Source organism: Microbacterium sp. NIBRBAC000506063 (assembly GCF_017968845.1).
In the GTDB taxonomy this organism is placed as follows: domain Bacteria; phylum Actinomycetota; class Actinomycetes; order Actinomycetales; family Microbacteriaceae; genus Microbacterium.
On record NZ_CP072876.1, the window covers coordinates 729006 to 784767 of the forward strand.

Below are 55762 nucleotides of genomic sequence, written 5' to 3' on the forward strand. Positions count from 1 at the left end.
GCGTCGCTGGTTGATCGATCAGCGACGCCAGGGCCGATACGCCTCGCGCACACTGGTGGTGGGAGGGAAGGATGACGTGGAGTACGTCATCCGCTCCCTGCAAGAACCCGGCACCGGCTACCAAGTGGTGTGCGCGACCCTCACCGACTGCAACGCGCAGTCGCTCTCGGTCGACGGCCTGAGCTACCGGGTCGAGGGCAGCTACACCACGGTCCCGCAGGCCGCGGCCAGCTCAGGGGCCGACACGATCATCGTGGCGAGCCGCCCCGACGGCGATCCCGACTTCGTGAAGCAGCTGGCCTGGGATCTGGAGGGAACCGCGGCAGAGCTGGTCCTGTCGAGTCGGCTGACGGATGTCGCCGGCCCCCGCATCTCGCTGAGGCAGGTCGACGGGCTTCCCCTCATCCAGGTGAAGATCCCGACGTACGAGGGCACCGCCCATGTCCTCAAGCGTGCGCTCGATGTCGTGGTCGCCACGCTCGCACTCATCCCCATCGCTCTGATCACGCCGCTTCTGGCGCTGCTCATCAAGCTCGACTCCCCTGGACCGGTGTTCTTCCGGCAGGAGCGCGTGGGTCGCGACGGGGAGCTGTTCCCGATCCTGAAGTTCCGCACGATGCAGACGGATGCCGAGCAGCGACTCGGTGAGCTGCAGGCGCTGAACGAGGGCTCGGGTCCGCTGTTCAAGCTGCGCCAGGATCCGCGCGTGACGCGCGTGGGCGCTGTCCTGCGCAAGTTCTCGCTCGACGAACTCCCGCAGTTCTGGAACGTGCTGCGCGGCGAGATGTCGGTGGTCGGTCCTCGTCCGCCGCTGCCGAGCGAGGTCGTCGACTACGACGGCACGGTGTCGCGTCGTCTCTACATCAACCCCGGAATCACCGGCCCGTGGCGGGTGAGCGGGCGCAGCGACCTCTCGTGGGACGAGAGCGTGCGCCTGGACCTGGGGTACGTGGAGAACTGGTCGGTCATGAGCGATCTGATGATCATGTGGCGCACCGCGCGGGTGATGCTCCAGCCGAGTGGGGCCTACTGATGACAACGGTGAACGAAGAACCTGCAGGCCGTCGACGGTGGCTCCTCCCCACCGCGGTCGGGCCGTGACGATCGTCGCGATCGGTGTGGCGATCGGCATCATCGCGTCCGGTGGCGCTGAGGAGCCGTCGCAGGCGGCAACAGTGACCGAAGACACGCAGAACACCGGGGAACGCGACAAGACCGTTTCGAAAGAGCCGCTCGTCGCCACGGAGACGACGACGGCCCCACTCAGCGACGACGAGCGCAGCGAGGTTGCTCGCGCCGAAGCGGCCGTGGAAGCCGTCGTCGCGGTCACGAACGAGATCGGCGCGCGCGGCGACGGCTCCACAGTCGGCCTTCCCGCCATAGCCACAGGATGGGCACTCGGAGAGTTGGAAGCCCGTGCCCGAGAGCAGCTGGATCTCGGCTATCGCCAGGTCGGCGAGGCCGTCATCACACGCATCGAGGCGAGTGCCGTCGAGCTTGACGCAAGCCCAGCGACGATGACGCTCACGGTCTGCATCGACGTCTCCGGCATCGATGTCCTCGATGCCGGAGGAAACTCGCTGAAGAGCTCCCTCTACAACCCAGGCCATCCGATCACCCACGTCTATGGCGCGGTGTTCGAGGAGAACACCTGGAAGATCTCCACACACGACATCCCCGACTCAGAGGAGTGTGCGGACTCATGATCACCCGAATCATCCCGAGATTTCGCAACGTCCAAGACATGAAGGCACAGCACATGAACACCACGGAATCCCGACGGCATGAGCATCGCCGCCGGCTCGGCATCACAGGCATAGTGGCGGCCGCCGCAATGATCGGGACTCTGCTCGTTCCGCAGGCGGCTCATGCAGCCGACCCGTTGCCTGACGGACTCACTCAGGAGACGGCAGCCGGCTCTTGCTGGGAGATCAAGCAAAACTACCCGTCATCGGCGAACGGCACTTACTGGCTCGTGACCCCCGCGCTCGTCTACCCGCAGCAGTTCTACTGCGACCAGGAGCGCGAAGGGGCGGATGGGTACTGATCGGCCGTGGCCGCGAGGGCTGGCGTAATTACTATCAAGGTCTCCGTCCGGCAAATGTTCCACAGTCCCCGGAGGGTACGAGCGCCTTCATGACTGCACAGCTTGAATCGGTCACGATCGATGGGCTGCTCAACAATGGCAATGTTTCGGCGGTTCCCGACGGCGTGCGCCTGCGTCGCGCAACCAATGTGAACGGCACGAGCTGGCAGGAAGCCCGTTTCACCTTCCTGAACCGTGACCGATGGGTATGGACGATCGATGCGGAGCATCGGGTCGGCACCTACCGATTCGGCACCACCAACGGCAGCGGTGGCCAGACGCGGGACTTCGGCAACAACCAGAGCCTCAACCGCGTGTACACGCTGCCTCTCAGCACTCACAACTGGCAGGCCGGCTGGGCGTTCGGAACGAGCGTGACCGGCCAGAACAGTTCCACGTCCTACCTGTGGACACCAAGCGCAGGGCAGGGCAGGGCGATGCCCTTCACACAGGTGTATCTGCGCCCCCAGTTGCGTGTGGCCACGATGGACTTCGGCACGGTTTCCGACTCCGGAACCCCCGCGTCGACGGTCTCGGCGATCCCGCAGAGCGATGCGATGGCCACGGTCTGGGGCGTGACTGGCTCCGGGAACGGCGCCGGCGGCGAGCTGAACACCGAGGTTGCAGCCTTCGCCGAGTTGGATGGCAAGGTCTTCGTCGGCGGCAACTTCAGGTACGTACAGCGCACTCAGGCCGGGGCAGCCAGGTCGAGCAGCGATTCCTCGCGGCATTCGATGTGAACAGCGGCGAATGGGTCAGTTCCTTCCTACCGACGCTCAACGGGCAGGTGAAGGCGCTCACAGCCCTACCCGACGGCCGCCTCGCGATCGGTGGACAGTTCTCCACCGTCAACGGCACCGCGCAGCCCGGTCTCGCCTTCATCGACCCGGCAACAGGTGCTCTCACGGGAACCCAGGTGCTCGCGGAGAACCGCTCCACCGGCGGCGTGCCCTTCATTCGCGGGCTCGATGTGCAGGATGACTACCTGTACGTCGCCGGCGCCTACACACATCTGACGAGAGAAGGGGCGTCGTCGAGTGCAGTCACCTGGAACGGTGGTCGCATCAACCTGTCGACGGTGACCCCGGATACGAACTGGAACGCCTTCCTCAACGGGACCACTGTCTCAGTGGACGCTTCCGAGCAGGGCGACCAAGCGTACTTCGCCGGGTACTTCCGCATGAAGGGCGAGACCTACTCCCCCAGCGCGACGGCGTTGCGGACGACGAGTGGTGCGCCCCTGACCTCACCGCAGTGGATTCCGAGCTTCAGCAAGGCTGGAGTCGACGGGAACGGCCAGGCCACGGGCAACATCTGGCAGCTGGCGGTGAAGGAAGCCGGGACCAGGTGTGGCTGGGCGGCTCGGAGCACTCCTTCTTCTCCTACAACCGCGACACCTTCGCGCGCACAAGCGGCAGCATCACGAAGGCAGGCGGCGACTACCAAGCCGCAGCGGCCGGAAACGGCCTCGTCTACGGCGGATGCCACTGCGGAGACTTCGTCTACCAGGACGCATACTTCTGGGACAACGTCGGCACCAACTGGACTCAGGCCGACAAGATCAGTCTGTTCGGCGCCTGGGATCAGGAGACGCACCGCTATGTGCAGGACTTCAGTCCCATTCTCGAGGCGCGAGCAGGTTACGGCGTGTGGGCGATCTTCGTCGACTCTCGAGGAATCGTCTGGGCCGGCGGCGATCTGTCCCGCTCGCTCCGCGCAAACTTCGTGAGCCAGTGGTCGGGCGGCTACGTGAGATACGCCCCCGCGACACGACTGCCCCGACGACTCCGGGCAGTCCTGCGCTCGCGATCGCCGACACGACGGCAACGATCAGTTGGAACGCATCGTCCGACAGCGGCGCGGTCACCTATGAGATCCTCAAGGACAACCGTGTGATCGCTTCGACGTCGTCGACGTCGTATACGGTTCCGCTCACTGATTCGCCGTCGAAGTACTTCGTGCGCGCACGGGACGCCGCCGGAAACCGATCGGCCTCGACATCCGCGATCTCCGTGGAACCGGGCTCCGAGACGGTCGTCGTGCTCATCGAGAATGGTGAGTCGTGGTCGTGGCGTTACACCGATGCGGCATTGCCTGCGCAGTGGGCCCAGCCCGACTTCGACGCCTCGTCCTGGCAGGTCGGCGACGGCCTGCTCGCACGGGGAGTGGCAGCGGCAGCGACCAATATCGACCCGACCGGACTGTCACCGCGACCGCTGAGTGCGCAGTTCCGCAAGGAGTTCACCGTCGTCAACGCATCGACCGTCCAGGACGGCACGGTGACGGTGATCGCCAACGACGGTGTCGTGGTCTATCTCAACGGCACCGAGCTGGGACGACAGAACCTGCCCACCGGCACGATCGGTCAGAACACCTACGCCACCGCGGCTCCCTCGCACGCCGCTGCCAGCAACAACCGGGCCGTGTTCACCGTCCCGGCCGGGTTGCTGGTCGAAGGCACCAACGTCATCGCCGCCAGCGTCCACGCCAACTACCGCAACACCCCCGACCTGAGCTTCGACCTCGCTTACACTGCTGAGCGCGGCGATGCTCCGGAGGCACCGAACGCGGTGACAGGGCTGACGGCGTCGGCATCCGGCCACGACACAGTGGAGCTGTCGTGGTCGGCGCCGACAGGCGGCGGAGCAGTCACCTCTTATGTCGTTGCCCGCAACGGCACCGAAGTGGCGACGCTGCCGGCAGTGGAGACGACCTTCACCGATGTCGACCTGACCGCGGAGACCACTTACGAGTACTCCATCACCGCGATCAACGCCAGCGGATCCTCGGCGGCAGCGACCACCACGGTCACCACCGGGGCCCTGCCCGATCCCTCCGACGAGCCCGTCGCCATCGAGAATGGTGAGTCGTGGTCGTGGCGTTACACCGATGCGGCATTGCCTGCGCAGTGGGCCCAGCCCGACTTCGACGCCTCGTCCTGGCAGGTCGGCGACGGCCTGCTCGCACGGGAGTGGCAGCGGCAGCGACCAATATCGACCCGACCGGACTGTCACCGCGACCGCTGAGTGCGCAGTTCCGCAAGGAGTTCACCGTCGTCAACGCATCGACCGTCCAGGACGGCACGGTGACGGTGATCGCCAACGACGGTGTCGTGGTCTATCTCAACGGCACCGAGCTGGGACGACAGAACCTGCCCACCGGCACGATCGGTCAGAACACCTACGCCACCGCGGCTCCCTCGCACGCCGCTGCCAGCAACAACCGGGCCGTGTTCACCGTCCCGGCCGGGTTGCTGGTCGAAGGCACCAACGTCATCGCCGCCAGCGTCCACGCCAACTACCGCAACACCCCCGACCTGAGCTTCGACCTCGCTTACACTGCTGAGCGCGGCGATGCTCCGGAGGCACCGAACGCGGTGACAGGGCTGACGGCGTCGGCATCCGGCCACGACACAGTGGAGCTGTCGTGGTCGGCGCCGACAGGCGGCGGAGCAGTCACCTCTTATGTCGTTGCCCGCAACGGCACCGAAGTGGCGACGCTGCCGGCAGTGGAGACGACCTTCACCGATGTCGACCTGACCGCGGAGACCACTTACGAGTACTCCATCACCGCGATCAACGCCAGCGGATCCTCGGCGGCAGCGACCACCACGGTCACCACCGGGGCCCTGCCCGATCCCTCCGACGAGCCCGTCGCCATCGAGAATGGTGAGTCGTGGTCGTGGCGTTACACCGATGCGGCATTGCCTGCGCAGTGGGCCCAGCCCGACTTCGACGCCTCGTCCTGGCAGGTCGGCGACGGCCTGCTCGCACGGGGAGTGGCAGCGGCAGCGACCAATATCGACCCGACCGGACTGTCACCGCGACCGCTGAGTGCGCAGTTCCGCAAGGAGTTCACCGTCGTCAACGCATCGACCGTCCAGGACGGCACGGTGACGGTGATCGCCAACGACGGTGTCGTGGTCTATCTCAACGGCACCGAGCTGGGACGACAGAACCTGCCCACCGGCACGATCGGTCAGAACACCTACGCCACCGCGGCTCCCTCGCACGCCGCTGCCAGCAACAACCGGGCCGTGTTCACCGTCCCGGCCGGGTTGCTGGTCGAAGGCACCAACGTCATCGCCGCCAGCGTCCACGCCAACTACCGCAACACCCCCGACCTGAGCTTCGACCTCGCTTACACTGCTGAGCGCGGCGATGCTCCGGAGGCACCGAACGCGGTGACAGGGCTGACGGCGTCGGCATCCGGCCACGACACAGTGGAGCTGTCGTGGTCGGCGCCGACAGGCGGCGGAGCAGTCACCTCTTATGTCGTTGCCCGCAACGGCACCGAAGTGGCGACGCTGCCGGCAGTGGAGACGACCTTCACCGATGTCGACCTGACCGCGGAGACCACTTACGAGTACTCCATCACCGCGATCAACGCCAGCGGATCCTCGGCGGCAGCGACCACCACGGTCACCACCGGGGCCCTGCCCGATCCCTCCGACGAGCCCGTCGCCATCGAGAATGGTGAGTCGTGGTCGTGGCGTTACACCGATGCGGCATTGCCTGCGCAGTGGGCCCAGCCCGACTTCGACGCCTCGTCCTGGCAGGTCGGCGACGGCCTGCTCGCACGGGGAGTGGCAGCGGCAGCGACCAATATCGACCCGACCGGACTGTCACCGCGACCGCTGAGTGCGCAGTTCCGCAAGGAGTTCACCGTCGTCAACGCATCGACCGTCCAGGACGGCACGGTGACGGTGATCGCCAACGACGGTGTCGTGGTCTATCTCAACGGCACCGAGCTGGGACGACAGAACCTGCCCACCGGCACGATCGGTCAGAACACCTACGCCACCGCGGCTCCCTCGCACGCCGCTGCCAGCAACAACCGGGCCGTGTTCACCGTCCCGGCCGGGTTGCTGGTCGAAGGCACCAACGTCATCGCCGCCAGCGTCCACGCCAACTACCGCAACACCCCCGACCTGAGCTTCGACCTCGCGCTCAGTATGCTGAGGTGATGGCGCGGCGTATAGCACGGCCCGAGGCCGCCCGGCTTCTCCGCACGGCCCAGAAGCCGGGCATCGGCGTGCCGGCATACTTGCGCTGGATCAACAGGCCACTCGGCGGAAGAGTGGCTGTGACTGCCGCGACCGTCGGCGCGACGCCGAACCAGGTCACCGCAGTGAGCGCGCTCCTCGGCATCGCGGGCATCCTCACACTGGCCCTTGTGCCACTGTGGTGGGCGGGTATCGTCGCCGCTGCGCTGTTGCTGCTGGGCTATGTCTTCGACTCTGCCGACGGACAACTGGCTCGACTTCAAGGCGGCGGTGGCCCCGCCGGGGAGTGGCTCGACCACGTCGTCGACGCCGCCCGTGCTCCTCTGGTGCACATCGGTGTCGCGGTCTTCCTCGTCCGGTCGGATCAACCCCTCTGGCTCGCTGTCACCGCTCTCCTGTTCAGCGCACTCGTGTCGTCGTGGTTCCTCTCGCAGCAGCTTGCCGAGAAGCTCCTCCCAAAGAGCTCTGAGGCGCCCACGCATGCTCCGGGAATCGGAGTTCTCGACTCTTTGGTCAAGCAGCCGCAGGACGTCTCGACGACATACTTCGTGATTGCGCTCATCGGAATCCCCTTCTCTTCACCATCGCCTACGCTGCGCTCTTCGCGTTCCATGTGCTCGCGTTCTCCGTCTCACTCAGGCGCAAGTACCGGCTGTTGAGGTCGCTGTGAGCGACATCGGCAGCGCCAGCCAATCGCTGATTCGCTCCACCGGCCAGAAGTCCTCGGCGGATGTCGAGACGTACAGACTGCCGGCCTGGCCCGTTCTGGTGCTGCTCTGGGGCTATCCGGTGTTCTGGATGCTCGGCATTCTCCCTTCGCGCAGATCATCATGGCCGTGCCGATGCTGGCCTTCCTCACTCTGCGGCGCCGCATCGTGTTCGTCCCCGGCATCCTCCCTGGGTCGGCTTCACGCTCTGGATGATCCCGCGTCTCTGATGGTGGATCAGCTGGGAAGGCTGATCGGGATCGGTGTTCGATTCAGTCAGTTCCTCGCGCTTGCGATCATGATCGTCTATGTCGTCAACGCCCGCGCGAGCCTTCCCCGAAGCGTGTACTGAACGGTCTCACGTTCATCTGGGTCTTCGTGATCTTCGGCGGATACCTCGGAATGATGTTCCCGGATGTACGGCTGACATTCACGATCGGCAGGTTCCTGCCCGACGCGCTCACGTCGAACGACTACATCAACGACCTCGTGTTTCCACCGCTGGCCGATATCCAGACGCCGTGGGGCGCCGAAGAGCCCTTCAAACGACCATCCGCACCTTTCGCGTACACCAACGGCTGGGGAGCGGCTATGGCCGTGCTCACTCCGATCGCGGTCGGCACGGCGATCGGACATCGCACCGCCCGAGCGATGTGGTTCCTGCTCGCTGGACTCCTCGCCGCGATCCCCCCGCGGTCGCCACGAGCAATCGAGGACTCTTCGTCGGTCTTGCCGGAGGCGTCCTCTATGTCCTGTTCCGGCTCGTCCTCAGCGGGCGATGGCTGGCGTTCTGGTGGGTGACGGCTCTGTCCGCCGCAGGTACGGTCATCCTCCTCCTATCCGGGTTTCTCGACGAGATCATCGCTCGTCAAGAGACGGTGAACACCACGGAGGGGCGCGGAAACCTCTACGTGGAGACGTTCGAAAGAACCCTGGGGTCGCCGATCGTCGGTTACGGAGCGCCAAGACCCAGCTACTGGAGCGAGATCTACATCGGCACACAAGGGGCGATATGGAACGCGATGTTCTGTTTCGGCTTCGTCGGTCTCGCGCTGTTCGCGTTCATGCTCCTCGCGGGCGCGGTCAGGACCTTCGACGCACCGAACCTCTCCATCCTGTGGGTGCACACGAGCGCCGTGGTGGCATGCGTGCTGTCGATCTTCTACGGCCTGGACCGGCAGCTGGTGTTCGTCGGCCTGGCTCTCGCGATTCTCCTCCGGGAGAAGTACCTCGGAGACTCGGACTATTGGACTCCACGACCAGTGCCGTTCGGGCAGGCGAAGCATGCGGGGTGAGCGACTCGCGCGCAATGGTGTGGTGAGCCTCGCAGGGTCGGCGTTCTCGGCTCTGGCGGCGCTCGCTCTGACCGCCGTTGTCGGCAACCTCCTGGGAGCGTCAGGCACGGGGTCTTCTTTCAGGCCATCGGCATCTTCACGATCCTGACGCAGGTGCTGCGGCTGGGGACGAACAGCGGCATCGTGCGCTTCGTCTCAGAACAACGGGCCTTCGATCGCGCGGGCTCGGAGTGGCGCATTCTGATGTACGCCGCGCTGCCTGTGGTCATCCTCTCCGCCATCGCGTCGGTCATCGTGGTCGCCCTCGCCGAGCCTCTCGCGATCTGGCTCGCCTCTCCCGGCGAGGAAGAGGGCCTGCAGGCTCTCCTCCTCACGATGGCACCGTTCATCGTGGCGGGCAGCGTCATCGGCGTTCTCCAGATCATGACCCGGATGGTTCGAGGGGTGCCGGCGTTCACCCTGTTGCAGAGCGTGCTGCTCCCGGCTTCGCGGCTGCTTCTTGTGGTCGCGGCGGCGGTGATGGCCGGAAACGCTTGGGCGGCGTTCAGCGCCTGGCTCTGGCCCTTGCCCTGTGGCTGCTGATCACTGCGATCGTGATAGCGCCGCCGCTGGTGCGCGACTACCGTCGTCGCGCTTCGAGCGAGAAGAGCGATCGGCCGACATTCCGGCGTTTCTGGCGGTTCAACTCGCCCCGCGCGGTCAACGGGGCGCTGGAGATCGGTCTGGAGTGGGCCGACGTGCTGATCGTCGCGGCGCTCGCGTCGCCCGCGGCCGCCGGCGTCTACGCGGTGGCCACGCGCGCCGTGCGCGTCGGCGGACTCGTGGACAAGGCGATGCGCGTCTCGGTCTCTCCCACCACGTCCGCACAGTTGGCGCGCGGTGAGCGGCAGGAGGCCAGCGCCCTGCACACGAAGGTCGTTCGTGTGATGATCCTGCTGAACTGGCCTTTCTACCTGCTTCTCATGTCCATGGGAGGCTCGGTTCTTCTCATTTTCGGTTCGGAGTTCGCCCAGGGATGGGGACCCATGGCGCTCATCGCGTCGGCGATGATGTTCCAGACTGCGGCGGGGATGCTCCAGAGCATCCTGCTGCAAGGCGGGCGAAGCACCTGGCAGATGTACAACAAGTCGCTGGCGCTGGCGCTGAGCATCGGAGGGAACCTGCTCCTCGTGCCCCTGCTCGGCGTCTGGGGCGCCGCGGTCACATGGGTCGTCGTCATGGTGGTCGACAATCTCCTCGCCGCCTACCAGGTTCACTGGCGCATGGGAGTGCACTTGCAACCTCGTCGGCTGCTGATCCCCGCGCTCGTCCCGGTGGTGGTGTACGGCGTGGGCGGCGGATTCTTCACCTGGGTCGGCGGAACCAGCATCCTCAACCTCCTCCTGGCCGCAGTCGTGCTCAGCGCGATCTATGCCCTCGCACTGTGGGTCCTGCGCCGGCCCCTGCAGATCGTCGGCCTGTGGCGAAAGGTTCCTATCGTGGGCCCCCGCGCCTGAGCCGAGTCCGGAGGATCCGCACGCCGGTCTTCGCCATCCTCCGGAGTGTGAGCCAGACGGTGATACGGCGGACGGGTCGTGACAGCAACGCCTCGACCCGATCTGCTCCTGGCGTCGCGATTTCGGCCGGCGCCTTGCGTCCTTCGAGGAGGGCCTCGTCGAGAAGACGGGCGAACTCTTCATAGGTGAGGGCGCGACGGATGACGCCGAGCGCATCCATCTCCTGCGCGAAAACGAGCTGGTGTTCATCCACCACTTCACCGCCGCCGGGAACACGAGGCACGACGATGGGCACGACTCCGATCGAACGCATGTCCATCACCGCTCCGGCTCCGCCTTGAAGCACGACGGCATCGGCCTCCCGGCACAGATCGAGGAACTGCCCATACGGAAGCAGATCGTGGTTCTCCGCCCCTCGACCCGGGATGACGGGCCGTGTTGCAGGACGAGACGAACATCCGGCTGACGATCATCGAACCATCGACGGACCCACTCGGAGAAGCGCTCGAACGGAAGGTGGTAGGTGCCTGCGGAAGCGACGACGAGAGCTGTCACCGGCACACCTTCCCCTCTTCGAATACGGCAGATCGGGCGTCCCCTTGGCTGCACCGACCCAACCGATAGACTAGACCGCACGATACGACACTGCGACCGCACACTCGAGCGATCGCAGGTGTCTTGGGGGAGCAAAGGAGAGCGATGTGGGGAAGCGCGCGCTTGTCACAGGTATCACCGGCCAGGACGGCTCATATCTCGCCGAGCTGCTTCTCGCGAAGGGGTACGAGGTCCACGGCCTGATCCGACGGGCGTCGACCTTCAACACGAGCCGTATCGATCACCTCTACGTCGATCCGCACGACCCCGATGCCCGACTGTTCCTCCACTACGGTGATCTGAGCGACGGCGCCCGGCTGGTCACGCTGATGGAGCGGATCAACCCGGACGAGGTGTACAACCTCGCCGCCCAATCGCATGTGCGGGTTTCGTTCGATGAACCCGAGCACACAGCCGACACGACCGGCACGGGGTCCGTGCGTCTGCTCGAGGCCGTTCGACTCTCCGGCGTCCAGCCGCGCTTCTACCAGGCGTCGTCGTCCGAGCTCTACGGCGCGACGCCGCCGCCGCAGAACGAGGACTCACCGTTCTACCCGCGCTCTCCGTACGCAGCCTCGAAGCTCTACAGCTTCTGGATCACGAAGAACTATCGCGAAGCCTATGGTCTCTTCGCAGTGAACGGGATCCTCTTCAACCATGAGTCCCCCGCCGAGGCGAGACCTTTGTGACCCGGAAGATCACCCGGGCTGTCGCCGCCATCAAGGCCGGCCGCCAGGAACATCTCTACATGGGCAACCTCGATGCGGTCCGCGACTGGGGCTACGCCCCTGAGTACGTCGAGGGAATGTGGCGGATGCTGCAGGCCGACGAGCCCGAAGACTTCGTGCTCGCCACCGGAGTCGCCCGGTCAGTACGCGACTTCGTCGAGACCGCCTTCTCGCACGCGGGACTCGACTGGGAGAAGCATGTTCGATTCGACGAGCGATACCTCCGTCCGACCGAGGTGGACGCGCTCATCGGCGATGCTTCTCGCGCCCATGATCGACTGGGCTGGAAGGCGACCGTGGACGCCGATGAACTCGCACGTCTGATGGTGGACGCCGATATCGAAGCCCTCGAGCATGCCGGCACCCCTGGGTCGACGCGGTCGAGCTCGACAGCTGGTCGACCATCCCCGCACAGGGCTGACGAGAGACCTGTGCCGATGACTGCGCTCGATCGCACCAGCCGTGTCTTCGTCGCCGGACACCGCGGACTCGTCGGAAGTGCGATCCTCCGGCGACTGACGGCAGCGGGATTCACCGATTTGCCGACTGCCACCTCGCAGGAGCTGGATCTGCGCGACAGAGCAGCCACCTTCGACTGGTTCCATACGCAGAGACCCCGGCATGTCGTGCTGGCGGCCGCGAAAGTCGGTGGCATCCAGGCGAACGCGAGCCATCCCGTCGAGTTTCTCTCGGAGAACCTGCAGATCCAGGTGAACGTCATGGACGCGGCATTGGCCACGGGCGTGGAACGATTTCTGTTCCTGGGCTCATCGTGCATCTACCCGAAGTTCGCCCCTCAGCCGATTCGTGAAGACTCGCTCATGACCGGCACCTGGAGCCCACGAACGACGCGTATGCGATCGCGAAGATCGCGGGAATCATGCAGGTTCAGGCGGTTCGGCGTCAACACGGACTCCCCTGGATCTCTGCCATGCCGACCAATCTCTACGGTCCCGGCGACAACTTCTCGCCTACGGGCTCGCATGTTCTTCCGGCACTCATCCGTCGCTACGACGAAGCGAAGAACTCGGGTGCCGACAGCGTGACGAACTGGGGTACGGGTTCCCCCGCCGTGAGTTCCTGCACGTCGATGATCTCGCCGATGCGTCACTGCACCTTCTGGACTACTACGACGGGCCGACCCAGGTCAACGTCGGCACGGGCGAAGATCTCACGATTCGAGAGATCGCAGACCTCGTCGCTCAGGCAGTCGGCTACGAGGGTGAAACACACTGGGACGGGTCCAAGCCCGACGGGACACCGCGCAAGCTGCTCGACGTCACGACGCTGACCGAGTCCGGATGGCGCGCGTCGATCGGGCTCCGAGAAGGCCTCGACTCCACCGTCGCCTGGTATCGCGAGAACGTCGGCGCACTTCGCGAGCGCTCCTGAGCGCCGCCCTTAGACTCGCTCCCATTCCACGGGATGAGGTCGGAGGCGTCACTGTGCCCGCCCGCGAACCACACCACCGGAGCGATGACCGGCCGCTCAGTCGTGCTCGGCGCACCGAGCCAGCCTCCCCACCAGCTGAAGCTGCTGTTGGCGATGACTCTGGCGGAGCACGACGACATGAGGGCGATCTCTCCGCCGTCGCCGCGCGTCACATCCGGTGGACAGATCGTGTCCCCTCGCGCGCGAGATGAGCCCTCACCCACTCCGGATCATCACTGAACCAGACCCTCCTGGTGGCGCCGAGAGCATCCATACGTGCCAGCGCCTGGTCGTAGTAGCTGCCATCGAGCACCCCGTGCCGTTTGGCGGCATTCGGATCGCTGATGTAGTCGCCTCGGCGCACGTGCACGGCGACGCTGCTCGGGTCTGCCCGCAACTCCTCTGCGAGCTCCAGGCCCCGCGCGGTCAGCATCGTCGAAAGATGAGCCGCGACACTCTCCCGCACCTCGGCGGCGATCGACGTGAAGTACTGCGGGGACTGGAAGTACCCGCGAAGATACGATCGCCCCGCACTGCGTTCGATCACGCTGCGATCGAACCCGGATACGGCCTGCTTCACCTGGCGCAACGCCGAAGTGTCGTTGATCCAGCCCGCCCTCTCCGCCAGAGCGAGCACCGCACCGACCGGCCGCGGCATCATCGCTGACCGTTCGACCAGGTCGCCCAGCGCATACGGGCGATCGCCGCGCAGTCGTACTCGATCGAAGATGACCCTACGCCCTTGCGCAGACAGCGCCCGGCCGAACGCCCACTCGAACAGCTGATTGCCCAGGCCGCCCTGAAGGCTCAGGACGATGTCGTCATTCTTGGGGAACCATGTCATCCAGGACCCCACCGCCTCTCCCATCAGCCCGCAAGGCGCATCGCGCCATCACAGCACAACTCCGACGTTCCGCGCGCCCGGATAGAACTCTCGCATCCGCTCCCATTGCACGAGGAACTCATCGGCGAAGGGATACACGAGCTGACCGCTCAGACCCGGTGACGAAATGCGATCCACAGGCTCAAGATAGACGGTGCGGGCGCCGAAGAAACGCGCCTGGGTGAAGAACGGCAGTGCGATCGCCGCTCCCGTGGAGAAGACGATGTCGGGACGCTCAGCGGCGAGCACCCGCCGGGCCAGGCCGAAATTGCGCATCAGATTCGGGAGGTTCCGAACCGTCGGGTAGTGGATCTCGTAGACCTTCTCGTCTGCGAGCCGGGAGCGTGCATCCTCGACGGGAAGGTCGCCCAGCACCGATCGTGGGCACCCCACCACTCACGCAGCGCCAGCGCCTGGGTGAGGTGGCCTCCGGAGGAACAGGCGATGAGAACCTTCATGTCAGATCCCCCGACCGAACTTCTGCACGACCTTCGTGATCGTCTGAGGCGTCACCATGCGCCACGAGATCGCCACCGCGAGGACGGCCTTGATCTGCTTCGGGTTGTGAGCCAGCGCCCTCTTCGCCCATGTCCGTGCGTCACGGCCCTGACCGCTCGCCGCCAGTGCGAACGCGATCTGCGCCTCGATCCTCCCGAGTGCAGCGGGAATGGTCGCGAAGTCCGGATGTTTGGTGAGCAGATACTGCAGCGCTTCGGCGTATGCGGCCCACTGACCGAAATAGTAGGACTGTCCGTTCCAGAGAACTCGGACGAGAGGCTCGTTGACGACGGTGACGAGTCCGAGTTCCGATGCGCGCAGAAGGATGTCGTAGTCCTCACCGTAGCTGCGCGGCAGCTCCTCGTCGATAAGCCCGAGTTCTCCCTGGAGCACCTCGCGCCGGAACATCAGGCTCGAGGAGTGCAGGCCGGGGTTTCGGTTGCGGAGGAAGGCCTCATGATCGAGCTCCTCGCTCGGCACGAGACGCACGTGGCGGTTCTCGCCGTCATCGACGACCATCGCCGTGCCGACGACGATCGCCTCAGGGCTCTCTTCGAAACGACGCAACTGCGCGGAGAGTTTCCCGGGCAGCCACTCATCGTCGTCGTCCAGGAACGCCACGAGCCGGCCGACCGCCGCATCAATTCCCGAGTTGCGGGCGCCCGCGAGCCCGCGACTGCGCCCGTTCTCGATTCCTCGGACCGTCCATCCGTCGGGCGGGCGACGTCGGGCACGTCCACGGGCAGGCGTCGAAGACGATGATGACCTCGCCGGTCGCATCCGACTCCTGCGCGAGCACGCTCTCGACAGCGAGCTTCATCAGCTCCGGACGCGCATGGGTCGGAACGACGACGGACACGTCGACCCCGGCTCTGTCAGGCATCATGCATTCCCCCTTGCATGGCTGAGTGGGCCGACCAAACCGGACCACCACCGCTACTATATCGACTACAGGTCTCTGGATGCTGCCGGGGAAGGTGGTCGATGAGCCTGATGGGGAGGGGTCTCCGGTGCATCAGGAGAGTACAAGGCCACCTGTGAGGGTCGGCGTCATCGGCGTGGGAAAGATGGGCCTGTCCCATCTGTCCATCGCGCGAGCGCTCCAGAACGTCGATCTGGTCGGAATCGTCGATGCGACCGACTATCTGCTCGACGTGCTTCACAAGTACACCGGCGTGACGACGTTCTCGTCCTTGGAGAAGCTGCTCGACCAGGCCCGCCCTGACGCGGTGATCATCGCCACGCCGACGGGGTCCCACGCGGAGCTCGTGCGATCGGCGCTCGAGCGCGGTGTCCATGTGTTCTGCGAGAAGCCCCTCACCCTCAGCGCCGACGAGTCCGTCGAGCTCGCGCGTCTTGCGGATGCCCGAGGACTGGTCGCACAGGTCGGCTACCACAACCGCTTCATCGCCACGTTCCAGGAGGTCAAGCGTCTTCTCGAAGCCGGTGCCATCGGGCGCGTGCGGCACGTGCTCGCGGAGGCCTACGGACCGGTGGTGCTGAAGCCGAAGGGCTCCACCTGGCGCAGCAGACGCAACACCGGAGGCGGTTGCCTCTACGACTACGCTGCGCACCCCTCGACCTCGTCCATTGGTACTTGGGCGACCCCCTCACCGTGCGCGGTTCCTCGCTCAACAGCATCTTCTCTGCCGATATCGACGATGAGGTCTATTCGACGCTCGGCTATGCGGACGACGTGACCGTGCAGCTGTCGGTCAACTGGTCAGACGAGTCCTATCGCAAGATGTCCACCTCGGTCACGGTCGCCGGATCCATGGGACGCATCGTCGCCGACCGCCAGGAGATCCGCGTGTATCTGCGCGACGAGGCGCCCATCCCGGACGGCTACCGTGAAGGATGGAACATCGCCTACACGACCGACCTCACCGAACCCGTGTCGTTCTATCTTCGAGGCGAGGAGTATAGCGCCCAACTGGAGAGCTTCGTCGATGCGGTGCACGCTGGCGAGACGAGGGCGCGGCAGAACGACTTCACCAGTGCTGCGGCGACGGACCGGGTGATCGAAAGGATCATGCAGGACGCCGCTGAACCGCAGACGCACGAGGTCGAGACACCCGCACCCGCCGCTGCTCCACGACGACGGAGGCTCGGATGGGGAAGAGCGCATGAACCAGGACACCGCTCCGATGGATCTTCTGCTCCTCGGCGACAACCAGTTCTTCGGCATCAACCACATGTCGGAGGAGAAGGCGCGCGCACAGGCGATCCGGTTCCAGGACACGCAGGCGATCATCGATGTGGTCGACATCGCCCTGGACCACGGCATCCGCACCCTCATGTGCACCACGCACGATCGCATCGCCGAGGTGTGCGACCACATGCGAGCGAACCCCGAGCGCTACGCGGGCTACCGGTTCCATCCGTGCATGCCCTACGCGCACAAGTACGCCAATGCCGTCACCGATCACGGCATGCTCGGCGCGGTGAGGCAGTTCCTCCCCGACGAGGGCCTGTTCGATGCGGCGATGCGCGGAGGCAAGTCGTTCATGCGCAAGGACATCGAGGGCATCATCACGCTGCTCGTCGATGCCGAGATGAAGATGTTCCGAGACCTCAACACCCCGGTGATCTTCCTGCAGAACGTCGTGGTCGATCTTCTTCTCGGCCTGGGCTTCGACGAGGCGTTCGCCATCTTCGCGCGCCATGTACGGGAGCGGTACCAGGCGGAGCCGGGCTTCATCACGATGAACCTGCCGATGCTGCTCGATTCCCTCGATCGCGTCGGAATCGTGAACCCGATCGTCTGCGCCAACATCAACGAGCTCGGCTTCCGCATGTCCGGCGGGATCGAGGCGTATCAGACGGCTCTCCGTGAGCGCCCGTTCCGCCCCGTGGCGATGTCCGTCTTCGCCTCGGGCGCGATCGCGCCACGACCCGCGCTGACCTGGATCCATGATCACGCGAACGTCGAGTCCATCGTGTTCGGCGCCTCGTCTCGGGCGTCGATCAGCAGCACCGTAGAGCTCGCGACCGAGCTCTGGGGCGAGAGCCGGCTGCAGCTCCCGTAGCAGTTCCTAACGTTTTCATACCGGTTTCACTCAGGTTCACCTGGCATACTCCCCTGCAACCCCGAAGCAGGTCTCGACCGGCATGCACCCGGCAACCGGGAGCACCTGCATAAAAACCCTGGTATGAAGCGCAAAAACTCCCCCTGAAACTGTTCACCGCCGCCGCCGGAATCGTCACCATCGCGATCACCGGCTTCGCACTTCCCGCTCACGCCGGCGATGCCGCCGCACCTCGCACCCAGGTCTCTTGGGTCAAGCAGGAGTTGTTGCCGGCCGCATCCGAGTGGTCGTACTGGAGCTCGACGACGGCCCCGACATCCCGCTGGCGAACGGGAAATGTGGATTGGCCCACCGGAACCGCGCCGTTCGCGCGCGGGATCGGGATCGGTCACGTCAACACCGTACTCACGCCCTTCAGCGGTTCTGCCCCACTGGCGACCTACTTCCGGACCGACGTCACGCTGACCCGCGACCTGCCCGAGACAGCCAAGATCACCACATGGGCCGACGACGGCATCGTGGCCTATGTCAACGGACGTGAGGTCGGACGCAGCAACGTCGCCCGGGGCGGTCACTCCGACGACCTACGCGACGCGGGCGCCCCAGACGGCCAACGCGAAGCAGAACCAGGTGACCTTCACCGTGCCGAAGCGATTCTGGAAGCCGGGGACGAACGTGGTCTCTTTCCAGGTCGCCTCCAACTGGCGCGCCACCCACAACATCTCCTTCGACGCATCGATCACCCGTCTCGACCGCGTCGACGTGGCGCCCGAGACCCCCGCGCCCACGCCGGATCCCACCCCGAGCGCACCGGCACCCGCCCCCGAGCCGAGCCTCGAGCCCACACCGGACCCCAGCCGAGCGTGCCCGCACCGAAGCCGAGCGCTCCGGCTCCGGCACCCGCTCCGGAGCCGGCTCCGCCGGCCACGACCCTGCCCGACGCGAATGTCCCGGATGGGGCGAGCCGACGTGGCGTGACGAGTTCAGCTACGTCGACCCGGCGACCAACCGCCCGGCCGTCGACCCCGAGAAGTGGAACGTTCGCGGGCGCGACGACCTCGGGCTGCTCCCCGATGCGGCGGTCGTCGACCGCGGTCAGGTCACCGTCGAGGACGGCATCCTGCATATTCGCGCTGACTGGCTCGACAATCCCGTGGCGAGGCCGGCCAACCAGGCCGGGCCCCGGGAGATCTGGCATAAGACGGGCTACCTCGACCAGCGTTCGCTGCGCACCGGCGATGTGTCGGTCGCCCAGCAATACGGACGCTGGGAGATCCGCGCGAAGACCCCGACGGGGCCGCAGACGTACGGGTCCCTGGCCGCATTCTGGCTGCGCAACAGCCAGTCAGGCGAGATCGACATCATGGAGGCCTGGGATACGACCAGCGAGGCATGCGCGACCAGCGTATCGACACCGCGACGACCACCGTTCACACCCACACATCGACCCCCGGCTCCAACGCCAAGTACGCATGGACCCACTCCGAGATCGGCGGCCCGTCGAAGGTGTGGCAGGACTTCCACACCTACGCCTTCGAGTACACCCCTCGTACGCGGCGATCATCGTCGATGGCGTCGAGTTGACGCGAGTCACTCCCGCGACGCATCCGAACCTGTGGGATCAGCGCTATTTCGGCACACCGCTGCACATGCGCCTGAATCTTCACGTCGGCCCATCAGCCCTGTACTGGGGCATCCCGGACCCTTCGAACAAGCAGGCCACGCAGAACCTGGACTTCCAGATCGACTACGTGCGCATGTGGACCTACGAGGGGAACTGACCGCCGAACGCCTATGAGGCGGACTGGCCCTTGACCGCCTTGATGACGACGGATTCGCCCGCCAGCATCGGACGAGAGCCGCTCCCCGACGGGAGCGGCTCCTCGTCGATGTCGTCACCGGACTTCTCCGTGGCGTCTTGGGTGCTGTCTTCGGTCTCCGACTCGGCGTCGTTGAGCTCGGCTTCTTCGATGGAATCCAGGTCGAGGATGTCATCGTCCTCGACGACGTCGGCTTCAGCCGCTTCGCTCTGGGTGTCGTCGCCCTCGTCCCGCTGGGCATCGGCCACGATCACCCCGTCATCCGCATCCGCAACCGCATCCGACGCAGCGGAGGCCAGGACGCTCGCCTGCGTCTTCTTTCCCCGACTGTAGATCCGCTCCGGGGCGCTGCGATAGCGGGAGACGAGGAGTGCCGCAATGCCGCCCAGCAGTAGTCCGAGGAACAGACCGGCCGCGACGAAGACGAGCACCGAGGGTCGATTCGAATCGGTCGTCGCTGTGGCCGGTGTGATGAGGATCCCCGAGAAGAAGGGCATCGCCGCGAGACGCGCCTGCTGATCGAGAAGCGCCTGCAACTGCTGCTGAGTCGCAGCACGTTCGCTGCTGTCGGCCGGCTGCGAGTCGGCGAGCGCCCGAAGCTGCTGGATGGAACCGGTGAGATCCTCAACCGCCTGTTCCACGACGGTTCGCGCGTTGACGGTTCGCTGCTCTCCGTACGCAGTCGCCATCGCATTCGCCCAGTCGGCGGAACGCTGAGGGTCCCGCGTGGTCACCTCGAAGATGAGGACCTGCGAGCCTCGCGGCACCTGGATCACGGTCGCATTGCGCAACGAGGCGACAGATGTGCCTCCGAGTGCTTCCGAAGCGCGCTCGAGGACCGCGGTCGACGTGGCGACGACGCGCTCGGTCTCCATGTTCACCGAAGACGATGCCGTCCCCGACGAGAGGACGCTGATCGGCTCGACGGTGTGCTGAGCCGAGGACGTGTAGGTCTGCGGGTACAGGGCGAAGGACAGGAGCCCGCCACCGGCGCACACGATCACTGTGAGCACCAGCACCCACCACGACTTCATCAGGCCTCGATAGAGGTCCTCCAGCGTCCAATGTGCCGCCACCGGCGCCTCCCGCTCCCTCGGTTACGACTGTGTCTCAGCTGCGAGACGAACTTCAGCAAGACACCAGCGTTACCCTGCAGTCTACAAGCTCCACCTATCGGCGCTTCGCGGCGGGTGGTGGCTCGACGTCGGAGATCACAAGACGCGCTTTGCCGCCGACCGCCTCGATCGACTCGACGGCGACGGGCGTCACCGGTACTTCGTTGCCCAGGAAGCCCTCGAGCATCCGCGCCACGGTCGATGCGGCTTCCGCGCCGTCTTCCCCCGGACGCGAGACGTAGAGCAGGTCCACGTGATAGTCGTTCCCCTGACGGATCTGGAAGCTCGTCACCGTTCTCGACCACTGGTTGAAGATTCCGCCGAGTCCCCCGCTCACAACGAGGCCGCTCGGCGAACGGAGGACGTCGGCGATCCTTCCGTCGAGCGCAGTGATGCGGTCGAGCGACCTCCCGCACGCGCACGCGCCTTCGATGACCGAGCTCCGGTCGCCGATAGCGTACCGGACGAGCGGGAAGGCACGGTTGTCGAGATCGGTCACGAGCACATCGCCGACCTGTCCGGGGGCGAGCATCCGATCGCCGGCGCCGACGATGTCCACCCTGCGCCGGTCCGAGAGCACATGCAGGCCGTCCTGTGCGGCGCATTCGGCCGCGATCCACGGCACCTCCGCGCTGCGGTAGGTGTCGAACACGGGCGCGCCCAGCCGGGACTCGATGAACTCGCGCTGCCCCGCCTGCAGCATCGACGCCGTCACGGAGACCGCTGTGAGCCCGCGCAGCGGCTCGGACGGTGCGATGCTCGCCGCGAAGTCGTAAGCGGCTTCCACGTAGCCGACGAGAAGTGCAGGGCGCGTGCGCCGGACCTGCCGGACGAACCTCTCCCTGGCCTCCGGTGTCGTCCCTCTCGCGTCCAGCAGCAGGTGCCGCGTCGGCCACCACTCCAGGTCGTACAGCAGTCTCTTCGCGCCTGTGCGCGACTGCCGGTAGATGAAGGCGGCGTCATCACCCGGGTGCACGCCCCACCAGGAGTAGATCCGCCACCAGAGGGCCGCCACCGGCGCCTGGCGATCGTTGTAGACGAGCAGCGGCCTGCCCGTGCTGCCTCCGGTGCGCGACGGCAGTCGATCACGGGCAGTGCCGTCGACGGATGCCGCATAGTCGGCGATCTCGTCCTTGGTCAGCCGTGGCAGCGCATCGAAGTTGCGCGGATCCTCGAGATCTGCCGCGGTGAAGCCGGCCGCACCGTACTTGTCGCGGTAGAAATCGAAGTTGTCGAAGGCGTGCCGAGCGATCCTCGCGCTGCGGCGGTCGCGAAGTTCGCGCGCCCTCCCCGGCTCCAGTCGCTCGGCCGCCAGCATGTCGCGAAGAGCTGCTCGATCGGCGCGCATGAGCAGGCGCGACTTCATCGCGAAGATCCGCTGCTTGACTGTCGGCCTCGAGGTGATCATGGTGCACCGATGGTATCGCTTGCGCCGGTGCTCGTGATTCGACGGATTCCCGTGCACAATCCCGCACACCGGGTATCATGACGAGATGCGGCTGTGGGAGCCGCTGGCGGATGGGGATCCGCTTTTTGGGGAGTTTGTGATCTGGGGAGATCATGGGGACACGTATCGGCTATGCCGCCGGTGCCTTCGACATGTTCCATGTCGGGCATCTGAATCTGCTTCGGCACGCCAAAGAGAACTGCGATCTTCTGATCGCCGGGGTCGTCAGCGACGAGATGCTGCGCGTCTCGAAGGGCATCGAAACGGTGATCCCGACCGCCGAGCGCGTCGAGATCGTCCGCGCGATCGGTTTCGTCGACGACGTGCACGTCGAGACGGTGCCGAGCAAGCTCGACACCTGGCGCGAGGTCGGCTTCACGCACTTCTTCAAGGGCGACGACTGGCGCGGCACAGAGAAGGGCAGGATGCTCGAGCGCGAATTCGCCACCGTCGGTGTCGAGGTCGTCTACTTCCCCTACACCGCGCACACGTCGAGCACGCGCCTGCGTACGGCGCTGGATGTGATCAACGGCGTCGCGTCGCCGGCCGAGATGGCCGTCCTCACCTGAGCGGGGCTACAGCTCGCCCGGTCGCATGGCCTGCTCGTCGATCGCGCGGATGACGCGCTGCGTCGCCGTGTCCGCCCTCGGCTCACCACGGCGCGGCCGGTAGACGACGAGCGCGTGGAAGAGGAACCGCGCCAGGAACGCCGCCACGAGTGAGAGCGCCGCGGCAAGCACGACCGGCAGATGCCAGGTCTCGACCATGAGCGCCAGCAGCGGGATCCGCAGTGCGGCCTCGACGTTGTTGAAGGTGAACGACGACAGGAACCGCACTCGCAGGCCCGCCGCGCGGTCGCGCATGTCGTGGAAGACGAACCGCTCCTGCAGCAGGAAGTTGCCGATGATGGTCACCTCGGCACCGACGATCGCCGCCCAGATGTACCCCACGCCCATGCTCGTCAGCGCCCAGATGATCCCGAGGTTCACGAGCGCCCCGAACAGCCCGATGAGCGCGAACCCCGACATCTTGCCGAAGCGCAGACGCGTGAGGTGCGCGAGGAAGGTCGCGCCCTGACGGAAGGTCGCCTTCGAGGTGCCGTGCCGCCGTTCCCCGAACGCCATGGGCACCTCGGCCTTGCGCAGGTCGGTGCGCGCGAGGATCTCCAAGAGGATCTTGAACCCCTGAGGGCGCAGCCTGTCGAGATCCAGTCGGCTGCGGTCGACGAGGAAGAAACCGGTCATCGGGTCGCTCGTGCCCGCCAGCCGCAGCGGAAACATCGCCTTGGTGAGCACGGTCGACACCCTCGAGACGCCGAAGCGGATCGTCGTGCCGAGTCCGGTCGAGTCGCCGCCACCGATGTAGCGGGAGGCCATGACGACATCGGCGTCGCCCCGCGCGTGCCGCTCGAGGAGGCGGGGAGGATCTCCGGCGGATGCTGCAGATCGCCGTCCATGACGATGCAGACATCGGCGGATGCCGCCCCGAGACCGGCCACCACCGCACCGCCGAGGCCACCGACGTTCTCGTCTCGCCGGAGCAGCCTGACCGGCAGCGCGGCATCCGATGCGACCCGCTCGATCTCGGCCGGGGTATCGTCGGTGCTGTCGTCGACGAAGAGGATCTCGGCGTCGTACCCGGCCAGCGCGGCGGTCGTGCGCGCGACGAGCTCGGACACGCTTTCGCGCTCGTTGAACGTCGGCACGATGACCGTGACGGCCTTCGCTGCGTCCACGCTTCTCCTCCTCGTCCGCGCGCTCCGCAGAGCACGACATCCATCGTTTCATGCCCGGCGCCCGCCCGCGCACGCGACGGTATCCTGGAGGCATGAGCACTCCTGCCGCTGACGCGATCACCATGTTCGGTGCCGAGTGGTGCGGCGACTGCCGCCGCACCAAGAAGCAGCTCGACGCGCTGGGGATCGAGTACACCTACGTCGATCTCGTCGCCGAGCCCGCCGCCGCCGACATCGCCAAGGAGATCTCCGGTCGCACGAACATCCCGGTGGTCGTGTACCCGGATGCCACGCACCACGTCGAGCCCTCCAACGCCGACGTCGAGGCGAAGCTGCGCGAGCTCTCGCTGATCTGATCGGGCTCCGCGCTCCGTCGTTCCTCGTCGCGGGCGATCCCACCTCCCTCGGTCGTCGCTTCCGGCGGCCCCCACCCTCACGACCCGCATTTCTGGGACCGGTCCCGGAAAGACACGGTGCGCGACGCCGAAGGCTGAGTGCGCGGGACCGGTCCCAGAAATGCGCGACCGGATGCACCCCTACGCCGCCGCGCGGCGGACGACGTAGGCTGGAGTCCCCGCTCGAAGGAGGCGCCGATGACTCCGTCCGCCAAGCCGGCCGCTGCTGCGAAGAAGACCGCCGCGAAGCGCCGTACTGAGCAAGCGCAGCGCGTCGAAGTGAAGACCGCGCCCGCGCGGGCGAAGAAGGCGGATGCCGCGAAGGCGCCTTCCCGGGCGAAGCGCGCCGCCGCATCCGATCCCGTCCACGCCGCACTCGACCGAGCGATCGCCGACCTCCAGGCGGGTGAGCGCACCTGGCGCGCGATCACCGTCGATCAGCGTGCGACGCTGCTCAAGGCGGTGCGCACGAACGTCGCCGCCGTCGCCGAGGAGTGGGCGAACGTCGCCGCCGACTCGAAAGGCCTGCACGGAGGACACCCTCTGCGCGGCGAGGAGTGGATGAGCGGACCGTATGCGGTCCTGGGCGCGCTCGACGCCTACGTCGAGACGCTCACGCGCATCGCCCACGGCCGCAACCCCTCGACGGTGTCCGCATCGATCGGGCGCCCGGCGGGCGCACCCGCGTGCATGCTTTCCCGATCACCGGCGACGACAAGCTGCTGCTCGCCGGGTTCAGCGGCGAGGTGTGGCTGGAGCCGGGCATCACCCCGGGGCAGGCGCGGGCGAAGGCCGGTCTCGCGCAGCGCACGCCTGCGGCATCCGGTGGCGTAGGACTCGTGCTCGGCGCCGGCAACGTGACCTCGATCCCGGTGCTCGATGTGCTCTACGAGCTGCTCGCCCACAATCGCGTGGCGCTGCTCAAGCTCAATCCGACGCAGGATGCCCTCAAGCCCGCGTTCGAGCACGCCCTCGCGCCGCTCATCGAGCCGGGACTGGTGCGCATCGTCTCCGGCGACGGGCGGTGGGGCGTATCTCACGAAGCACAAGGGCTTCTCGCACGTGCACATCACGGGCTCCGAGGCGACCTTCAATGCGATCGTGTGGGGCACCGGCGCCGCCGCCGACCGCCGCCGCCGTGAGGACCGCCCGCTGCTGAAGACGCCGATCACCGCCGAGCTGGGCGGGGTCTCCCCATCATCGTCGTGCCGGGCGAGTGGACGGACGCCGACCTCGCCTACCAGGCCGAGCACGTCGCCACGATGCGACTGCAGAACAGCGGCCACAACTGCATCGCCGGGCAGGTCGTGATCATGTCGGAGGACTGGGCGCAGCGCGACGCCTTCCTCGCCGCCCTCCGCCGCGCTTACGCGACCGCTCCCGAACGGCCCATCTGGTACCCCGGCTCCGACGATCGCATGCAGCAGGCGCTCGACGCCTACCCGGGGCGCTCGAGCTCGCCGACCGGCTGCTCGTCGAGACCGATCCGTCGGATGCCGCAAAGCTCCAGACGACCGAGTACTTCGCGCCGGTGCTCGGCGTGGTCTCCCTGCCCGGCACCGGCCAGGCGTTCCTCGACGCCGCCGTCGCACACGCCAACGAGAAGCTGCACGGCACGCTCGGGGCGAACCTCCTCATCGACCCGGCGACCGAGAAGGCGCTCGGGCCGGGTCTGGAGCGGGCGATCACCCGGCTGCACTACGGCACGATCGCCGTGAACGCCTGGACGGCGCTCGGCTTCATCGTCCCGACGATGACCTGGGGCGCCTACCCGGCAACACGCTCGCCCAGGTCGGCAGCGGGCTCGGCGTCGTGCACAACGCACTGCTGCTGGACGGGGTGGAGCGCTCGGTCGTGCGCGGGCCGTTCCGCGAGTTCCCGCGCTCGCTCACCGGCGGCCGCCGGACGATCTTGCCGAAGCCGCCCTGGTTCGTCACGTCGCGCACCGGTGCGGCGGTCAGCGAAGGCCTCACGCGCTTCCGCATCGACCGGAACGTGCCGCGCCTGCTGAAGACCCTCGCACTCGCGATGCGGGCGTAGACCTACCCATCGCGGCGCTCTGTGCCTGGGCGATGCTGCTCACCCGCATCCGACCTCCCGACTCCTCGACACATGTTGTCGCATCCGCCCGCTCGACCCGGCAACGGCTGTCGAGGACTTTCAGCGGAATCCCGACTCCTCGTCAGTAGTTGCCGCAGCGTTCCGCGCGTACCGACGACAGCTGTCGAGGACTTCGGATGCTGCGGAGGCGCTGATCGGGGGCGTCTCCGAGCTGGCCCTTCAGGCGCGTCGGCGCCACGGGGTGAAGGCCGCCGAGGCGAGCAGGATGACCGCGGTGGCGAGCACCAGCATCCGATAATCGGTGAACACCAGGATCCCGGCGGCGAAGATCGTGAAGAACGTCTGGGGCAGGTTGAACGCCATGTTCGCCGCCGCCGAGGTGCGCCCCTGCAGACGGGCGGCGTGAGGCGCTGGCGCATCGTGACGTAGGCGATCACGACCCAGGTCACGCCGCCGCCGAGGAGAGCGAGCGCGCCGAGCGCGACCGGCAGCGACTCCAGCAGGATCGCCGCGACCGCGAGCCCGACCAGGCCCAGGCCGATGCCGACGGTGCGCGCCTCGCCCACGCGGCCGATCACCCAGGTCGCGGTCGCTCCAGCGAGGAGCGCACCGACGCCCTGGACGCTCACGAGAGGTCCGAGCATCTCGGGGTTCACTCCCAGCCCCTGCTCCATGAGCGGGAAGACCGCGACATTGACGAGCCCGGTGACCCCGAACGCGATCGCGACGAGCACGGTCAGCCGGCCGAGCGGCGAGGTGCGGGCGAGATGGCGGAACCCCGCGGTGACCTCGGTCCACCAGGAGCTCTCGGCATCCGGCTCCTCCACGGGCGACTCCGTGACCCGCACGCGGATGAGCAGCACGGCCGCGATCGCGAAGAGCGCGACGGTCACCAGGACGACGGCGTAGGGGCCGGCGAAGGCGTATATGACGGTACCGATGATCGGCGAGAGGAGCCGGAAGCTCTGGTCGACCATCGACAGCAGGCTGTTGCCGGAGGCGAGGGAGGAGTCCGGGAGGAGGTCGCGGATGAGGCCCGACTGCGCGGAGGCGGTGAGGAAGCCGACGGTGCCGTAGAAGAAGATCACGAGGTGGATGATCCAGGCGTGGCCCGGGTCGCGCACGAGCAGGAGCGCGAGCAGCAGCACCGCGATCCCGGCGTTCGACAGGACGAGCAGGGTCTTGCGCGACATGCGGTCGGCGAGGTGGCCGAGCAGCGGCGCGAAGAGCGCCGGGAGCCCCATGGCGGCGAAGACGAGCCCGGCGAGGCTGTCGGATCCGGTGAGGTCCTTCACCCACACCGCCGCCATGAGGAACAGCGCGCTGTCGGCGAGGTTGGTGAACACCCAGGCGCCGGTGAGCGTGCGGAAGCCGGGCGAGGCGAGCGCGGGCCAGCGCCGCGTCCAGCGGCCGGCCTGTGCGGATGCCGGCCCGGGAGCCGTCGTGGTGGCGGAATCGGTCATGAGTCGCTCTCCTCACCGCGGGACGGAAGATCGGGGTGGACGGTCGCGAACAGCCGGCTGGGGCGCGCGCCCTCCGGACGGAGCGAGGGTCGTCCTGGCGGCCGGCGAAGCGCTCCGTCAGCGCCCATATCTCCTTGCTGAGCTCGGCCATCTCTTCAGCGGTCGCCCAGAAGGTCGAGCGCGTCACCGTCATGGCGTCGATCCACTCCGCGGGCTCGCGGTCGAGGTTCTGCAGGAAGGCGCGGGTGTAGGAGGTGGCGCGCTCGAGCGAGAGCGCCGCGAGCTCGGCGACGGCGGGCACCGAGCCCGGCGCGTCCGGCGAGGGCCGCACGTCGAGGCTGTGGCTCACGGGACGCCAGGGCTTCTCCCGCCCGCGGCGCGGAGCCGGCTCGATGAAGCCGTACTTCGCCAGCATCCGGAGGTGGAAGGAGCAGCTCGCGACCGACTCGCCGATACGCTCGGCGCACTCGGTCGCGGTCGCCTCGCGCGACTCGGTGATGATGTCGAGCAGCTCGAGCCGGATCGGATGCGCGAGCGCACGGATGCGGGCCGGGTCGGAGACGCTGTTCTTCTCGGTCATGCGTCGAGTGTACGACTCTAAAGGTTTCTTTCGTAAGAGTTCTTTAGGATAAGGATGTGCGCGGGCGGAGCCCTGCGATCGGTGTGTTTGCGAGCGTGCTGCGTTTCGACACTTCGACGCGCTTCGCTCGCTCAGTACGGCGCTCGGGCGCGCTGCGCGCGGCCTCGCTCAACGACCGGGGGTTCGGTCCCTGAGCTTGTCGAAGGGCCCGAACTCCCGGGAACACGGGCGCTTCGACCGGCTCAGCGACCGTTGCCTACCCGCGCGGGTCAGAGGTCGCCGGCGGGCACCGCGAAGGTGTCGCACTGGGCGAGGCCGTACTGGTACCCGGTCGCGAACCAGTACTCCCGCTGGGAGCTGGAGCCGTGCGTCCAGCTCTCCGGGTTGACCATCCCCGACTGCGACTGGATGTGGTCGTCGCCCACCGTCGCGGCGGCGTTGAGCGCGTCGGCGATCTGCGGCTCGGTCGGCGCCTCCAGATAGGGTACGCCGTTGGGGTCGAGCTGCTCGGTCATCGCCCCGACCCAGGCGCCTGCGTAGCAATCGGCCTGCAGCTCCATGCGCACGCCGTTGCTCGAAGGCCCCGTGCCGTTGTTCGGGTACTCGCGCATGGTTCCGGTGATGTTCTGGATGTGATGCCCGTACTCGTGGGCGAGCACGTAAAGCTGGGAGAGCTCCCCCGCCGAGGCCCCGAACTGCTGCCGCAGAAGCGCGAAGAAGGTCGGATCGACGTAGACGCCTTCATCCGCCGGGCAGTAGAACGGACCGACCGCGTTCGAGGCCGTGCCGCAGGGCGTCGACGTCGAGCCTGCCACGACGGTGAGCGTCGGGGGACGGTAGCCGGTGACGTTCTCCTCCCAGAACTGGTCGATGGCGAGGGATGCCGCGGCGATGCGGCAGCCGTCGTCGGCGTTCGCGTCGGCTCCGGTCTCGCACTGCGCGATCTCCGACGCGGGCAGCTCCTGGCCCTGCTGCCCTTCGCCGAGGATCCCCTCGACCAGGGGCGTGAACTGCCCGAAGCCGAACATGTTCATCAGCAGCACGACGATCGCGCCGAGGCCGATGACTCCGCCTCCGGCGATCGCCGTGTTGCGTCCGCGGTGCCGAGCCTTGTTGCCGCTGACGTCGGCGTTCGGGTTGAAGGTCATGGCAAGAGAGTACTCCGCCGCCGCGACCGGCGTAGGCTCGGCACCATGACCACAACCGTCACGATCACCGGCGCCGGCGGACAGATCGGCTACGCGCTCCTCTTCCGCATCGCCGCCGGCGACATGCTCGGACCCGATGAACCGATCCGGCTCCGGCTCCTGGAGATCCCGCAAGGACTGAAAGCCGCTGAGGGCGCGGCCCTCGAGCTGCAGGACGGCGCCTTCTCCCTCCTCGAGCACGTCGAGGTCACCGACGACCCGGCCGTGGGATTCGACGGATGCCACCACGCACTGCTTGTGGGCGCACGCCCCGCGGCCCCGGGATGGAGCGCGGCGACCTGCTCGCCGCCAACGCCGGGATCTTCGGCCCCAGGGCGCGGCGATCGCGCAGCATGCGGCATCCGATGTCCGGATCACCGTGGTTGGCAACCCCGCCAACACGAACGCGCTCATCGCCGCGGCATCCGCCGACGGAGTGCCTGCCGAGAGCTTCAGCGCGCTCACCCGGCTCGACGAGAACAGGGCCCGTGCGCAGCTCGCGCTCGCGCTGGACGTTCCGGTGCGCAGCATCCGGCGCGTGCCCATCTGGGGCAACCATTCGGCGACGCAGTTCCCCGACATCAGTCATGCCACCGTCGATGGCCGACCGGTCGAAGAGGCCCTCGCCGAGCGCGTGGGTGATGTGCGCGGCTGGCTCGAGGAGACCTTCATCCCCCGCGTCGCGAGGCGCGGGGCGGAGATCATCGAGGTGCGCGGATCCTCCTCGGTCGCCTCCGCCGCCAACGCGACGATCGAGCACGTGCGCGACTGGACCCACGGGACCGAGGAGTGGACGAGCGCAGCCGTCGTCTCGCGCGGCGAGTACGGGGTGCCGGAAGGCCTCGTGTGCTCGTTCCCGGTGCGCGCGGCGGACGGCCGCTGGCAGATCGTCGAAGGACTCGAGCACGACGAGTGGGCGCGGGCGCGAATCCAGGCGTCCGTCGACGAGCTCATCGCCGAGCGCGATGCGGTCCGCGCCCTCGGCGCACTCTGAGCGGGCGCAGCGGGCCGAGACAGGGCAGAATAGAGGCACACACCGGGAGGCGCAGATGAGCGGCGAGAACGAGAGTCCGATCGAATCGGTCGAGACGAGCCCGCTGCACCTGCCGCACGCGGCCACGGAGTGCCCGAAGTGCTTCGAGGAGCTGCTCACCGACCGCTTCTGGTGGGCCGCACGCCCCGATCACTCACGCCTCGTCGGTCTCGTCGTCGCCCGTGACGACATGCCGCCGGTCGTGCAGCAGCGCGACGACCTGACGCGGTTCGGCGTGCCGATCGAGGGGTTCCGGCATCCGGCCCCGAGATCCTCGAGTCGTGGGAGGCGCGCCTGGGGCGCTTCATCGACACCCTGCAGAAGGGCGACATCCTCGTCGTGGCGAACATCCATGCCCTGGGGCCGGATGCCGACGAGGCCACCCGCACCGTCGCCGAGCTCTCCCGTCGCGGCATCATCGTGAAGGTGCTCAGCCACGACTCGCGGCACCTCGCCAACGCCACGCACTGATCGCTCAGCGCAGGCGCAGCGTGGCGGGGTCCAGCGCGCCCTCCGCCACCGCCCAGACCAGCCAGGCACGCGGGCCGAGTCTCTTGGCCTGGGCCAGCACCTCCGCGCTCATCTCTCCTTCGAGCGCGGCAAGCCGCCCTCGCCACTCCACATCCTGACGCACCGTCGGATTCTCGACAGTGAAGTCGTACCGGGAGAGCTCCTTCGCCGCTCGCCGCCGCTGCTTCGCCGTGTCACGCGCGAGCACATCGTCCGGCGGAGCCTCATGATATCGACGCGCGAACCGCACCATCAGCACGAGGAGGACGCCGGTCCAGATCGCCCAGCCGGTGAGGTCGACATCGCTGAAGTCCCGGCCGTCGCCACTGCCGACGATCAGGCGGTAGCTCCACAGCGCCGCAACCAGCACCGCCGCAACCCCCGTGACGATCGTCGCCACCCTTCCGTAGCCGACCGGATGCCGCACCACCACGAGCACCACGGCGAGCACGACCGCGATGATCACCGCCGGCATCCCGATCTCGAGCGCTCTTTCCGCACTAATCCACCGAGTCCTGCTGCTGTAGGGGCCCACCAGCGATACCGCGGTGACAGCGGCGAGCAGGCACAGGCACATCAGCGTCACCCACGCCCAGAATCCCGGACGCCGAGAAGACTTCGTCTCCGGCTCGGGCTGTGGCGAGAGCGCGGAGAGATCCGGAAAGAGACGCCTTGCGACCTCCGGACGCCGCCGGAGGAGGTCGGCGGCCACTCCTGCCAGCCGAGCGACCTCGGCACGCTCCCCGTGCAGCCGTCTCGTCACCGCGCCGGCTCCTCCCTGCGCTCCACCCAGGTCATCGCCAGCGCGATCGCATCATAGGCTGATCACTCAGCCAAGGCGCAAGGTCGATGTCTCGATCTCGCCGTCGTAGGCGACCCAGGTCAGCCAAGACACCGCACCGAGTTCTCGTGCCTGCGCGAGTGCGTCAGCTGAGACATCAAGCCGGCTCAGTGCCTCTTCCCATCCGGAGACGGCAGGAGAGTCCGGGTCCGGCGCACGTGCCGCTAGCCGATGCGCCTCGACGAGCAGCCGTCGCCTCTCCCGCTGGATCGCACGATCACCGCTCCACACGACGCCAGCCGCGGCGTCCTGGCGAAGACGCCGATGCCGAAGCCTCAGAGACAAGACCGTCAGCAGAGACACGAGAGCAGCGGCACCTGCGAACCACCACAGCCGCTGCCCATCGTTCAGCTCCGGCGGCGCCGACGCCCCGGCGACGAGCCGGTAAAGGGCTACGAAAACGATCATGGCGCCTGCAGTGACGGAGATCACGAGCGCGGAGAGCGCCTGCGTCGGGGACGTGACGGATGCCGCGAGCAGCGCACTCGTCAACAGGACAATGGCGACGACGAACGCCACCGGGGCCACCTGCAGCACGACCTCTGGGGGAAAGGTGAAGCCGCGGTACGGAATGAGGAGCCAGCCGTAGGCCACCGCAGCCACGAGTCCGACCATCACCGCGACAGTCCAGAACACCCCTCGCCATCCGCCCGCCACGGGCATCGATGCGGAACTCGCGGACAACTTCGCCGACGGCGTGACGGCGGCCCGACGCGCTCTGCTCAGCCCTGCCAGGGCGGGGATCACTTCACCGGCCAGCGCCCGGTCCACGTCGATCGCCGCACGCGCACGACGGGCCACGTCGAGGATCTCGTCGTCGCTCCCCCGCAGCCTCACCGGTTGATCGCGCGCCATCCCGCCCACCGTATCAGCGCGGCTGCGCATCAGGTGTCGGCGGCGCCCAGTCAAGAGCGAGCGCGATGGTGTCGAAAAGCACCTGTGCGGCTTCCTTGCGCGGCGCCTCCGGCCCATATCGGCCGGCACGAGGTGCATGCCCACCAGGAGCACGGCCTGGCGACGGCGAGTCCCGGAATCGGGATGAGATAGCTATGGGCATCGGTCGTCACGCCCTCCGCCTCACCACGGCCGCTCTCGGATGCGAACCACGCCAGCACGGTGCGCTCCTCGTCGAGGAAGCGCGTCGTGCCCGAACGGATCTTGGCCACCACCCAGTCCTCGAGCGGGGCCTCGCCCATCTCGCTGATGACCGAGACGGTCAGCGACATCGGCAGCGCCGCCTCCTGCGGCAGGTCGATCGGGAGAACGGCGTAGCGGCCGCCCTGCGCGCGCAGCTCACGGACCCATCGGGAGATCGAGGCGGTCAGAGCGACGTCGAGGTCGGGTCGATGGGCGCGCATGAAGACGTCACGGAGCCGATCGGTCAAGCCCTGCATCCCGTCATCGGTGAGGGCGACCGATCGCCATCCGGCCGGGAGCAGCATGCGCATCGAGGGAAGTGTGCCGAGCCCGAGCAGCTCCTGGCGAAGAGAATTCACGACGCCGCCTCGTCCCGCTCGATCAGGACACCGCCGGCGATGTCCTCCAAGAGCGGTAGTGCAGCTCCGAGCATGCTGAGATCCGTCGACAGCGCCGAGAGCTCTACGAGAACACCGTCGGAGAGGAACTGGCAGCGCAACTGCCCGATCACCGTGCCATCGGGAGCGGATGCCGCCGACGACACCGTCCGCCCGACGCCGAGTCGAGGCGAAGAGATCTCGGCGACCCGCTGCGGCAGAGAGACTTCCTCGTCGAGGGAACCTCGACCAGGCTCACTGCATCCGAATCGGTGATGAACACATGCACCAGTATGTCGCCGGGAAGACCGTACGGGCAGAAGAGAAGTGCGGCGAACGCCTCCGGCGCCATGAGCCGCACCTGCCCCTCGAGGCGATCGGCGAGGCCGGCCGGATCGTCCTTCCACTCGGCGCGAACGTTCATCTCGGCAATGGTCTGCCGGACCCAGTCCGTGATGTCCCCTCGACCTCGCACTTCGACGGGCACCTCGAGGAACAGCCGCGGGTCGAAGGGCACCTCGATCCGCCAGCGCGGATCGCCTGCACCGGCCACGTCAGATCCAGCCGAACTGATCGGCGATTCCGGTGACGGTCTTGACCGGGTTGTCCACGAAGTTCAGGACCTTGTCGATCGCTCCGGGTGCATCATCGATGAGCCCGGCGATCCCCGGGGAACCGTTGGACCCGTTGAGGAACTGGAAGAGATTCCCTCGCGCCTTGTTCGACAGGCTGGCGGCGGCGTTGGAGAAGTGCGCCCCGGTCGCTCCATCGAAGCCCTGAAGGAGCCGGTGCAGCACGCTGGGTCCGCCGGTACCGCCGAACCAATCCCGCAGGACACGTGATCCGTGCTTGTTCAGCGTGCCGCCGCGATGGAAGACCTCCGCAACCCCTCCGCGGGAGAGAAGACCCTGCACGGCGCCGCGCGTGGCCTTGCTGCCCAGCCCGATGAGATCCCCGAACACGCTGGAGACCTTCGACAGACCCCTGAACGCGCTGAACGCCTTCCCGAACGGGAACACGCCGAATGCCGCCCAGAAGATGTCGTTGCCGTCGGCTCTGCCACCTGCGTACAGCGCGATCGTCACGATGAGCGAGGCGATGCCGGCGATGGCCGCGGCGATCAGCAGGAACGGCGCACCGATGATGCACGCCACGACGGCGAGGACGACACCGACAGCGGTGAGCACCCAGCCGATGATCTCAAGCGCCGGCAACGCATTGTCGAGCCAGGAGTCCTTCACGCCGTTGTCGTTGGCGTCCTTGAGGCCCGAGCGAGCAGCGTTGTACGCGGAGTTCCAGGTGTCGTAGTACCCGTCGTAGCCGCGCACATCCTCGCGCCAGGTGCTGACGGCGCGGTCGAAGCTCAACTGCAGCTCGGCGGTGTCGTCGCCTGCCTGCGTCGCCTCCTCCAACGCGATGGAGCGCCAGCGCACGATCTGCCAGCTGCTCGCCCCATCCGTGACGATGGTGTTGATCGGGCTCTGAACCGACTCGAGTGCGTCGCCGTAGTCGGCGAGCACTTCTCCGCTGGGAGAGTATCGGATTCCGGCCTTCTTCAGATCCGCGTAGACGTCCTCGGCCGCATCGCGCAGCTTGTCGATCGACAGACCCTTGCCCACGTTCCCGTTGGCGATCTGGTTGAGCGCGTTGGCGGCCATCTGCATGCGGTCGCCGAGGTCTTTCATGTCTCGCCCGCGTCGGGCGATGTCCGAGGCGTTGCCTTCGATGCGTCGCAGCTCCCGGCCCCGCGGCGAGGGAAGCATCCACGTGGTGCGGTACTCCGGTCCGTTGACTGTCATCTAGCCGTCGTTCCCATCTTCGGCCTCCATCGCGGTCGCCAGTTCGGAGTCGAGATCCTGCCAAGACTGACGTGTGCCCGAGACGCGCTCCAGCAGGTCTTCGAGATTCCTGCGCAGAGTCTCGCGCTTGTCGTCCCACGCCTCTTCGAAACGCTGCGCCTCGGAACGCAGTTCGGATCGGCCCAGCGGACTCCCGATCGCGGCCTCGAGCGCCTCACTGTTCCCTGTCGCCGACTCGAACTCACCGATGGCGTCGGTGATGGCCTTCTCCAGATCCGCCATCGTTGCCATCGGGATGTCGATGTCATCGTACGCCATGGAGTTCCTTCCCCTCTGCCTCACGGCCCTCCTGCCAACATGGAGGATCGGGCCGCCAGGCCCGATCCTCCATGTGAATCCGTCTGCGATTCAGCCGCCGGCGAGCTGCGTGTCCAGATCCTGGATCGCGCGCATCATGCCCAGCAGCGACTCCGACATGTCGTTGATGCCGTCGACCGCGCTCTTCAGGCCCGTCGTCAGCTCGGTGTATCCCTCACCGAACTTCCCCGACGCGTGCTGCGTCTTGAAGTCCTCACCCAGCAGCGTGTCCACCTGACCCTTCAGCGTGTCCAACTGCCCCTGAATGTCATCGCGAGCCTGCGACAGCGAGCCCGCCACCTGCTCCATCTCCGCATATGACGCACCGAAATCAGCCATCGTCAACTCCCTTGATATCCGAGAAAACCGGACCCCTCCGGCCCGACACCATCAAAACTAACCCAGCGGGCGACACGCAGTCGATGGGGAGGACTACCCATCGACGGGCACCCAGGTGAGCGTCGACACGCACACGTCGAAGAGCGCCTTCATCTGCAGGAGCGGCGCATCATCGGCCGGGGCGTCAGGTGGCCTGATGATCACCGCCGTCAGGAGCAGTGCGCGCCGGCGGCCGCTTCCGGGGATCGGGGTGAGGTAGGCGATCGTGGTGGTCAGCACCGGTTCGCCGTCGAGAGTGTCGGAGGTCTCGCGCTCGACGCGCATGATGCGTTTGTCGCCGAGCAGAGGCGTGGCGCCATCGGAGCGGATGGCCGTGCGCACGTACTCGTCGAGCGTCTGCCCGGGCTCGGCGTGCTGGACGGATGCCGTCAGGGACGCCGGGAGGAAAGCCCCTCGGAGGCGTCGTCGGCCGGGGAGAAGATCGCCACCGTCGACACCTTGCGCATCTGCGTGAAGGCCTCGTCGAGCATGACGCGCATCTTGCCGTAGAGGTCGGGGCGGTGGCTCTCCATGAGCCGGCCCGGGCCTTCGCCAGCATACGCGCCTGCTCCTCCTCGGTGACCTCGCGCCTCACCCAGTCCGGCGGAAGGACAAGTGCGAAGTCGGGGTCGGGGGCGCCGCCGAGCAGTTCGCGGAGCCCGACGCGCGTCGGAGTTCCTCCACCGGGCGTGTCGGTCATGCGTTCGTCCTTCCGTCGGCATCGAGCGTGAAAAGGGTGCCGGGAGGCGCGGCGAGCGCCTCCCGCAGCAGGTCTTCGCCGATGAACCCGCGCTCGGCCAGGGTGCGCAGAGCGGCGTCGCGGTCGGCGAGGATCGCGGTCAGCTCCTCCCGCGGCACGCCCGCCACGACGCCGGCCGCGTCGTCGGGGGATCCCGGATGCGGCGGCTCGGGCTCCTCCGGCGCACGCGCGCGGAAGCGGATCAGCACGGCCACCGCGAGCAGCAGCCCCAGTCCGACCGCCGCCCAGATCGGGACGAGTGCTGCGGCCGGGAGCGGGTAGGCGTCCCTCCCGGCGACGGTGGGGATGCTCACCATGCTCATCAGGGCGCAGAAGGTCGCCAGTATCGCGAACCCGAACAGGAGGCCCGACCATCTCGCACCCCGCGCGAGCCACCCGATCCCGGCGACCAGCAGGGCCGCCGCCGTCACCGCGAACGCCGTCACCGCGATCGGCACGCTCGTGCGCGCATCCAACCAGCCCTGGTAGCTCGGCAGTGGATCGAGGAACTGCGAGCTGCCCAGCACCGCCATCCCGACGATCGGCGACAGCATCGCAAGGATCCCCACCGGGACGAGAACAGCGTCACGCGCGCGGGCACCCGTCGAACGAGCGGTCGTGGAGAGGATGCGCGCGACGGCCGCCCCGTCCGGGCCGAGGGCCGCGACGACCTCAGGGTGGGACTGAAAGGCCACCGCTTCGAGCATCCCCAGCCGGGGAGTCTCGCTGCGGGAGCGCCCCTGCGCCCAGGATGCGGCATCGGGATAGGCGAGGGTCATGGTCTCGACAGGCTATCAATCCAGGTGTTCTCCGGCTGCGCCTCCAGCAGCGCGGGCGGCAGCGCCCGGCGCACCCGCCCGTCGGGGCCGGTCAGCTCGAGAGAGCCGATGAAGCTCTGGATCGACGGGGAGGCCAGGCCGAGCAGGTCGGCGAGGGTGGGCTCGACGGAGACGAGCACCAGGGCATCGTCCTCGCAGGCGAAGACGACGTCGAAGCCGACGGCCGTGGAATCGCCGACGTCGTCATACCGCGGGACGAGGACACCGGGGCCGAGGCTCGGAGAATCGAAGAGCACGCCGTCTCCCGGTCCTGGAAGCCGCTGCTGCGGATCGCGGGCGCCGATGGCGACGTGCACGAAGAGGCAGAGGGGCCGCCGGCCGAGCCACAGCTGGAAGGCGAGCGCGTCCTCCTCGCGCCGGCGCTCGAGGCCGCCGCGCAGCAGTGCGGGGATGACGACCTCGGCCTCGGCCGACCAGTCCTCACCCCACTCCTCGCGCAGGGCCGCGGTCTGCTCCGCGGTCCAGGAGCGCGCGGCATCCGGATCGAGCCCCTCGGGGAGGGGAGCCAGCCGGCGTCGATCGAGGTGCCGCTGATCGACCAGCGTCCCCCGTGCTCCTCGGATCCGCTCACTTGAATATGCTAAGCCAGGGGAACTGGGTGGTGAGCTTCTTGTCGCTGTTGCCCGTCCACGTGGCGATGTTGTCGGTGACCCGGACACCCGAGTAGAGCAGGGTGTGCGTGAACTCCCAGGCCGCCGGGAACACCGGCGAGTTCTGCCAGCCGCGGCTGCCGCCGAGCATGTTCTCGATCGTGTCGGTCAGCGAGCCGGTGTCCTTGCCGAACATGAACCGGGTCATGATGTCTCCGATCCCGTTCGGGTTGCTCATGGTCCACAGCTTGCTGCCGCTGGAGGCCAGGCCCGACCAGCCGCCACCGCCGAGACGGAACGCGGTCGTCAGCGTGTTCCACTGCCCCGCCGCGGCCGTCCAGGTCGACGGCTTGAACGCCTTGAAGGTGTCACCGGCGATGTCGATGAGTCCTTGCTTGCCGTGCGCGAGCTTGCCGAGACTGCCGAAGGGGATGACCCCGACGATGGCGAGCGCCAGGTCCCAGCCGCCCGCATCACCACGGGCGAACTGATAGGCGACCAAGGCCAGGGTGGCGATGGAGACGACGGCGGCGAGCGCGGCGATGATCGGCCCGCCGATGATGATGCTCGCGACGGCGAGGATCATCCCCGCGACCTTGAGCACCTCCACCGCCGCCGAGACGAAGCCGTCGACGTTGTCCCAGAAGCTGTCCTTGATCTTGCCGGCGAACGACGCGTCCACCCGTGAGGCGGTCTCGTCGAAGAGATCCTCCCAGGAGTCGACGTCGCGGTCGAAGTCGGCCAGGGCCGTCTGATGGGCGTCCCAGAGCTGCTGCTTCCGCGCGTCTTCGGCGTCGTTGTCCTGCGACATCGCCTCGCGCTCCTCGTCGGAGCGCCACGGTGCCGGCTGCGCCCAGAACGGCCGCTGCCCGGGGCGGAACCCGGGTGCCGCGTGATAGGCGTCGAGCGTGCTCTGGCAGGAGTCCACGCGCACGCGGATGCGGGGCTGGTACTCATCGAGGATCCCGGCGTAGTCGACAAGGATGGGGCCGACGGGCTTGTACAGCTTGGCTGCCTGCTCCAGCTGCACGTGGCTGTCGCCGACGATCTCCTGCAACTTCTCGACGGCCTCGCCCTTCATCCCGGCGGTGTCGGCGGCCAGGTTGCTCAGGAAGGTCGCGCTCGTGGACATCTGGTTGCCGAGCCGGGTGATCTGGCGGCCCCGATCGCGGATCCCGCCCGCGTCGCCGACGAGCCCGGTGACGTGGCGTCCGCGGGGAGACATGATCTGCGTGTCAGACATCTTCGCTTCCTTCCCCGCCTCAGACCGGACGAGCCGCGTGCTCGTCGGTGACGTCGACCTCCATCGAGGCCGCGGTCTGCGCATCCCACTCCTCGAGACCGTCGAGGACGCCCTGCACGTGCTTCTGCACCCGATCTATGTCCCAGGCGAGCTCCTTGCGCTTGTCGTCCCAGCGGCTCTCGAAGTCGCCGACCTTCTGGCGCAGCTCACGCTTGCCGTAGGGGGTCCCGATCGCCGCCTCGAGGTCGTTCGTGCGAGAGGCGGCATCGTTGAGCTCCTGCACGATGGTCGCCAACTGGGTGTTGACGCGAGCCAATTCCGTGTATCTGACCCAGATCCCGTCCGACATCTTCCCCTCCAGTGCTCATCGCCGCGCACGCGATGCGCTCGAACCGCCGCCTTCGACGAGCCGATACGACCCGACGTCAACAAAACTATTGACCGGTGCGCGAACGGTCGATGGGGAGAACTCCCCATCACGGCGCAGCGAGCGCCTCCCCCTCCACGAGCGGCATCTGCACCGTGACCTGACGGCCGGACTGCACGAAGATGCCGCGGCCGTCGGGGAAGTCGCTGCGCTTGACCTTCGGGAAGGGCACCTTGAAGACCGCGTCGCCGTCGAAGGCGTCGGGTTTGAGGATGATGCCCTTGCGGCCGGCCTTGAAGTCGCCGATGAATCCGAAGCCGCTCGTGACCTGCGTGACGTCCGCGTCGCCGATCAGCAGGTGGTCGCTGCGGTTGATCGCCTGGAACATCGCCTTCATGTCGCGCTCGGCGGGGGTGTCGGCGAACTGCGGCACGTCCTCGACCACCACCAGCAGCCGGGCGGGGATCGTCTCGTCGACGGCGATCTCGGCGATCTCCTTGGCCAGCTCCTTCGCGTCGTCGGGGGTGACGGCGCTGCGCGTCCAGTCGGCGTACTCCTTCAGCTGCGAGCGTCGGCCGCCGAAGTGGAAGAGCTTCACCTCGGGGTCGAAGCGGCGCATCGAGGTGATGATCGCCTTGAGCGCGGTCGTCTTGCCCGACATCGGGGGCCCGGCCACGACGAAGGTGCCGACGGGGTCGAAGCCGCGCGCGGCCAGGGTGTCCTCGGCGACGCCGAGCACGGGGAACTCCCCGACCCGCTCGGGCAGGTCGCGCATCGGCAGACGGGTGGGCAGGGCACCGATCTCGGCGACCTCGGCGACGCCCGCCGCGCGCAGGTCGGCGGCGAGCTGTTCGAGCAGCTTCGTCTGCTCGGCGACGTTCGGGGTCCCGCCGAGGGTGGCGATCTGCGTCTCCAGCCCGTCGACGATCGCCCGTCCGGGGGCGCTCGTCTCGTCCAGGACGTCCTTGGGCGCGTTGAGCATCGCGTAGCCGGACTCGTCCGCGAGCCGCAGCACGACCCGCCGCGAGATGTTCGCGCTCACCGCCGTCGGCACGGATCCGGAGCGGTCCGCGCTCGCCACGACGTGCACGCCCAGCGGACGCCCTTCGCCGATGATCCGCATGAACGTCTGATAGAACGGCATCCGCGCGGTCGTGGACTCCCACTCGGTGCGGAACTGCGGGTAGCCGTCGATGAGCAGGATGATGCGCGGCTCCGCTCGCCCGGTGAGCTCCCGGTACTCGGTGAGGCTGGAGGCGTTCGCCGCGCTGAAGCGCTTGCCGCGCTCATCGAGGACGCGGGCGAGCGAGCGCAGGATCCTCTGGACGCGCTCGGCGTCGTCGCCGGAGATGACCGAGCCGACGTGCGGCAGCGCCTCGAGGCTCTTGAGCGCGCCCGAGCCGAAGTCCAGACCGTACACCTCGGTCCGGGAGGAGCCGGGCGTGTACCCGGCCGCGATCGCGACCGTGCGCAGCACCGTCGACTTGCCGGAGCCGCTCGTGCCGTAAACCAGCAGCGAGCCGTCCTTGTCGGGAAGGAAGTACGCCGCCTCCTGGAGCTGGCGCTCGGGCACATCCATCTTGCCGAGCAGGATCTGCCCGTCACCGTGAACGGGGAGGTCGCGGATGTCGACGGCGCGCTCGAGGTCGTCAAGCCACGGCCGCCGGGGAGCGGGGATCCCGGCCAGCTGCGAGGCCTTCACGAGCGTCGACACGATGCGCTTCTGATCGTTGGGCCCGAGATCTTCGTCGTGGGAGTCGGACTCCGGCGCCCGCTCGGCCTCCCACAGCTGGGTGGAGCCGAATCGCAGCTCGGCGATCTTGACGTCGGCGGCCTGCTCCTCGTCGGTCGTCCACCCTCCCGCGTAGGCCGACTGGAACGGGACGAGACGGCCCGGGCCGGTCTTGGCGATGCCGCGACCGGGGATCGAGGGCGGGAAGCTCGCGGCGATCGGGTCGTCGACGACATCCTTCGAGTCGGACTCGTCGGCCATGCGCAGGGCGACGCGGAGGTTGGTGTTCGCCCGGAGGTTGTCCTTGATGACGCCGGCGGGACGCTGCGTCGCCATGATGAGGTGGATGCCCAGCGAACGTCCGCGCTGCGCGATGTCGACGACCCCGTCGACGAACTCGGGCACTTCGCCGGCGAGCGCCGCGAACTCGTCGATGACGAGGACGAGCGCCGGCGGGGTGTCGGGGTCGCGGCGTTTCTCCAGCTCGAGCAGGTCCTTCGCCTTCTTCCGGTTGAAGAGGTGCTCGCGATGGTGGAGCTCGGCGCGCAAGCTCGTGAGCGCCCGGCGCACGAGGTGAGGGCTGAGATCGGTGACCAGGCCGACGCAGTGCGGCAGGTCGACACAGTCGGCGAACGCCGAGCCGCCCTTGTAGTCGACGAAAAGGAACGTGACCCGGTCGGGGCTGTGCGCCGCGGCCATGCCGAGCACCCAGGCCTGCAGGAACTCGCTCTTTCCCGCGCCGGTCGTCCCGCCCACGAGCGCGTGCGGCCCCTGCGTGCGCAGGTCGAGCGTCATCGCGTCCGTCTGCGACTGGCCGATGATCGCCCGGAGGTTCCCGGCCTTCTTCAATCGCGACTGCGGCACGCCGGAGCGGTCGATGATCGTGTTGTTCTGCCTCCAGCGGTCGATCACCGCGTTCGGGTCCTCAGCCAGCTCGGTGCCCACGAGCGAAAGAAACATGACCGAGTCGGGGATGTCGGAGGAGTCCTCGATGACGGTGCTCGAGTCGACCACCGGCGCAAGGCGCTTGGCGAACATCGTCATGTAGTCGTAGGAGACGCCCTCGATCTGCACCCCGGTGTAGCTCTTGCCATTGCGCACCGTGCCGACGCGGGCGGCGTCCAGCCCTGCCGAGACGTCCATGAAGCTGCGGCAGGCCGCCGGGAGCGCTTCGACGACCGGAGCGACGAAGAGGGCGTAGACGCCGACGTCCGCACCGCGCTCGAGGATCTGCGTGAGGCGGGCCCGGTCGACGGGCGCATCGTTGGTCACGATCACGAGCACCGCGGTCTGACCCGGGAAGCTCGCCTCCTCGGCCGCGCGCTTGACGTCGGTGCCGTAGCGCATCGGGTCCCAGTCGTCTCCGTAGGGCGGCCGGGGCGAGTCGTGCTTGCGGGAGCGCCGCATGATGAGCTCCTCGAGCCCGCTCAGCAGCGCGGCGCCGGTCGAGGCCGAGTCGGCCAGCGGCATGTCCTTGAAGGGATTGCGCTCGCTGGAGGTGTGCGGGAGCCACTTGAGCCAGTCCAGCTCCTGCGCCCAACCCGGCTCGGTCAGCGCGATGGTGACGAGTTCGTTGGGCGCGTGCATCCCGAACAGCTGCACCGCCAGGCCTCGCAGCGCGTCGCCGGCGAGCGAGGTGGGACCTGCCACGCCGATCGATCCCACGCTCTGCAGCGACTCGAGGATCGGCACGTCGCGGATCATCTTGTAACGCTCTTCGAGGCGATCGACCCGCTCGACGTACTCGAAGAGCGCATCGGTGTTGTCGGCGCGCGGGAGCGTCGTGCGGGACTCGTCCTCGCTGACGCCCAGACGCACGGCCAGGAAGTTCCAGTGCTCAGGGCGCCGGGTCCACAGCAGCGGGCCCAGGCGCATCGCCTCGTCGAAGACCACCGCGACCGCGGGGACCTCGTTGTGCCGCACCTCGTGCTCGATCGGCTGCGCCTCGTAGAACTTCTCCTCGAGGCGTTCGAACTGCTCCTCGAAGGACTCGATCTCCTTCTTCAGCCGGGTGCCGATGTGCGTGCGCTGCGAAACGAAGTTGCCCAGCAGCATGAGCGGCGTCATGAAGATGATCATGAGCGAGCGCGGGTTGTCGAACATGAAGTACATCGCCGCGCCCAGCAGGATGGGGGCGACGAGCATCGGCCAGGGGAAGATCCGCTTGACCTGATCGCGCGGGTAGCGCGGCTCGGAGAGCTCCTCGCCGCTGTAGCGCTCCTCGACCCGGGGGCTGCGGTTGAACAGCAGCGCTCCACCGCGCTCGAGGACGGGGTCGGTGTCGGCGGAACCGTCGAAGTCGCTCACGAGCCGAACGACGAGTTCGCTGTCGCCGAGCGTGAAGCTCTGTCCGGGGATCACGCGCAGCCGCTGGACGAGGCCGCCGTCGACGAGGATGCCGTTGGCGGAGTTGAGGTCGACGACCTCGATGAAGGTGCTCGCGACCTCGATGCGCGCGTGGCGCTTGGAGACGAGCGGGTCGGCGAGCGCGATGTCATTGCCGGCATCGCGACCGATCAGGAAGTGCCCGATCGGCAGCGAGAACTCGGCGCCGGCGGCGGGCCCGGCAACGACAGAGATGAGCGCAGCGGGCGCGGCTGCGGCGGCCGTCGCCCGGCCCCGCGGCCGGCGGGGTGACCTCGGCGAGGAAGCCGGAGCCGATCGGCGCGTCCCCGACGAGCAGATCGGGGTTCAGCATGACGGGCTGGTCGCTGGTGGGCGGCGCGACGGCGAGCGTCAGCACCTCGCCGGGCGCGACGGGGATGCTGCGCAGCGGGTCGGCTTCGGCGATCTGGTGCGCGACGTCCGAGACCGTGGCGGTCGAGTCCGCCATGACAAGCACGTCGGTGAGCGGCGCGGCCGGCCGGCGCAACGACAGTTTGACCCTCATCGTGCTTCCCTTCTGCGCTCCGCGCGCTCGGACGAGTCCCGGCTCACGCCTGCTCCACCGTGAGGCTGCGATCGCCGAAGCGGATCACGTCTCCCCCGCGCAGCTCGGCCGGCTGACCGCCCACGAGCAGGTGCTCGGCGCCCTGGCGCAGGATCGCGCTCCCGTTGGTCGAGTTCCGGTCGGTGGCCGTGATCCCGCGCCGGGTGAGCGCGATCGCCAGATGCGTCTTGGACACCGAACGCGTGTCGTCGTCCACCGGCACGAGCTGCGCCGAGCCCTCGCCCGCCGTGGGCGCAGGGGCGCGGCCGATCAGTGTGAGACCGCGGATGTCGATGCGCTGCCCCGTGTCGAGGACGATGACGAATCGGATGCCGGGGGCGCTCTCCGCCGGCGTGGACTGCGACGCCGCGGCTGCGTGCCCTTCGACCGGTCCCTGAGCGTGAGGAACGGCAGGCACGGGTGCGGTCCCTGAGCCTGTCGAAGGGCCCGGGACGGCGGGAGGAGGAGCACCGGCATCCGACACTCCGCGGCGCAACGCCGGGGGACGTCCTGGATCATGCCGGAGGGTGCCGGGGCAGCTGCGGTCGCTGCGCCCGCGGGCCCTTCGACGGGCTCAGGGACCGCTCGAAGGGCAGGGCCCACGGGAGCTCCGGTCCCGGTCCCGGAGCTCGTCGCAGGGCCCGGGGCGGCAGACGACGCCGTACGGTGCACACCCAGCACGCCGCCGGACATCCGCGCCCCCGGGACGTATTCGGCGGGGGCGTCGCGGCCTGTCGGGGTCGCCAACGACGGCAGCGGCACCCGCTCCTGGTGGAGCTCGGCCTTCTGCATCTTGCGCGCGATGCGCATGCGCTTGCGGTCGTAAGGATTCAGGCCGTGACGGATGTCGACGAACCAGGTCCCGGCGACCATGTCGAGCCAGCCGCGTCGGCGGTTCTCCGGATCGAACAACGGCGAGAGCGCGATCACCAGGACGGGCCCGATGAGCGGCACGAGGAACGAGGCGTAGGCCACGAGGTAGCGGACCACGGCGCCGCGCCAGAACTTCGGCCGCTCGAGGGTGCGCACGTTCACCGATCGGATGCCGAAGATCGCCTTTCCGATCGTCACGCCCTTGCGACCATGCAGGATGAGCTGCACGACGATGTAAGCGGTCATGAGCACCGAGGAGACGATGTAGGCGACGATGATCCAGACGAGATCGTCGCGCGCGAACAGTGCCGCGGCATCCGATCCGCCCACGGCGACATCGACCACCGCGGGCACGACCACGAGCAGGGCCGGCAGCAGGAGGATCCCGGCGAACGACCACTCCACGAGCGCCGCCAGCGTCCGGCGGCCCAGCGGCGCCGGCACGAGCCCGAGGGCGGCCGCATAGGCAGGGTCGGGACGCCCGTGGGCGTCGAGCCCCTCGATGACCGGCTTGCCGTCGTCGATCTCCCAGATCACTCGGTCCCGACCCCTCGGAGTGTGCCGCGTCGAGCAGTGCGAGGTCGTCGCGGGTGACGAGCCGGCTCGTGATCGCATGCTCGACCAGACGTGCGCGCCGGTTGGTGGCGACCGTGCGCGGGCCGCCCCGCATCCCGGGCACGCCGATCCGGTCGAACTTGTCGCACACGTTGTCGAGCTTGCGGTTGAAGCGGGTGACGGTCCAGCCGAGCCGGGCGGCGGCGGCCGCAGAGGTCGGGATCTCGCTCATGCCCGCGCCCTCGCGGCGCAGCACGGGCTCGGCGAGCGCGACGATCAACTGCTTCTGGCTCTCGGTGAGCGGCACGTCGCCGATCGTGGAGTCGCCGCCGGCGTACGACTCGCGCAGTGTCTGCCGGAATGTCGGCTCGGAGGCGTGGACCGTGAGCTCATAGGTCGTCGGCCCGGCGCTGAAGACCACGCTCGTGCGCTCGAAGACCAGCGGCAGGCTCGCACCGGGGGCGAGCCAGGCCTGGACGCCGCCGGAGCCGTCGGTGATCGTCGCGGTCAGGCGAGTGCCGATGTTGGAGAGCCACCACAGGCCGGCCGTCTCGGTGATCTCCAGGAAGTGCCGGTGCAGGAAGGGGTTGTCATCGATCGCGAGGTCGCCCTCGCGGCCGAGCAGGAATCGCCCGCCCGGCTCGACGCGGAAGTACTCACCGACGAACTCGACCGTGATGGATCCGGATGCGCGCTGCTCACTCATCGAGGCACCCCCGTACCTCTCCCGATGCCCGCCCGTCATCACGGCGGAGGATCACGTCGATGCACGTCTGGCCGCCCGCCGCCGGCACGGTCACGGTCGGCTCCGTGACGCGCTCCACCTCGCCGAGACCGGACAGCTCGACCACCTGGACGATGTAGCTGTCGCCTTCCTCGGGTCGCGGGTTCTCCCAGGTGAAGGTGACCTCGTCGCCGCTGCGGATGCCGATGGGCTCGCTCACGCGCGGCACGGCGTCCGCCACGACCTCCTGCGGGCGCTCGGTCGCGCTCGGCGACGCCTGCGGCGCGGGCGCCTCGCCGAGCAGGTTCGCGACGAGGATCACAGCGCCGATGACGACGACACCGGCGGCGATGCCCAGCACGGCCCACAGCGTCCGGCGTCCGGAGTGTGCGGGAACGGATGCCGCGGGGGCGGCCGGAGCGGGGGCGGACGGCGGGGCCGTGGCGGCATCCGGGGCGACCACGTGCGGACCGCGCAGGATCGTGCGGTCCTCGGCAGGAGCCGCCGGCACGGACGAGCGGGCGTCGCGGCGGATCGTCTGCTCGACCACGTCCTCCGCCGTCGGCGGGGAGGCGAAAGCGGGTCCGGTCGGCGACGGCGCCGGGCCCTTGCGCTCGGTCGTCGCGGACGGGCGGGTGTGGCCCTCGTCGGGCGTGATGCTGACGACCTCGCGCACGCGGGTGAGCCCGTCGCCGTCATCCCCGTCGTCATGGATCTCGGGGTGCTCGTCGACGATATCGATCGGGGTGACCGAGTGGGCCAGCTCGATCTGCACCTTCTGCAGCGCCCGGGCGAAGGCCACGGCGCTCGGGTAGCGGTCGTCGGGGTTCTTGGCCATCGCCCGCTCGAGCACGGCCTGCAGGCTCGGCGGGGAGTCGGCGCGGCCCAGCTGCGGGATCGGCGCCCGCTCGATGCGCTCGATGAGGTCGGCGCTCGTGTTGCGCTCACCCGGACGCTCGAACGGCGAGCGGCCCGAGAGCAGCGTGTACACGGTCGCGCCGAGCGCGTAGACGTCCGAGCGCGTGCCGCTCGTGGGCGGATCGGCGAAGGACTCCGGCGGCGACCACGGGATCGACATCCCCGCGGCCTCGCTCACGGCACCGGTCGTCGACGCGATGCCGAAGTCGGTGAGCGCGGGCCGGTTGTACTCGGTGACGAGGATGTTGGCTGGCTTGATGTCGCGGTGCAGGATGCCGCCGCGGTGGGCGGTCTCGACGGCGCCGGCGACCTGCACGCCCACCCGGAGCGCCTCGGCGACCGAGAAGGGCTCCTTGCGCGAGCGCACCTGCAGGTTCGGGCGCGGGCAGTACTCCATCACCAGATAGGGGCGGCCGTCGCCGGCCACACCGGCCTGGTAGATCGTCACGATCGCCGGATGCGTCGACAGCATCGCCATGACATTGGCCTCGTCGGCGAACTCCTGCGCGGAGGCGGTCGTGATCCGATCCGCCAGCAGGACCTTCACCGCGACCTTGCGCCGCGGCATCTCCTGCTCGTACAGGAACACGTCCGCGAAACCGCCCGTGCCCAGCGCCTGGACGTACTGGAAGCCGGGAAGCTCCGGGGGCGGAGAGGGGGTCTGCTCACAGCAGCCCCTCGAAGGCGACCGTGACGCCGTCGCCGAGGTCGATCACGTCGCCGCCCAGGACGAGCGTCTGCTCGCCGGGGTGCAGCCGCACAGGGTCGGCGCCCGGACGCAGCAGCGTCGATCCGTTGGTCGTGTGCAGGTCGATCACGACCACCGTGTCGCCCTCCGGCCGGATCTCGAGGTGGTTGCGCGAGATGTCCTGCTGCGGGCTCTCGACCGCCACCAGATGCGGGAGGTCCGTGCCGCTGGCCCGTGTCGAGCGCGGGCGGCGTCCGATGATCACGGTCCGATCGAGAGTGACCTCCTGGCCCGTGGACAGTCGGATGCGGGCGCTCGCGGCGACCGGCAGCACGGCCGTGGGCGCGTCGCCTGTCGCCGGCGGGGCGCTCTTGCGCAGACGGCGCGCCTCGTCGAGCGAGATCGTCGCTCCGTCGTGGTCGCCCTCCGCGGGCAGCGGTGGGGCCGGAGGCGCGACGGGCGCCGGCGGGGTCACCGCCTTCGGCGAGTGCACCGTGTCGGCGAAGAGCTGGTCGAAGATGTCGACGGCGTCCTCGGGCTCGTCGCCGTCTTCCGTCTCGCCCTCTCCGTCGCCGGGGAGCACGGTCTCTGTCGGGATGAGGGTCACCTCGCTGATCGGCGCGGGCTCCTCGTCGGCGGGCAGCTCGATGGCCTCGGTCGGGGCGAGGGCGTCCCCGACGGGGGTCTCCTCGGCGGGGTCTCCTCGGCGGGGTCTCGGGCCCTTCGACGAGCTCAGGGACCGAGGGTGTGTGGTCAGGGACCGAAGGGCGGGCTCAGGGGCTGCCGGAGTCGGCTCAGGAACCACCGACCGATCCGTGCCCTTCGACGAGCTCAGGGACCGGTCGAAGGGCCCGGCGCCTGCGGCATCCGCCGGCACCTCGAACACGACCGAGGAGGCCCGCACCACACCGCCGAGCAGCGGCAGCGGCTCCGCGGCATCCGATCCGCTCACCGAGAGCGTGACCTGCGTGGCATCGGCGACGTACCGCTCGCTCCAGGTCGTGACGTTCTCGCCCGTGACGCGCTCGGTGGCACCGGCCGCGTCGGCGTGGGCCTCCAGCGGCCCGCGCACCGCGATCCGCACGCCGCCGCCGTCGGCCAGTGCCGCCGCGAACGGCGGGATCGAGGTGAACGACGCCCCGCCGCTGCCGACGAGGGTGTCGACGATCCCCGCGAGCCCGGATCCGGACTGCAGTCGCTCCCACAGCGAGTGCACGAGAGATGCGGGCGTGTCGGGTGCCACCAGGAGCGCGGCCTCGGCCGTGACGAGAAGATGCCAGTCTCCTGCTCGGTAGTGCGCCATCAGTGCGCCTCCTCTGCTGCGCGCGGACGCGTGTCCGCATCGATGTCGTCGTCGGTCTCGATCGGATGCCCGGGCCGCGATGCCACGGCGACGGCGTCGACGACCACGGCCGTGATGTTGTCCCGACCGCCGGCGGTGACCGCCGCGTCGACGAGCATCTCGGCGGCCCTCTGCGGGTCGGTGTGCACGAAGAGGATCTCACGGATCGCGGCATCCGAAAGCTCCGAGGACAGACCGTCCGAGCATACGAGCATGCGATCGCCGCGTTCCGCGGGGAAGAGCCAGTAGTCGGCCTCACCGCTGCTGCCCGCGCCGATCGCCCGGGTGATGATGTTGCGTCGCCGGTCGACGGCGGCCTCCAGCGGACTGAGCTCCCCCGCCTCGACGAGCTCCTGCACGACGGAGTGGTCGACGGTGATCTGCTCCAGCTGCCCGGCAGCGAGTCGGTAGGTGCGGGAGTCGCCGATGTTCAGGGCGAGCCAGTAGCCCGTGCCGTCGACCGCGGCGAGCACGACGCCGCTGAGCGTGGTCCCCGCCCGGCCGCCGCCGGAGTCGGCCAGGCGGTCGACGGCGTCGCGCGCGCGGGTGAGCGCGCCGCGCACGTCGTCGAGCACGATCGAGGCGCGTCCGGCGAAGCCGGCGAACTCGGCGATCACGGCGGCGCTGGCGAGGTCGCCCGCATCGTGGCCGCCCATGCCGTCGGCGACGAGGAACACGGGCGAGGAGGCCACATGGGCGTCCTCGTTGAGGGTGCGCCGACGACCCGAGTGCGTCGCCGCACCCGTCTCGACGATGAGCGCACGGGTCATGCGTAGCCGCCGATCGTGACGATCCGGTCGCCGATCTCGATCGCGTCGCCCAGACGGATGCGGATCTTCTCCCCGGGCGGGCAGACGATGCGCTCACCACCGCGGACCACGGTCATGCCGTTGGTCGAGTGCCGGTCCATGACCCAGCCTCCCGACGGCTCCGCGGCCGCCTCGAAATGAGTCTTCGAGAGCGAGAGCGTCTCGTCTCGCACGGAGACGAGCGCGGCGCCCTCCTCCGCGGCGGGGTTGCGCCCGAAGACCGTACGGCGCGAGACCTCGACGCGGGTGCCGTCGTCCCAGGTGAAGACGAGACGGTGACCGGGAACGCTGATGCGCGTCGCCTCGATGTCGTCATCGTCCTGCACGAGGGCGGGCTCGGGCTGGACCGGCCCCTGACCTGCGTCCGGCCCCTGAGCCGCACCCGGTCCCTGAGCCGAGGAGGGCGGCGGCGTGTCCTGCGTGACGCCGGGGACGAAGGCGATGAGCCCCTCTTCGGCGGGCGGCGCCGGAGGTGTCGGCGTGCGGGGCGGAGCGACGACCGTCTCCTCCGGGAGCGGTGCAGCGGGACCGGGCGGCGACGGAGGCGGCAGAGGCGCGCCCGACGGCGGAGGCGGCAGCGGCGCACCGGGGGCCGTGGGCGCCGGCGGCGCCATCGACGGGAGAGGCGGGGGCGCGGGCGCGACCTGCGGCACCCCGGTATCCGGAGCCTGCGCCGCGGGGACGGCCTCGAGCATCAGCGCATCCCCGGCCTTGTCATGCCACCCCTGGAAGCGGCCCGTGCCGTCGAAGAGCGGAGTGAAGTAGCCGACGATGATGTTGGCGGCCAGGCCGAAGACGAGATTGCGCAGCAGCGCCCGCCAGAACCCGATGGGCGCGCCGTCGACGGTGCGCGCGAGACGGATGCGCTGGGCGCGCATGCCGATCGAGCCCTTGCCGCCCTGCATCGCCGTGTAGGTGAGCAGCCAGCCCACCATCACGAGCCAGACGAGCAGCCCCGCAACGGGTCCGACGCGGAGGACCTCCTCCGGCGTCCGCCCCGAGACGACGAAGACCATCACGACGGCGAGGACGATGCCGATCCCGGCGGCGATGAGGGCGTCGATGACGTAGGCCACGACGCGGCGGGAGATCGGCGCGACCCTGCCGAAGGGAAGTGTCGTCATGAGTTCTCGCTCTCGTTCGGGTGCGATGCGCTGCCTTCGATCGTGCCAGGTTCACGGCGGCTCCGCGCGGTCGCGGCATCCTTCAGCCCCTGGACGCCGCGGGAGAGCGCCGTGCCGCCCAGCAGCGCACGCAGGCTCAGCCGTGCCCGCAGCCGCCGCCAGAAGCCGGCCTCGTTGCCGATCCCGCCCACGATCTGATCCACCTCGCGCCAGAAGGCGTCAATGTCGTCCTGGGTGGGATCGCCCGGACCGAAGACCTCCGCATCGGCGCGGTCGGCCAGATCCGTCGCGGTCGGCGCGGCCAGCGTGCCGGCGACCTCGACCGCCTCCTCGGCGCGCGTCGCGCCGGGCACGAGCCGCGCGCCGTAGTCGATCGCGCGGTCGGTCAGCTCGTCCCACCCGCCGCTGATGCGGTCGGCCGGTCGGGCCGCGGCCCGACGCGAGCGACGACGGGCCGCCTTCCACGCGCCGATGATGATGAACGGCGCCGCGAGGATCGCGACGACGCCCAGGACACCGCCGCCGATGGCCAGGATCAGCCCGAGGATCGGGGCGATGCTGGTCTTCTCGTCCTCGGCCTCGCGCTCGTCCGGAAGGATCGGCGGGAGGTCGACGGGCTCCTGCGGCGGGGGCGGCGGCTGCAGCACCTGCGGCTTCGGGTCGGCCTTGGGCCGGGTGTTCTGGTCGGTCGGGATCTGGTCCTCGGGCGGCGTCGGGTCGAAGGCCCGCCAGCCGTGACCGGCGAAGTTCACCTCGACCCACGCGTGGAGCGTGTCGCCGGTGGCGGTGAAGACACCGGCATCCGTCTCCCCCTCCTCCGGATAGAACCCCATGACGACCCGCGCGGGGATCCCCAGCTCGCGGGCCATGAGCGCCATGGTCGTCGCATACTGCTCGTCGTCGCCGACCATCTGCTCGCCGCCGACGAGGGTCGTGATGCGCTCGGTGCCGTGGCCCGCGCGGGAGAGCACCTCGCCGTCGAGCCCGTGGCTGAAGAAGCCGTCCTCGGAGAGGTACGCCTCGAGCGCGCGGACCTGTCCGATCGGCGTCTCCGCGGCGGCGACGGCATCCGCGGCGATCGACGACAGGCCGTCGGGCACGTTCTCCTGGCGCGGCAGCTTCACGTTGCCGAAGTCGGCGCCCTCGAGCTCCTCGTCGGTGACATCCGCCGGAATCACCGTCTGCACCGTGTAGCGATCGCCGCTCTCGACGCCCTGGGTCGCGACCGCGGTGCCGGTCGCCTCGTTGTAGTACGTGGCGCGGCGCAGCTCCTCGGCGCGCTCCCCTCGAAGACGATCTCCGACGCGGAGCCCGCTCCCGGGAGCCAGACGGCCGAGTACTCGTCGACCTCGATCTGAAGGGTCACCGGGATGCCCTCGGCCTCGGCCGACATGCTCCCGCGCAGCGGCGCGAACGCGCTCGACGTGCCCTGACCGCCGTCGGTGACGTTGTAGACGATGCCGTTGTACTCGTCCATGACGCCGATGCGCACGCGCGCCCCCTCGGGCAGGCCCCGCACCGTGAAGAGCGCGTCATCGGCGTGATCGCGCACGTACTTGCGGAAGGACTGGAGCGGGCTGGCGTACTCGCGGATGTCGAAGGGCGGGATGATCACATCGCGGAAGATCTGCCGCGGGCCCTCTGGGGCGGCGACGGAGCTGGCCGCGACGCCCAGGCCGCAGGCGACCGCGAGGACGGTGGCACCGCTGATCAGCCGGCGCAGACGCATCTGCGCGGCGCGGCGCGGATCGACCTCCCCGACCGAGACCGCGGCGTTCTGCGGCGCCCAGCGCTGACGCACGGCCAGCCAGACGATGGCGACGACCCCGAAGACCAGGCCCTGCACGACCGGCCAGGCGGGCTCCGGAACGCCCATCGCGATCACGAGGACGAGAGCGGCCGCGGCGGGCACGAGCGCCCACGCCGGGCGGCTCAGACGCAGCGCGAAGGAGCCTGTCAGCGCGGCGGCGACGAGTGTGAGCAGGAAGGGCACGAGGAGATGGCCGTCGGATGCCGCGACCGGCGCGACCGTCGTCAGCAACTGCTTCCACGACGTCACCACGCCCAGGCCCAGCTGCCGGAAGGTCTCGATCGTCGGCACGACCCCGGCGATCGCGGTGTGCGGGAGGGCGAAGGCCGCGCCGAAGAGGAAGTACGCCGCGATCACGAGCCCGGCGACGCTCAGCGTGCCCCAGCGGCGCCACGCGGCGAGCGCGGCGATGCCCAGGCCCAGCACGAGGCCGCCGAGCACCGCGGGAAGGAGACGGGCCGAGCCGAAGGTGGGCCAGAAGCCGAGCACCGCGGACAGGAGCAGGAGGGCCGAGGCGCCGAGGTCGAGCAGCCAGCGTCGCGCGGGGAGGGTCGTCGTCTGTTCGTTCATGCGAGCACCCGGTGCAGAGCGAGCGGAAGCTGGTCGAGCGTGCCGACGGTCACGACGTCGGCGTCGGCGATGCGGCGCAGGGCCGGGGACGCGGCACTCTCGTCGGCGACGACCGCAAGCACGCGAGCGCCGAACGGCAGGCGCGAGCAGGCCAGGCGGAGGTTCTCGGAACTCACGCGGCTGCCGCAGACGAGCACGACGACGCTCGCCAGCGGCATGGTGGCGGCGACGATCCCGCCCAGCTCGGCGATCCCGCCCTCACGGGGTTTGGAGGGCTCGAGCATCGAGAGCGAATCCAGCAGGCGCTTGCCCGTGTCGGCGGGGAGTGAACGGCCCTGCACTCGCACCTCGACCCGCTGCGAGTCGGCGAGGGCACGCAGGCCGATGGAGCCGGCGGCCGAGATCGCGAGCTCGAGTTCGCCGTCGGTGGCGTAGTCGGCCTGCGACAGCGACAGGCCGATGACGAAGTGCGAGCGCCGCGTCTCCTCGTACTGGCGGACCATCATCTTGCCGGTGCGGGCGGTCGAGCGCCAGTGCACGTGGCGGAGGTCGTCGCCGGGCTGATACTCGTTGAGCGCGTGGAAGGAGACGTCGTCGCGGGAGAGGTCGGTGGCCGGGAGTCCCTCGAGATCGCGGAGGAAGCCGAGCGACTGGCCCTCGAAGAGCACCGTGCGCGGGTGCACGTAGAGGTCGACGGGGTCGTCGCGGCGGTGCGCGCGCTCGAACAGGCCGAGCGGATCGCCGCGCACGACGCTGACGGGCCCCACCTTCACGACGCCGCGGCGCTGCGTGGGGATCGCGAAGAGCTCCTCGGCCTGCTCGCCGGCCGCGAGTCGGTGAATGCCGAACTCGCCGCGACCGGAGCCGACCGGGAGCACGACCCGCGAGGGCAGGATGGCACGGGTGCCGCGGTTGGAGAGGGTGAGGGCGCCGACCGCGCGCTCTCCCACCACGACGCGAGTACGCGCCAGGTCGAGGGTCACGTCATACGCGGTGCGGCCCACGAGGAACAGCGCGCACAGCGCGACGGTGATGCCGATCACGAGCGCGACGACCGTCAGCTCCCACCAGCCGAGGATCGCGCCGGCGATCCCCAGCACGGCGGCGAGGATCACCAGGATCCAGGTGATCGGCCGGAAGACCGATGCGATGAGCGCCAGCCGCCGGCCTACGCGCACGCCGATCTCGCCGGCGACCTCACGCCAGCCGGCTTCACGCTCCGCGGCGGGTGTAGCCGCCTCGACCTCCGCCGTCATCAAGCCGCCGATCGCGCCTGCGGCGCGGCCACGCCCTCCAGCACTCGGGCGATGACGGTCTCTGCCGTCGTGCCGGCGAACTCGGCCTCGGGGTCGAGCAGGAGACGGTGCATCCACACCGGACGCGCGAGCTCCTTGATGTCGTCGGGCAGCACGTAGTGGCGCCCCTGGGCGGCGGCCCACACCTTGGCGATGCGGATCATGGCGATCGCGCCGCGGACCGAGACGCCGAGGCGGATCGCGGGATCGGTGCGGGTCGCCTCGGCGAGCTCGGCGGCATAGCGCAGCACCGCCTGCTCGACGTGGGTGGATGCCGCGAGGTCGGCCATGTCGGCCACGGCGCTCGTGGTGATGATCGCCGAGAGGCTGCTCGAAGGGCTGCGGTCCGAGGCGCCCGCGAGGATGCGCTCGGTGACCTTCAGATCGGGATAGCCGATCGAGGTCTTGATGAGGAAGCGGTCCAGCTGCGCCTCGGGGAGCTTGTAGGTGCCCGCCTGCTCGACCGGGTTCTGCGTCGCGATGACGAGGAACGGCCGGCCGGTCTCGTGCGTGACCCCGTCGACGGTGACCCGCGACTCCTCCATGACCTCCAGCAGCGCCGACTGCGTCTTGGGCGAGGCACGGTTGATCTCGTCGGCGAGCACGATCGAGGCGAAGATCGGACCGC

65 protein-coding genes and 6 pseudogenes (3 of these 71 cut by a window edge) are annotated in these 55762 nt (G+C 68.6%); 28 read left to right on the top strand and 43 right to left on the bottom strand.

What is annotated here, in order from left to right:
* On the top strand, positions 1–14 hold the final stretch of the coding sequence (locus KAE78_RS04105) for a hypothetical protein (RefSeq protein WP_223171903.1). Its footprint begins 340 nt before the window's first position; 14 of the gene's 354 nt are visible here — the last part of the coding sequence; its start codon lies beyond the left edge, outside the window; the stop codon is at positions 12–14.
* Positions 1–1033, top strand: the 3' portion of a protein-coding gene (locus KAE78_RS04110) for a sugar transferase (protein ID WP_223171904.1). Its footprint begins 77 nt before the window's first position; the window shows 1033 of its 1110 coding nt (coding positions 78–1110); its start codon lies beyond the left edge, outside the window; it ends in the stop codon at positions 1031–1033. The genes KAE78_RS04105 and KAE78_RS04110 overlap by 91 nt, the downstream gene beginning before the upstream one ends.
* A gap of 64 nt (positions 1034–1097) precedes the next feature.
* Positions 1098–1706, top strand: a complete 609-nt coding sequence (locus KAE78_RS04115; RefSeq protein ID WP_223171905.1) for a hypothetical protein — start codon at positions 1098–1100, stop codon at positions 1704–1706.
* On the top strand, positions 1703–2047 hold the full coding sequence (locus KAE78_RS04120; protein ID WP_223171906.1) for a fibrinogen-like YCDxxxxGGGW domain-containing protein: 345 nt from the start codon (positions 1703–1705) through the stop codon (positions 2045–2047). Before KAE78_RS04115 ends, KAE78_RS04120 begins: the two co-directional genes overlap by 4 nt.
* Before the next feature lie 89 nt (positions 2048–2136).
* Positions 2137–2826 (top strand): hypothetical protein, encoded by a 690-nt coding sequence (locus KAE78_RS04125; protein ID WP_223171907.1) that lies wholly within the window; start codon positions 2137–2139, stop codon positions 2824–2826.
* A gap of 607 nt (positions 2827–3433) precedes the next feature.
* The gene (locus KAE78_RS04130) at positions 3434–3982 is read left to right on the top strand and encodes a hypothetical protein (RefSeq protein WP_223171908.1); all 549 of its coding nucleotides are present in this window, start codon (positions 3434–3436) and stop codon (positions 3980–3982) included.
* Complete coding sequence (locus tag KAE78_RS04135) at positions 3979–5112, top strand: fibronectin type III domain-containing protein (RefSeq protein ID WP_223171909.1); 1134 nt, start codon at positions 3979–3981, stop codon at positions 5110–5112. Before KAE78_RS04130 ends, KAE78_RS04135 begins: the two co-directional genes overlap by 4 nt.
* Positions 5058–7052, top strand: a complete 1995-nt coding sequence (locus tag KAE78_RS04140) for a fibronectin type III domain-containing protein (RefSeq protein WP_223171910.1) — start codon at positions 5058–5060, stop codon at positions 7050–7052. Before KAE78_RS04135 ends, KAE78_RS04140 begins: the two co-directional genes overlap by 55 nt.
* A 113-nt stretch (positions 7053–7165) precedes the next feature.
* Positions 7166–7750 (top strand): CDP-alcohol phosphatidyltransferase family protein, encoded by a 585-nt coding sequence (locus KAE78_RS04145; protein WP_223171911.1) that lies wholly within the window; start codon positions 7166–7168, stop codon positions 7748–7750.
* A 7-nt stretch (positions 7751–7757) separates the two neighbouring features.
* Positions 7758–8150: a hypothetical protein gene (locus KAE78_RS04150; protein ID WP_223171912.1), complete on the top strand. Its 393-nt coding sequence runs from the start codon at positions 7758–7760 to the stop codon at positions 8148–8150.
* Between the two features lie 26 nt (positions 8151–8176).
* Complete coding sequence (locus tag KAE78_RS04155; protein ID WP_223171913.1) at positions 8177–8599, top strand: hypothetical protein; 423 nt, start codon at positions 8177–8179, stop codon at positions 8597–8599.
* Positions 8600–8676: 77 nt separating this feature from the next.
* Complete coding sequence (locus KAE78_RS04160) at positions 8677–9093, top strand: hypothetical protein (protein ID WP_223171914.1); 417 nt, start codon at positions 8677–8679, stop codon at positions 9091–9093.
* Between the two features lie 153 nt (positions 9094–9246).
* Entirely contained in the window at positions 9247–9675 is a 429-nt protein-coding gene (locus KAE78_RS04165) for a hypothetical protein (protein ID WP_223171915.1), read from the top strand.
* The gene (locus KAE78_RS04170) at positions 9627–10589 is read left to right on the top strand and encodes a lipopolysaccharide biosynthesis protein (RefSeq protein ID WP_223171916.1); all 963 of its coding nucleotides are present in this window, start codon (positions 9627–9629) and stop codon (positions 10587–10589) included. The genes KAE78_RS04165 and KAE78_RS04170 overlap by 49 nt, the downstream gene beginning before the upstream one ends.
* On the opposite strand, the gene KAE78_RS04175 is transcribed toward KAE78_RS04170, so the two are convergent.
* Entirely contained in the window at positions 10567–11016 is a 450-nt protein-coding gene (locus tag KAE78_RS04175; protein ID WP_223172390.1) for a glycosyltransferase, read from the bottom strand. The genes KAE78_RS04170 and KAE78_RS04175 overlap by 23 nt on opposite strands.
* 274 nt (positions 11017–11290) lie before the next feature.
* On the opposite strand from KAE78_RS04175, the pseudogene gmd reads away from it, so the two are divergent.
* A pseudogene (gmd, locus tag KAE78_RS04180) lies at positions 11291–12332 on the top strand (GDP-mannose 4,6-dehydratase).
* 103 nt (positions 12333–12435) lie between these two features.
* Positions 12436–13303 (top strand): annotated as a pseudogene (locus tag KAE78_RS04185) (GDP-L-fucose synthase family protein); the annotation flags it as partial.
* Positions 13304–13511: 208 nt separating this feature from the next.
* Here the strand turns inward: KAE78_RS04185 and KAE78_RS04190 are convergent.
* From KAE78_RS04190 to KAE78_RS04205, 4 genes are all read right to left on the bottom strand, one after another.
* Positions 13512–14186, bottom strand: a complete 675-nt coding sequence (locus KAE78_RS04190; protein WP_223171917.1) for an alpha-1,2-fucosyltransferase — start codon at positions 14184–14186, stop codon at positions 13512–13514.
* A 48-nt stretch (positions 14187–14234) separates the two neighbouring features.
* On the bottom strand, positions 14235–14600 hold the full coding sequence (locus tag KAE78_RS04195; protein WP_223171918.1) for a UDP-N-acetylglucosamine--LPS N-acetylglucosamine transferase: 366 nt from the start codon (positions 14598–14600) through the stop codon (positions 14235–14237).
* An 84-nt stretch (positions 14601–14684) separates the two neighbouring features.
* The gene (locus KAE78_RS04200) at positions 14685–15416 is read right to left on the bottom strand and encodes a glycosyltransferase family 2 protein (RefSeq protein ID WP_223172391.1); all 732 of its coding nucleotides are present in this window, start codon (positions 15414–15416) and stop codon (positions 14685–14687) included.
* Positions 15364–15609: a glycosyltransferase family 2 protein gene (locus KAE78_RS04205; RefSeq protein WP_223172539.1), complete on the bottom strand. Its 246-nt coding sequence runs from the start codon at positions 15607–15609 to the stop codon at positions 15364–15366. The genes KAE78_RS04200 and KAE78_RS04205 overlap by 53 nt, the downstream gene beginning before the upstream one ends.
* A gap of 76 nt (positions 15610–15685) precedes the next feature.
* Here KAE78_RS04205 and KAE78_RS04210 point away from each other — a divergent pair, with 76 nt between their 5' ends.
* A complete protein-coding gene (locus KAE78_RS04210; RefSeq protein WP_223171919.1) occupies positions 15686–16423 on the top strand; it encodes a Gfo/Idh/MocA family protein in 738 nt (245 codons plus the stop codon).
* A gap of 23 nt (positions 16424–16446) precedes the next feature.
* Here the strand turns inward: KAE78_RS04210 and KAE78_RS04215 are convergent, their stop codons facing one another.
* Positions 16447–16683 carry a hypothetical protein gene (locus tag KAE78_RS04215; protein WP_223171920.1) on the bottom strand — a complete coding sequence of 79 codons (237 nt, stop codon included), beginning with the start codon at positions 16681–16683 and terminating at the stop codon, positions 16447–16449.
* A gap of 187 nt (positions 16684–16870) precedes the next feature.
* On the opposite strand from KAE78_RS04215, the gene KAE78_RS04220 reads away from it, so the two are divergent.
* Positions 16871–17752 carry a hypothetical protein gene (locus tag KAE78_RS04220; RefSeq protein WP_223171921.1) on the top strand — a complete coding sequence of 294 codons (882 nt, stop codon included), beginning with the start codon at positions 16871–16873 and terminating at the stop codon, positions 17750–17752.
* A 208-nt stretch (positions 17753–17960) separates the two neighbouring features.
* On the opposite strand, the gene KAE78_RS04225 is transcribed toward KAE78_RS04220, so the two are convergent.
* Together KAE78_RS04225 and KAE78_RS04230 are read right to left on the bottom strand one after the other, a co-directional pair.
* Entirely contained in the window at positions 17961–18104 is a 144-nt protein-coding gene (locus KAE78_RS04225) for a hypothetical protein (RefSeq protein ID WP_223171922.1), read from the bottom strand.
* A gap of 232 nt (positions 18105–18336) precedes the next feature.
* Positions 18337–18495 (bottom strand): hypothetical protein, encoded by a 159-nt coding sequence (locus KAE78_RS04230; protein ID WP_223171923.1) that lies wholly within the window; start codon positions 18493–18495, stop codon positions 18337–18339.
* 649 nt (positions 18496–19144) lie between these two features.
* Here KAE78_RS04230 and KAE78_RS04240 point away from each other — a divergent pair.
* A complete protein-coding gene (locus KAE78_RS04240) occupies positions 19145–19336 on the top strand; it encodes a hypothetical protein (protein ID WP_223172540.1) in 192 nt (63 codons plus the stop codon).
* Complete coding sequence (locus KAE78_RS04245; RefSeq protein ID WP_223172541.1) at positions 19333–19533, top strand: hypothetical protein; 201 nt, start codon at positions 19333–19335, stop codon at positions 19531–19533. Before KAE78_RS04240 ends, KAE78_RS04245 begins: the two co-directional genes overlap by 4 nt.
* An 11-nt stretch (positions 19534–19544) precedes the next feature.
* Here KAE78_RS04245 and KAE78_RS04250 read toward each other — a convergent pair whose 3' ends face one another.
* Both KAE78_RS04250 and KAE78_RS04255 read right to left on the bottom strand, forming a co-directional pair.
* Positions 19545–20648, bottom strand: coding sequence for a YveK family protein (locus tag KAE78_RS04250; protein ID WP_223171924.1), 1104 nt, complete (start codon positions 20646–20648; stop codon positions 19545–19547).
* A gap of 94 nt (positions 20649–20742) precedes the next feature.
* The gene (locus KAE78_RS04255; RefSeq protein ID WP_223171925.1) at positions 20743–22095 is read right to left on the bottom strand and encodes a phenylacetate--CoA ligase family protein; all 1353 of its coding nucleotides are present in this window, start codon (positions 22093–22095) and stop codon (positions 20743–20745) included.
* A gap of 152 nt (positions 22096–22247) precedes the next feature.
* On the opposite strand from KAE78_RS04255, the gene KAE78_RS04260 reads away from it, so the two are divergent.
* Complete coding sequence (locus tag KAE78_RS04260; protein WP_223171926.1) at positions 22248–22703, top strand: adenylyltransferase/cytidyltransferase family protein; 456 nt, start codon at positions 22248–22250, stop codon at positions 22701–22703.
* A gap of 6 nt (positions 22704–22709) precedes the next feature.
* On the opposite strand, the gene KAE78_RS18370 is transcribed toward KAE78_RS04260, so the two are convergent.
* Entirely contained in the window at positions 22710–23414 is a 705-nt protein-coding gene (locus KAE78_RS18370) for a GtrA family protein (RefSeq protein WP_317451911.1), read from the bottom strand.
* The gene (locus KAE78_RS04270; protein WP_223171927.1) at positions 23375–23869 is read right to left on the bottom strand and encodes a glycosyltransferase; all 495 of its coding nucleotides are present in this window, start codon (positions 23867–23869) and stop codon (positions 23375–23377) included. The genes KAE78_RS18370 and KAE78_RS04270 overlap by 40 nt, the downstream gene beginning before the upstream one ends.
* A gap of 92 nt (positions 23870–23961) precedes the next feature.
* Here KAE78_RS04270 and KAE78_RS04275 point away from each other — a divergent pair, with 92 nt between their 5' ends.
* The 5 genes from KAE78_RS04275 (at position 23962) to KAE78_RS04295 (ending at position 26304) form a co-directional block, all read left to right on the top strand.
* Entirely contained in the window at positions 23962–24225 is a 264-nt protein-coding gene (locus tag KAE78_RS04275) for a glutaredoxin family protein (RefSeq protein ID WP_223171928.1), read from the top strand.
* Positions 24226–24462: 237 nt separating this feature from the next.
* On the top strand, positions 24463–25098 hold the full coding sequence (locus tag KAE78_RS04280) for a hypothetical protein (RefSeq protein ID WP_223171929.1): 636 nt from the start codon (positions 24463–24465) through the stop codon (positions 25096–25098).
* Between the two features lie 5 nt (positions 25099–25103).
* The gene (locus KAE78_RS04285; RefSeq protein ID WP_223171930.1) at positions 25104–25406 is read left to right on the top strand and encodes a hypothetical protein; all 303 of its coding nucleotides are present in this window, start codon (positions 25104–25106) and stop codon (positions 25404–25406) included.
* A gap of 63 nt (positions 25407–25469) precedes the next feature.
* Positions 25470–25982, top strand: a complete 513-nt coding sequence (locus KAE78_RS04290) for a hypothetical protein (protein WP_223171931.1) — start codon at positions 25470–25472, stop codon at positions 25980–25982.
* A 94-nt stretch (positions 25983–26076) separates the two neighbouring features.
* Positions 26077–26304 (top strand): hypothetical protein, encoded by a 228-nt coding sequence (locus KAE78_RS04295; protein ID WP_223171932.1) that lies wholly within the window; start codon positions 26077–26079, stop codon positions 26302–26304.
* A gap of 2 nt (positions 26305–26306) precedes the next feature.
* Here the strand turns inward: KAE78_RS04295 and KAE78_RS04300 are convergent, their stop codons facing one another.
* The 3 genes and pseudogenes from KAE78_RS04300 to KAE78_RS04310 form a co-directional block, all read right to left on the bottom strand.
* Positions 26307–27788 carry an MFS transporter gene (locus tag KAE78_RS04300; RefSeq protein ID WP_223171933.1) on the bottom strand — a complete coding sequence of 494 codons (1482 nt, stop codon included), beginning with the start codon at positions 27786–27788 and terminating at the stop codon, positions 26307–26309.
* A 448-nt stretch (positions 27789–28236) separates the two neighbouring features.
* Positions 28237–28368 (bottom strand): annotated as a pseudogene (locus tag KAE78_RS19400) (ArsR family transcriptional regulator); the annotation flags it as partial.
* Between the two features lie 269 nt (positions 28369–28637).
* Positions 28638–29516, bottom strand: coding sequence for a neutral zinc metallopeptidase (locus KAE78_RS04310; RefSeq protein WP_223171934.1), 879 nt, complete (start codon positions 29514–29516; stop codon positions 28638–28640).
* Positions 29517–29561: 45 nt separating this feature from the next.
* Between KAE78_RS04310 and KAE78_RS04315 the strand changes: the two are divergent.
* Positions 29562–30549 (top strand): annotated as a pseudogene (locus KAE78_RS04315) (malate dehydrogenase).
* A 378-nt stretch (positions 30550–30927) separates the two neighbouring features.
* Entirely contained in the window at positions 30928–31059 is a 132-nt protein-coding gene (locus tag KAE78_RS18375) for a hypothetical protein (protein ID WP_317451860.1), read from the top strand.
* Positions 31060–31063: 4 nt separating this feature from the next.
* Here KAE78_RS18375 and KAE78_RS04325 read toward each other — a convergent pair whose 3' ends face one another.
* The 28 genes and pseudogenes from KAE78_RS04325 to KAE78_RS04455 all read right to left on the bottom strand — a co-directional run.
* Positions 31064–31861, bottom strand: coding sequence for a hypothetical protein (locus KAE78_RS04325; RefSeq protein ID WP_223171935.1), 798 nt, complete (start codon positions 31859–31861; stop codon positions 31064–31066).
* A gap of 66 nt (positions 31862–31927) precedes the next feature.
* Entirely contained in the window at positions 31928–32542 is a 615-nt protein-coding gene (locus KAE78_RS04330; protein WP_223171936.1) for a hypothetical protein, read from the bottom strand.
* A gap of 302 nt (positions 32543–32844) precedes the next feature.
* Positions 32845–33435: a hypothetical protein gene (locus tag KAE78_RS04335; protein WP_223171937.1), complete on the bottom strand. Its 591-nt coding sequence runs from the start codon at positions 33433–33435 to the stop codon at positions 32845–32847.
* Complete coding sequence (locus KAE78_RS04340; RefSeq protein ID WP_223171938.1) at positions 33432–33587, bottom strand: hypothetical protein; 156 nt, start codon at positions 33585–33587, stop codon at positions 33432–33434. Before KAE78_RS04340 ends, KAE78_RS04335 begins: the two co-directional genes overlap by 4 nt.
* Positions 33584–34006 carry a hypothetical protein gene (locus KAE78_RS04345; protein ID WP_223171939.1) on the bottom strand — a complete coding sequence of 141 codons (423 nt, stop codon included), beginning with the start codon at positions 34004–34006 and terminating at the stop codon, positions 33584–33586. The genes KAE78_RS04340 and KAE78_RS04345 overlap by 4 nt, the downstream gene beginning before the upstream one ends.
* A 1-nt stretch (position 34007) precedes the next feature.
* Positions 34008–35252 carry a hypothetical protein gene (locus KAE78_RS04350; protein WP_223171940.1) on the bottom strand — a complete coding sequence of 415 codons (1245 nt, stop codon included), beginning with the start codon at positions 35250–35252 and terminating at the stop codon, positions 34008–34010.
* Positions 35253–35570, bottom strand: coding sequence for a hypothetical protein (locus KAE78_RS04355; RefSeq protein ID WP_223171941.1), 318 nt, complete (start codon positions 35568–35570; stop codon positions 35253–35255).
* 90 nt (positions 35571–35660) lie between these two features.
* A complete protein-coding gene (locus KAE78_RS04360; RefSeq protein ID WP_223171942.1) occupies positions 35661–35948 on the bottom strand; it encodes a WXG100 family type VII secretion target in 288 nt (95 codons plus the stop codon).
* Positions 35949–36041: 93 nt separating this feature from the next.
* Positions 36042–36329: a hypothetical protein gene (locus KAE78_RS04365; RefSeq protein ID WP_223171943.1), complete on the bottom strand. Its 288-nt coding sequence runs from the start codon at positions 36327–36329 to the stop codon at positions 36042–36044.
* Positions 36330–36376: 47 nt separating this feature from the next.
* Positions 36377–36520 carry a hypothetical protein gene (locus KAE78_RS04370; protein WP_223171944.1) on the bottom strand — a complete coding sequence of 48 codons (144 nt, stop codon included), beginning with the start codon at positions 36518–36520 and terminating at the stop codon, positions 36377–36379.
* A 163-nt stretch (positions 36521–36683) separates the two neighbouring features.
* Positions 36684–37505 carry a hypothetical protein gene (locus KAE78_RS04375; protein ID WP_223171945.1) on the bottom strand — a complete coding sequence of 274 codons (822 nt, stop codon included), beginning with the start codon at positions 37503–37505 and terminating at the stop codon, positions 36684–36686.
* Positions 37502–38224, bottom strand: coding sequence for a hypothetical protein (locus tag KAE78_RS04380; RefSeq protein WP_223171946.1), 723 nt, complete (start codon positions 38222–38224; stop codon positions 37502–37504). Before KAE78_RS04380 ends, KAE78_RS04375 begins: the two co-directional genes overlap by 4 nt.
* Positions 38133–39398, bottom strand: coding sequence for a hypothetical protein (locus KAE78_RS04385; protein WP_223171947.1), 1266 nt, complete (start codon positions 39396–39398; stop codon positions 38133–38135). The genes KAE78_RS04380 and KAE78_RS04385 overlap by 92 nt, the downstream gene beginning before the upstream one ends.
* A 19-nt stretch (positions 39399–39417) precedes the next feature.
* Positions 39418–39747, bottom strand: coding sequence for a hypothetical protein (locus KAE78_RS04390; protein WP_223171948.1), 330 nt, complete (start codon positions 39745–39747; stop codon positions 39418–39420).
* 127 nt (positions 39748–39874) lie between these two features.
* Positions 39875–43858 (bottom strand): FtsK/SpoIIIE domain-containing protein, encoded by a 3984-nt coding sequence (locus KAE78_RS04395; protein ID WP_262927749.1) that lies wholly within the window; start codon positions 43856–43858, stop codon positions 39875–39877.
* Positions 43859–43873: 15 nt separating this feature from the next.
* Positions 43874–44077, bottom strand: a pseudogene (locus tag KAE78_RS17320) (FHA domain-containing protein); the annotation flags it as partial.
* Positions 43992–44387 carry a hypothetical protein gene (locus tag KAE78_RS04400; protein WP_223171949.1) on the bottom strand — a complete coding sequence of 132 codons (396 nt, stop codon included), beginning with the start codon at positions 44385–44387 and terminating at the stop codon, positions 43992–43994. The gene KAE78_RS04400 and the pseudogene KAE78_RS17320, both read right to left, overlap by 86 nt.
* 43 nt (positions 44388–44430) lie before the next feature.
* Positions 44431–44643 carry an FHA domain-containing protein gene (locus KAE78_RS04405; RefSeq protein ID WP_262927750.1) on the bottom strand — a complete coding sequence of 71 codons (213 nt, stop codon included), beginning with the start codon at positions 44641–44643 and terminating at the stop codon, positions 44431–44433.
* A gap of 53 nt (positions 44644–44696) precedes the next feature.
* The gene (locus tag KAE78_RS04410; RefSeq protein ID WP_223171950.1) at positions 44697–45836 is read right to left on the bottom strand and encodes an RDD family protein; all 1140 of its coding nucleotides are present in this window, start codon (positions 45834–45836) and stop codon (positions 44697–44699) included.
* Between the two features lie 4 nt (positions 45837–45840).
* A pseudogene (locus KAE78_RS04415) lies at positions 45841–46560 on the bottom strand (hypothetical protein); the annotation flags it as partial.
* Positions 46553–48085 carry a serine/threonine-protein kinase gene (locus KAE78_RS04420; RefSeq protein ID WP_262927751.1) on the bottom strand — a complete coding sequence of 511 codons (1533 nt, stop codon included), beginning with the start codon at positions 48083–48085 and terminating at the stop codon, positions 46553–46555. The pseudogene KAE78_RS04415 and the gene KAE78_RS04420, both read right to left, overlap by 8 nt.
* A 76-nt stretch (positions 48086–48161) precedes the next feature.
* Positions 48162–49487: an FHA domain-containing protein gene (locus KAE78_RS04425; protein ID WP_223171951.1), complete on the bottom strand. Its 1326-nt coding sequence runs from the start codon at positions 49485–49487 to the stop codon at positions 48162–48164.
* The gene (locus KAE78_RS04430; RefSeq protein ID WP_223171952.1) at positions 49487–50296 is read right to left on the bottom strand and encodes a PP2C family protein-serine/threonine phosphatase; all 810 of its coding nucleotides are present in this window, start codon (positions 50294–50296) and stop codon (positions 49487–49489) included. Before KAE78_RS04430 ends, KAE78_RS04425 begins: the two co-directional genes overlap by 1 nt.
* A complete protein-coding gene (locus KAE78_RS04435) occupies positions 50293–51459 on the bottom strand; it encodes an RDD family protein (protein ID WP_223171953.1) in 1167 nt (388 codons plus the stop codon). Before KAE78_RS04435 ends, KAE78_RS04430 begins: the two co-directional genes overlap by 4 nt.
* Entirely contained in the window at positions 51456–52646 is a 1191-nt protein-coding gene (locus KAE78_RS04440) for a transglutaminase-like domain-containing protein (RefSeq protein ID WP_223171954.1), read from the bottom strand. Before KAE78_RS04440 ends, KAE78_RS04435 begins: the two co-directional genes overlap by 4 nt.
* Positions 52634–53839 carry a transglutaminaseTgpA domain-containing protein gene (locus KAE78_RS04445; protein WP_223171955.1) on the bottom strand — a complete coding sequence of 402 codons (1206 nt, stop codon included), beginning with the start codon at positions 53837–53839 and terminating at the stop codon, positions 52634–52636. The genes KAE78_RS04440 and KAE78_RS04445 overlap by 13 nt, the downstream gene beginning before the upstream one ends.
* The gene (locus KAE78_RS04450) at positions 53836–55095 is read right to left on the bottom strand and encodes a DUF58 domain-containing protein (RefSeq protein WP_223171956.1); all 1260 of its coding nucleotides are present in this window, start codon (positions 55093–55095) and stop codon (positions 53836–53838) included. Before KAE78_RS04450 ends, KAE78_RS04445 begins: the two co-directional genes overlap by 4 nt.
* Positions 55095–55762: the 3' portion of an AAA family ATPase gene (locus tag KAE78_RS04455; protein WP_223171957.1), read on the bottom strand. It continues 304 nt past the right edge of the window; 668 of the gene's 972 nt are visible here — the last part of the coding sequence; the start codon falls outside the window, past its right edge; the stop codon is at positions 55095–55097. The genes KAE78_RS04450 and KAE78_RS04455 overlap by 1 nt, the downstream gene beginning before the upstream one ends.

Excerpts from the sequence above, each read along its gene's own strand:
- KAE78_RS04120 (WP_223171906.1), top strand. The coding sequence starts at position 1,703 with ATGATCACCCGAATCATCCCGAGATTTCGCAACGTCCAAGACATGAAG.
- KAE78_RS04260 (WP_223171926.1), top strand. The coding sequence starts at position 22,248 with ATGGGGACACGTATCGGCTATGCCGCCGGTGCCTTCGACATGTTCCAT.
- KAE78_RS04385 (WP_223171947.1), bottom strand. The coding sequence starts at position 39,398 with ATGTCTGACACGCAGATCATGTCTCCCCGCGGACGCCACGTCACCGGG.
- KAE78_RS04370 (WP_223171944.1), bottom strand. The coding sequence starts at position 36,520 with ATGGAGAGCCACCGCCCCGACCTCTACGGCAAGATGCGCGTCATGCTC.
- KAE78_RS04445 (WP_223171955.1), bottom strand. The coding sequence starts at position 53,839 with ATGAACGAACAGACGACGACCCTCCCCGCGCGACGCTGGCTGCTCGAC.
- KAE78_RS04190 (WP_223171917.1), bottom strand. The coding sequence starts at position 14,186 with ATGACATGGTTCCCCAAGAATGACGACATCGTCCTGAGCCTTCAGGGC.
- KAE78_RS04300 (WP_223171933.1), bottom strand. The coding sequence starts at position 27,788 with ATGACCGATTCCGCCACCACGACGGCTCCCGGGCCGGCATCCGCACAG.
- KAE78_RS04425 (WP_223171951.1), bottom strand. The coding sequence starts at position 49,487 with ATGGCGCACTACCGAGCAGGAGACTGGCATCTTCTCGTCACGGCCGAG.
- KAE78_RS04275 (WP_223171928.1), top strand. The coding sequence starts at position 23,962 with ATGAGCACTCCTGCCGCTGACGCGATCACCATGTTCGGTGCCGAGTGG.
- KAE78_RS04255 (WP_223171925.1), bottom strand. The coding sequence starts at position 22,095 with ATGATCACCTCGAGGCCGACAGTCAAGCAGCGGATCTTCGCGATGAAG.
- KAE78_RS04390 (WP_223171948.1), bottom strand. The coding sequence starts at position 39,747 with ATGTCGGACGGGATCTGGGTCAGATACACGGAATTGGCTCGCGTCAAC.
- KAE78_RS04310 (WP_223171934.1), bottom strand. The coding sequence starts at position 29,516 with ATGACCTTCAACCCGAACGCCGACGTCAGCGGCAACAAGGCTCGGCAC.
- KAE78_RS04125 (WP_223171907.1), top strand. The coding sequence starts at position 2,137 with ATGACTGCACAGCTTGAATCGGTCACGATCGATGGGCTGCTCAACAAT.
- KAE78_RS04210 (WP_223171919.1), top strand. The coding sequence starts at position 15,686 with ATGCTGCCGGGGAAGGTGGTCGATGAGCCTGATGGGGAGGGGTCTCCG.
- KAE78_RS04355 (WP_223171941.1), bottom strand. The coding sequence starts at position 35,570 with ATGGCGTACGATGACATCGACATCCCGATGGCAACGATGGCGGATCTG.
- KAE78_RS04375 (WP_223171945.1), bottom strand. The coding sequence starts at position 37,505 with ATGACCCTCGCCTATCCCGATGCCGCATCCTGGGCGCAGGGGCGCTCC.
- KAE78_RS04240 (WP_223172540.1), top strand. The coding sequence starts at position 19,145 with ATGCGCGACCAGCGTATCGACACCGCGACGACCACCGTTCACACCCAC.
- KAE78_RS04205 (WP_223172539.1), bottom strand. The coding sequence starts at position 15,609 with ATGATGCCTGACAGAGCCGGGGTCGACGTGTCCGTCGTCGTTCCGACC.
- KAE78_RS04220 (WP_223171921.1), top strand. The coding sequence starts at position 16,871 with ATGGATCTTCTGCTCCTCGGCGACAACCAGTTCTTCGGCATCAACCAC.
- KAE78_RS04350 (WP_223171940.1), bottom strand. The coding sequence starts at position 35,252 with ATGACAGTCAACGGACCGGAGTACCGCACCACGTGGATGCTTCCCTCG.
- KAE78_RS04435 (WP_223171953.1), bottom strand. The coding sequence starts at position 51,459 with ATGACGACACTTCCCTTCGGCAGGGTCGCGCCGATCTCCCGCCGCGTC.
- KAE78_RS04430 (WP_223171952.1), bottom strand. The coding sequence starts at position 50,296 with ATGACCCGTGCGCTCATCGTCGAGACGGGTGCGGCGACGCACTCGGGT.
- KAE78_RS04280 (WP_223171929.1), top strand. The coding sequence starts at position 24,463 with ATGACTCCGTCCGCCAAGCCGGCCGCTGCTGCGAAGAAGACCGCCGCG.
- KAE78_RS04450 (WP_223171956.1), bottom strand. The coding sequence starts at position 55,095 with ATGACGGCGGAGGTCGAGGCGGCTACACCCGCCGCGGAGCGTGAAGCC.
- KAE78_RS04360 (WP_223171942.1), bottom strand. The coding sequence starts at position 35,948 with ATGGCTGATTTCGGTGCGTCATATGCGGAGATGGAGCAGGTGGCGGGC.
- KAE78_RS18370 (WP_317451911.1), bottom strand. The coding sequence starts at position 23,414 with ATGTTTCCGCTGCGGCTGGCGGGCACGAGCGACCCGATGACCGGTTTC.
- KAE78_RS04400 (WP_223171949.1), bottom strand. The coding sequence starts at position 44,387 with ATGAGGGTCAAACTGTCGTTGCGCCGGCCGGCCGCGCCGCTCACCGAC.